This is a genomic window from Tardiphaga sp., assembly GCF_044336785.1.
Classification (GTDB): Bacteria; Pseudomonadota; Alphaproteobacteria; order Rhizobiales; family Xanthobacteraceae; genus Tardiphaga.
The window spans coordinates 1-55,569 of the sequence record NZ_JBIIOT010000027.1 but is presented as its reverse complement, the minus strand read 5'-3'; the positions used below and the strand labels follow the sequence as shown (position 1 = coordinate 55,569).

Below are 55,569 nucleotides of genomic sequence, written 5' to 3'. Positions count from 1 at the left end.
GGGTCTATCCCCACGTAAGACAGAGTTTGTGGAAACACCCCACCCGTCTCGAACGCTGCGCGTTCGATCCACCCTCCCCGCTGCGCGTGGCTACGCCACGCTTGAGGGAAGGAAAAGAAAGCCTCACGCCAGTTCAATCACCTTGCCGTTTTCCAGCGACACCCGCCGATCCATGCGGCCGGCGAGCTCCATATTATGCGTCGCGATCAGCATCGCGACCCGCGTGGCCTTCACCAGTTGCATCAGCGCGTTGAACACATGATCCGCCGTATGCGGATCGAGATTGCCGGTCGGCTCGTCCGCCAGCAGCACCCGCGGCGCATTCGCCACGGCGCGCGCGATCGCCACGCGCTGCTGCTCGCCGCCGGAGAGTTCGGCGGGGCGATGGGTAATGCGATCGCCGAGGCCGAGATAGGCCAGGATTTCCTTGGCGCGATTGACCGTCTCGGAGCGCTTCAAGCCGCGGATCATCTGCGGCAGCATCACATTCTCAAGTGCGGTGAATTCCGGCAGCAGGCGATGCGACTGATAAACGAAGCCGATATCGGTGCGGCGGATCTGCGTACGCTCGGCATCCGACAGGCCGAGCGTCGCGGTGCCGCCGACATAGACCTCGCCCTCGTCAGGGCTTTCCAGCAAACCGGCGATGTGCAGCAGCGTCGACTTGCCCGAGCCCGACGGCGCCACCAGCGCCACCGACTGCCCGGCCCACAGGCCGAGCTTGGCATGGTCGAGAATGGTCAGGACGCTTTCGCCCTGGGTGTATTGCCGTTTGACGTCGTGCAGATACAGAGCCGGTGTATCCTCGTCCCCTTGCGCCATCTCAGCCATCACTCGTATCTCAATGCGTCAACGGGATCGAGCCGCGCCGCACGCCATGACGGATACAGCGTGGCGAGGAACGACAGCGTCAGGGCCATGATGACCACCGCTGACGTCTCGCCGACATCGATCTCCGCCGGCAATTTGGACAGGAAGTAGAGTTCGGGCGAGAACAGTTCGGTGGAGGTCATCCACGAGATGAACTGGCGGATCGCCTCGATATTCATGCAGACAAGCAGGCCGACGCCGAAACCGACCAGCGTGCCGACGACGCCGATTGCAGCACCGGTGATCAGGAAGATGCGCATGATGGAGCCCTGCGAGGCGCCCATGGTGCGCAGGATGGCGATATCGGCGCCCTTGTCCTTCACCAGCATGATCAGGCCGGACACGATGTTGAGCGCGGCCACCAGCACGATCAGCGTCAGGATCAGGAACATCACATTGCGCTCGACCTGTAGCGCATTGAAGAAGGTCGCGTTGCGCTGCCGCCAGTCGACGAGGAAGATCGGGCGTCCCGCGACCTCGGTCACCGCCTTGCGGTAGCCATCGATCTTGTCGGGATTGTTGGTATAGACCTCGATGGACGTGACGTCGTTGTTGCGGTTGAAATAGGCCTGCGCCTCGGCCAGCGGCATGAACACGAAGGTCGAGTCATATTCGGACATGCCGATCTCGAACACCGCCGCGACCTTGTAGGGCTTGATGCGCGGCGTCGTGCCCATCGGCGTCACAGCACCTTTCGGCGCCACCAGCGTGATGTTGTCGCCGGCATGCAGCGAGAGCTGATCAGCGAGCCGGCGACCGATCGCAACACCCTGCCCTTCATCAAAACCTTCCAGCGTGCCCTGCCGAATGTTCTTGGCGATGGAGGTGAGATTGTTCAGGTCCGCCGAGCGAATGCCGCGCACGAACACGCCGGATGCACCAAAGGCCGACGAGCCCAGCGCTTGGCCATCGACGACCGGCGCCGCAAGGCGAATGCCATCGACGCCATTGATGCGGTCGGCGACTTCCTTCCAGTCGGTGAGCGGACGCTCCAGCGGCTGCACGAGGATATGGCCATTGAGGCCGAGAATCTTGTCCAGCAGCTCTTTGCGAAAACCGTTCATCACGGCCATCACGATGATCAGCGTGGCGACGCCGAGCATGATGCCGACAAAAGAGAAGCCGGCGATGACCGAGATGAATCCTTCCTTACGGCGTGCACGGAGGTAACGTCCGGACAGCAGCCATTCGAAGGCGGCGAAGGGTGGGGTTCGAACTGGCTCGCTCATGGCATCATCCAACGTCCGACTCCCATACGAATCGGGCTTATTCTAGCCGCATCGCACAGGATGCGGCGATGCCATAGTGGATAAGTTGTCAGGACGTCAGCTTTGCGACGACCTCGGCCGGCGAGATGTTCTCGCGCGATCCGTCACTGCGGCGCTTCAGCTCGACCTTGCCCTCGGCCAATCCCTTCGGACCGACGAGGATCTGCCAGGGCACGCCGATCAGATCGGCGGTGGCGAACTTGCCGCCGGCGCGCTGGTCGGTGTCGTCATAGAGGACATCGACGCCCTTGGCGGTCAGCTCCTTGTAGAGCGCCTCGCAAGCCGCATCCGTATCGGCCGCGCCCTGCTTGAGGTTGAGGATCGACGCACGGAACGGCGCGACTTCTTCCGGCCAGATGATGCCGTTGTCGTCATGGCTGGCCTCGATGATCGCACCCAGCAGACGCGACACGCCGACGCCGTAAGAACCGCCATGCACCGGCACTTCGGCGCCGTCGGGACCGGCGACATTGGCCTGCATCTTGTCGGAATATTTCGTGCCGAAATAGAAGATCTGGCCGACCTCGATGCCGCGGGTGTTCAGCCGCTTGTCTTCCGGCACTTCGCTTGCGAAGCGCGCGGCGTCATGCACGTCTTCGGTGGCCGCATAGATCGAGGTCCACTGATTGATGATCCCCGAGAGATCGCCCTTGTAATCGACGTCGGCCGGCGGGATCGGCAGGTCGAGCACATCCTTGTTGCAGAACACAGCGGACTCGCCGGTTTCGGCAAGCACGATGAATTCGTGGCTGTGATCGCCGCCGATCGGACCGGTCTCGGCGCGCATCGGAATCGCCTTCAGGCCCATCCGGGCGAAGGTGCGCAGATAGGCGACGAACATCTGATTGTAGGAATGCTTCGCTGCGGCCTCGTCGATATCGAACGAGTAGCCGTCCTTCATCAGGAATTCGCGGCCACGCATCACGCCGAAACGCGGACGCTGCTCGTCGCGAAACTTCCACTGGATGTGATAGAGATTGAGCGGCAGGCTCTTGTAGGATTTTACGTAGCCGCGGAAAATCTCGGTGATCATTTCCTCGTTGGTCGGCCCGTAGAGCAGCTCACGCTTGTGGCGATCGGTGATGCGCAGCATCTCGGGGCCGTACGCGTCATAGCGGCCGCTTTCGCGCCAGAGATCGGCGAGCTGCAGGGTCGGCATCAGCAGCTCGATGGCGCCGGCGCGGTTCTGCTCCTCGATGACGATAGCCTCGATCTTCTTCAGCACGCGCAGGCCGAGCGGCAGCCAGGCATAGATGCCGGCGGCTTCCTGACGGATCATGCCGGCACGCAGCATCAACCGATGCGAGACGATCTCCGCTTCCTTCGGCGTTTCCTTGAGGATGGGAAGAAAATAGCGCGACAGCCGCATCGTGAAGCCTAAGGAATCGGAGGGAAATTTGAAGGCCCGAGTGAAACCGGATCGGGCGGCAAAACACAAGGGCGGCGGCTGAATCGATGCCCGACGGAGCAAATCCGTTGCAGTCTGCGGCAGGTTGCGCAACCTCCGCGTTTCAAATCCGGCCTATAACGGCGGAAACGACAACCCTCAGTAGCAAAACGTCATTGAATTCTATGCATGCCTCAATTTTGAACAGACTATGCCGAAATTGATGACAAACACAAAAAGTTCAGCTACGACTCAAAGCTCAGGCACATCCGCAAGGATGAAGCCTGAAACGGTCCAAGTCTCGGGAGGAACCCTGACGCGCCAAAGCAGCGTCAACCCGCCAATCAAACGATAAAATCCAACGATCGGGGTATATAGGGTCGACACAATTTTCCGAGCAGGGCCATGTGCCCTGCTCTTTTTTTTGCGAACAAGGTCTGTTCGCCTAGCGAGCAAGCTCTCTATCGCCAATTCCGACGAGTGATGCAAGCCGTTGATACGCGGCGAATTGCTGCATGGGGATGTAGGGCGGATGAGCGCAGCGTCATCCGCCGGCCGATTGTGTTGGGCGAAGAATGGCGGATGACGGCTTCGCCTTATCCGCCCTACGCCGCCGCACGCTTCGGCTTGATGCCGGACAGCCACGAACACACAAGTCCCTGCGATGCACCGACGAAACCGAAAGTCAGCACCTGCGACAGCGGAATCGGCACCGAGGTCCAGATCTTCAGCATCGCGATGCTGACGACATAGCCGGTGATGGTCGAGGTCAGCACCTTCGGCCACAGGCCCATCTTGTCTTCCAGGAACCAGTCTTCGCCCCACATGATCAGCGAGGGAATGAGCCCGAACCAATAAGCGAAAGGCAATCCCATGATGAAGCCGGGAAAACCGCCGATCACCTTTCCGCTCAGTACTTCCCGGATTTCGAATGTCGCGAAGCCAACGGCTGGACCAAGCAACAGGAACAACAGAAAGCGCTTCATGCAATTGCCCTCCGCCTTGCTGTGATCGCACGCGGGCTCACAGCGGAATGCCCATCAGTTTCGACAGCCGCTCGATGTTCAGATAGCCGGCGTTATGCGCCGCCATTCCGGCTGCGAAGAACACAGCGGATAGCGCGGTGGTCCAGATCAGCTTGCGTCCCATGCGCGCCAGCACGGGCGCACCGGGATCGGTGCCTTCGATGCCCTCTCCTGCTTCCTGCTGGCTGCGCACGCCGAATGGCAGCGTCAGGAACAACGTGACCCACCAGATCACGAAGTAGATCGCGAGCGCCGTCGAGATCGTATAGGCCATCGCGCCCTCAGGACTGTTCGATCTCGACCAAGGCGCCCGAAAAATCTTTCGGATGCAGGAACAGCACGGGCTTGTTATGCGCGCCGATCTTCGGCTCGCCATCGCCGAGCACGCGGGCGCCTTCGCTGATCAGCTGGTCACGCGCCGCGATGATATCCGGCACTTCGTAGCAGAGATGATGGATGGCGCCGTCGGGATTGCGCTCGACGAACTTTGCGATCGGCGACGCGTCGCCGAGCGGCTCGATGAATTCGATCTTGGTGTTCGGCAACGTCGCGAACACGGTGTAGACACCATGCTCGGGCAGCGGCACGCGGTCGGAGATCTCGGCGCCGAAAGCGGTGCCGTAGATCTTCGCGGCCTTGGCGGCGTCGGCAACGGCGATCGCCACGTGATTGAGCCTGCCCAGCATGATGTCTCCTCCGTATTTGTTTTCTTATTGTTCGATCACCAGCACCTGCACATAGCAGATGGTCTTCTTACCCCAGTGTTCGGCCAGGTTCGATCTGACCGCTCGCCGCACCGATTCCGCCATGGCATCGGGATCCCGCTTGCGCGCCTTTGGCAGGTTCTCGACCACCTCGACCACGACGTCATAGACGATGTCATCGAGCAACAGGCCAGCGCTGTTCTTCTCGGGAATGCCGATCAGATCCACGGCGGGATCGTCGAGCAGATCGCCCTTGCTGTTGATCGCCAGCGCAACCATGGCGCAGCCCGCAAAACCGAGACGGCGACGCTCGCTGACGGCGCGCGACTTCTCGCTTTCGAGGATGCTGCCATCCTTGAAGATGCGGCCCGACGGCAATTGATCGATCACCGCGGAATCGCCGGGTCCGAGCTTCACGAGATCGCCGGTCTTGACGATCATCACCTTCGGCACGCCACAAGCACGCGCGAGCTTCGCGTGCTCGCTGAGATGCAGCGCTTCACCATGCACCGGGATCAGCAGTTCCGGGCGCACCCACGAAATCATGTCGCGCAGCTCGTCGCGGCGCGGATGGCCGGAGACATGCACTAGCGCGTCGCGGTCGGTGATGACCTCGATGCCCTGGGTGACGAGACCGTTGATGATGGTGCCGACGGCCTTCTCATTGCCGGGAATGGTGCGCGACGAGAAGATCACCGTGTCGCCCTTGTTGAGCGTCACCATCGGATGATCGTCATTGGCGATGCGCGCAAGGGCCGCGCGGCTTTCGCCCTGGCTGCCCGTGCAAAGCGCCAGCACCTTGTCCGGTGGGAAGTGACCGTAATAGTCGGCATTGCGGAACGCCGGCAGGCCGTCGAGATAGCCGCATTCGCGCGCCACCTGCACGACGCGCTCCATGGCGCGACCGACCAGCACGACCTCGCGGCCGGACGCTTGCGCAGCCTCGGCAACGGCACGCACGCGGGCGACATTCGATGCGAAGGTCGTGACAGCAACGCGGCCCTTGGAGGCCATCACCAGCTTGGTGAGAGTCGCAGCCACTTCCATCTCGGACGGCGAACGGCCATCACGCACGGCATTGGTGCTATCGCCGATGATCGCCAGCACGCCCTCGTCGCCGAGTTCGCGCAACCGCTTCTCGTCGGTGGGCTTGCCGATGATCGGGGTCGGATCGATCTTCCAGTCGCCCGTGTGCAGCACGGTGCCGACCGGCGAGTGAATCGCGATGGCGTGGGATTCCGGAATCGAATGCGCGACCGGGATCATTTCGATATCGAACGGGCCGACATTGAAGCGCGAACCGGACTCGACGACGGTCACGGGGATCTTCGGCGAGCCACGCTCGGCCGCACACTTCGCCTCGAACAGCGCCGCAGAGAACTTGGTCGCATAGATCGGGCATTGCAGCTTCGGCCACAGATCGATAATGGCGCCGAAGTGATCCTCATGGGCATGCGTGAGCACGAGACCGACGAGGTTCTTCTTCTGCTTCTCGAGGAAGGTGATGTCCGGCATCACCAGATCGATGCCGGGCAGATGCTCCTCATCGCCGAAATAGACGCCGAGATCAATCGCCAGCCAGGAGCGCTGGTGGCGATTGCCGAGGCCATAGATCGACAGGTTCATGCCGATCTGGCCGACACCTCCCAGCGATGCAAATGTAAGTTCGTCGGGTCTTGTCATTGTCCAGTCCTTGCCGACGCCGCGGAGCCGAAGTGAACGTCGCCCGCCGAGATCGGCATATGCCGACCGTCCGCAGTGGCAACAATCAGACAACCGGCGTCGTCAATCGTATCGAAGATTCCAGAAACTGTGGAGTGACCAGCCTGTACGGACACGGGCTCGCCGAGTCCAGCGGCGCGGTCCAGCCACTTGGTCCGAATGGCGCCGAAACCGCGGCCGTTGTCCCAGATGGCGCGATATTCCGCCCAAGCGTCCGACAGCGCGGTGAAAAGCCCCTCGGCATCGACATCGAGGCCGATTTTTCGCAGCGAGGTGGCTGGATATGGCGTGTCTTCGGGATGCGCCACGACATTGGTGCCGATGCCGACCACGACGGCGAGCCCCGATGGAACCGCCTCGGCTTCGAGCAGGATACCCGAGAGCTTGGCCTTCCCGGCCAGCACGTCATTCGGCCATTTCAGGCGGAACTCCGGAACGGCGTCGGGCGCGCGCATCCGCGCTTCCACGCTGACGCGCTGCAGCGCCGCTTCCAGCGCGAGCCCTGCCGCAAAGCCAAGCGTCGCCGCCTGGGCGGGCGCGAGATCCATCACTTCAAGGATGCTGCTGGCGAGATTGCCGCGCGGTGCGATCCACGGACGGTGACGTCGTCCCCTGCCCGCGGTCTGCTCCGTGGTCACGAACCACATCGGACCGCGTTCGCCTGCGCGGGCACGGTCCATGGCTTCGATGTTGGTGGAACCGGTGCTGTCGAAGGCGGCGAGCTGCGTGCCCGCCGCCAGTGCTCGTGGCCCGAGCGCGAACGCCACTAGAAGAGCGACTTCGCGGCCAGCTGAGCTGCGCTGACCAGCGGCGCCGGATAGACGAAGAACAGGATGTTGAACTCGCCTGTCACCGCAAGCACGGTGCGCAGCTCGACGCGCATCGGATCGAGTGCACCAGCCGGCTCGTCGAAATACATCAGCTTGACGATGCGCAGATAATAGAACGCACCGACGACCGACGAGAGAACGCCGACCACAGCGAGCACGAACAGGCCCGACTTGATGGCGGCCATGAAGACGTAGAATTTGCCGAAGAAGCCTGCCAGCGGCGGCACGCCGGCGAGCGAGAAGAGGAACATGGCGAAGAAGAATGCCACGACCGGATTGGTGCGCGAGAGGCCGGCAAAGTCCGAAATGCTCTCCACCTGCTGGCCGTTGCGCTTCATGGTCAGGATGATGGCGAAAGAGCCCAGCGTCATCGCGACATAGATCGCGATGTAGACGAGCACGCCCTGCGCACCCTCTTGCGTGCCGGCGGCGAGACCGACCAGCGCGAAGCCCATGTGGCCGATGGACGAATAGGCCATCAGGCGCTTGATGTTGGTCTGGCCGATGGCAGCGAAGGAGCCGAGCACCATGGAGGCCAGCGACACGAACACCACGATCTGCTGCCACTGCACGGCAATGCCGGGGAATGCGGTGAGCGCGACGCGGGTGAACACCGCGAGTGCTGCCACTTTCGGGGCCGAGGCGAAGAACGCGGTGACCGGGGTCGGCGCGCCTTCATAGACGTCCGGCGTCCACATGTGGAACGGCACGGCCGAGACCTTGAAACAGAGACCGGCGAGCAGGAACACCAGGCCGAATACCAGGCCAATATTGCCGTTCTTGGCTTCGGCGGCGATGCCGGCGAAATTCACGGTGCCGGTGAAGCCATAGACCATCGAGGCGCCGTAGAGCAGCATGCCCGACGACAGCGCGCCCAGCACGAAATACTTCAGGCCCGCTTCGGTGGACTTGGCATTGTCGCGGTTCGAGGCGGCGACGACATAGAGCGCAAGGCTCATCAGTTCGAGGCCGAGATAGAGCATGATCAGGTCGCCGGCCGAGATCAGCACCATCATGCCGATGGTCGAGAGCAGCACCAGGATCGGATACTCGAAAATGCGGCGGGTGTCGTGTTCGAGGAATTCACGCGACAGCAGCAGCGTGACGCCCGAGGCGACCAGCGCCAGCACTTTCAGGAATCGCGCATAATCATCGACGATGAAGCTGCCGCCGAAGGTGACGAGCTTGCCAGCCGGCAGCATCACTTCGACGATGCCCGTGACGATCAACAGGCAGATGGCGAGCGCCGATACCAGCCCCGTCACCTTCGGCCCGTTGAAGGCGCCGATCATCAACAGCACCATGGCGCCCACTGCCAGGATCAGCTCCGGCAGCACGGGCAACAGTGAATATCCAGCGGTCGTAATGGTCATAGCGAGATCCTGGTCCGCTGCGGTCAGTGCAGCAGTGCCGCTGCCTTCACGGCAGCAGTTGCAGCAGCATAATTCTTGACGACGAGATCAACCGAGGCCGCCGACATGTCGAGGACGGGCTTCGGATAGACACCGAACAGAATGGTGAGAATGGCGAGCGGCACCAGCAGCAGGCCTTCGCGGGCGGTCATGTCCTTCATGCCCATCAGCGCCGGCTTGGTCAGATCACCGAACACCACTTTGCGATAGAGCCACAGCGCATAGGCCGCCGAGAGAATGACGCCGGCGCAAGCGACCGTCGCGGTCGGGATCGAGACCTTGAAGGTGCCGAGCAGCGTCAGGAATTCACCGACGAAGCCCGACGTGCCGGGCAGACCGACATTGGCCATGGTGAAGACCATGAACAGCATCGCGTAGATCGGCATCCGGTTGACGAGACCGCCATAGGCCGCGATTTCGCGGGTATGCATGCGGTCATAGGCAACGCCGACGCAGAGGAACAGCGCACCCGACACGATGCCGTGGGAGATCATCTGGAACACCGCGCCCGCAACACCCTGCTGGGTGCCGGCGAAGATGCCCATGGTGACGTAGCCCATATGCGCGACCGACGAGTAAGCGATCAGCTTCTTGATGTCTTCCTGCATCAAGGCGACGAGCGACGTGTAGACGATCGCGATCGCCGAGAGCGTCCACACCATCGGTGCGAAATACAGCGACGCATCCGGGAACATCGGCAGCGAGAAGCGCAGGAAGCCGTAGCCGCCCATCTTCAGCATGATGGCAGCCAGCACGACCGAGCCGGCCGTCGGCGCTTCCACGTGCGCATCCGGCAGCCAGGTGTGCACCGGCCACATCGGCATCTTCACGGCAAAGGACGCGAAGAACGCCAGCCACGCCCACATCTGCAGGCTGCGCGGCATCGCGGTCTGCATCAGCGTCGGGATATCGGTGGTGCCCGCCTGCCAGTACAGCGCCATGATGGCGAGCAGCATCAGGACCGAGCCCAAGAACGTGTAGAGGAAGAACTTGAACGACGCATAGACGCGGCGCGGGCCGCCCCAGATGCCGATGATCAGGAACATCGGGATCAGGCCGCCTTCGAAGAACAGGTAGAACAGCACGAGATCGAGCGCCGAGAAGGTGCCGATCATCAGCGTTTCCAGCACCAGGAACGCCATCATGTATTCCGGCACGCGCTTCGAGACCGACTTCCACGAGCACAGGATGCAGAACGGCATCAGCGCAGTGGTCAGGATCACGAAGGGGAACGAGATGCCGTCAACGCCCATATGGTAGTTGATGGTCGCAGCCAGCCAGGGCGCCTTTTCGACGAACTGGAAGCCGGCATTCGAACCGTCGTAACGCGCCACCATGATCAGCGACACGGCGAAGGTCGCGATGGTCGCCCACAGGGCGATCCACTTGGCGTTACGGTCGGCCGCCTCGTCGCGGCCGCGCGCCATCAGATAGACGAGCACGGCGCCGACGGTCGGCAGGAAGGTGGTGACCGAGAGGATCGGCCAGGTCATGACAGAGCCGGACATTAGTGGCCCCCCAGGCCGAAGATAAACCAGGTGATCAACCCGGCGACGCCGATCAGCATCGCGAAGGCGTAGTGATAGAGATAGCCGGTCTGGATCTTGACCGCGCCGCGCGCGACGTCGAGCACGCGGGACGAGACACCGTCCGGCCCGAAGCCGTCGATGACCATGCCGTCGCCCTTCTTCCACAGGAAGTGACCGATCCACTTGGCCGGACGGACGAAGATCAGGTCGTACAGCTCGTCGAAATACCACTTGTTGAGCAGGAACTTGTAGAGCAGCGGATGCTGGTTCGCGAGTTCAACAGGCAGATACGGCTTGCGGATGTAGAACAGGTACGAGATCAGGAAGCCCAGTACCATCATCACCGTCGGGAGATACGGCACCCAGGTCGGCAGGTGATGCATCTCTTCGAGGATGTGCGGGTTCATCTTCAGCGACTCGCGGAAGAACTCGCCCACGTGGTGGCCGGCGAAGGATTCCTTGAACGGCAGACCGGCCGCGAACGAACCGATACCGAGAACAGCCAGCGGGAACAGCATCCACATCGGCGGTTCATGCGCGTGATCGTAGTGCTTCTGATCATGCGGCTTGCCGTGGAAGGTCTTGAACACGAGCCGCCATGAATAGAACGAGGTCAGCAGCGCTGCGACCGTGGTCATCAGGAAGCCGTAGAAAGCGAACGGATTGTGCGAGGCGTAAGCCGCTTCGATGATCGCGTCCTTCGAGAAGTAACCGGCGGTGAACGGGAAGCCGGTCAGAGCCAGCGTGCCGATGGTCATCATCGCATAGGTGAACGGGATCTTGTTCCACAGGCCACCCATCTTCCGGATGTCCTGCTCGTGATGCATCGCATAGATCACCGAGCCCGAGCCCAGGAACAGCAGCGCCTTGAAGAAGGCATGCGTGAACAGGTGGAACATGGCGACCGAGTAAGCCCCCGTCCCCAGCGCCACGAACATGTAGCCGAGCTGCGAACAGGTCGAGTAAGCGACGATGCGCTTGATGTCGTTCTGCACGAGACCGATGGTGGCTGCGAAGAACGCCGTGGTGGCGCCGACCAGCATGACCACGTTCTGCGCGTTCGGCGCGAGTTCGAACAGCGGCGACATGCGGGCAACCATGAAGACGCCCGCGGTGACCATGGTGGCGGCGTGAATGAGCGCCGACACAGGCGTCGGGCCTTCCATCGCGTCCGGCAGCCAGGTGTGCAGCAGGAACTGGGCCGACTTGCCCATGGCGCCGACGAACAGCAGCAGGCAGATCAGCGTCAGGGCATCGGCATGCCAGCCGAAGAAGTTGATGGTCTTGCCGGCCAGGGCCGGCGCGCCGGCGAAGATGGTGTCGAAATCGGTAGTGCCCAGCAGCATGAAGATGCCGAAGATGCCGAGCAGGAAGCCGAAGTCGCCGACACGGTTGACCACGAACGCCTTGATCGAGGCGGCGTTCGCCGACGGCTTCTTGAACCAGAAACCGATCAGCAGATACGAGGCGAGACCGACGCCTTCCCAGCCGAAGAACAGCTGCAGCAGGTTATCCGCGGTCACCAGCATGAGCATCATGAAGGTGAAGAGCGACAGATAGCCCATGAAGCGCGGGCGGTTCGGATCGTCTTCCATGTAGCCGAGCGAATAGATGTGCACGAGCGACGACACCGTGGTGACGACGACGAGCATGACGGCGGTCAGCGTATCGACACGCAGCGTCCAGGAGAGCTGCAAGTCGCCCGAATTGATCCAGCTCAGCAGCACGATGCGTGCATCGTGGTGGTTGAAAGCGACGTCGACGAAGGTGATCCAGGACAAAGCCGCCGACACCACCAGCAGGCCGGCGGTGATCAGCTCGGCCGCGCGCGAACCAAAAGCAGCCGGCTCGGCCACGTGGTGGTGATCGTCGTGATCATCATGGCCGTGGCCATGATCATCATGCGCATGCGCCGCGTGGGCGTCGGCATGGCCGTGGCCATGGTCGTCGTGACCATGCGCGTGGTCCATCTCGTCGCCGCTGGGGTTGCGACCATGCGCACCCGCAAGAGCGATGGCGCCAGCGATCAGCGCACCGATCAGCGGCAGGAATACAAGAGCCTGGATCATAACTGGCTCAGCCCTTCATCAGATTGACGTCTTCAACCGCGATCGAACCGCGGTTGCGGAAATACACGACGAGCACGGCGAGACCGATCGCTGCTTCCGCAGCGGCCACGGTCAGCACCAGCAGCGCAAACACCTGGCCGACGATGTCGCCAAGGAAGGTCGAGAACGCCACCATGTTGATGTTGACCGAGAGCAGAATGAGCTCGATCGACATCAGGATGACGATGATGTTCTTGCGGTTCAGGAAGATGCCCAGGATCCCGAGCGTGAACAGGATCGCGGCGACCGCCAGATAGTGTCCGAGACCGATGGTCATTTGATCCAGTTCCCCGAGTCCGAGTCCTGCAGGCCCTGCCCGACCGGCACCTTGCGCACGTCCATGGCCATGGTCTTGGTGCGCGCGTTCTGGACATTGATGTCCTGGCGCTTGACGTAGCCGCGATGGCGCAGCGTCAGCACGATGGCGCCGATCATGGCGACCAGCAGCACGAGACCGGCCAGCTGGAAGTAGTGAATGTAGGTCGTGTAGAGCACGAGGCCGAGCGCTTCTGTGTTCGACACATTGGTCGGGATCGCCGCGGTGATCGCCTTGCCGGCATTCGGGTTCATCACCCAGCCGCCCGCCACGAGCAGCAGTTCGGCGAGGAAGATCGCGCCGACCAGCAGGCCGACCGGCAGATACTGGATGAAGCCTTCACGCAGCTGCGCGAAGTCGACGTCGAGCATCATGATCACGAACAGGAACAGCACCGCGACCGCGCCGACATAGACGACGATCAGCAGCATCGCCAAGAATTCGGCGCCCATCAGGATGAACAGGCCGGATGCGTTGACGAAAGCGAGGATCAGGAACAGCACGGAATGCACGGGATTGCGCGACGCGATCACCATGACCGCGCAGGCGACGCAAACGCCGGCGAACAGATAGAAGAACAGTGCGGGGAAGATCATGATTGCCCCTTAGCGATACGGCGCGTCGAGCGCGAGCGATTTGGCGATCTCGCGTTCCCAGCGATCGCCATTGGCGAGCAGCCTGGCCTTGTCATAGAAAAGCTCCTCGCGCGTCTCGGTGGCGAATTCGAAATTCGGCCCCTCGACGATCGCATCGACCGGACAGGCTTCCTGACACAGTCCGCAATAGATGCATTTCACCATGTCGATGTCGTAGCGCACCGTGCGGCGGGTGCCGTCATTGCGGCGCGGGCCGGCCTCGATGGTGATGGCCTGGGCCGGGCACACGGCTTCGCACAGCTTGCAGGCGATGCAGCGCTCTTCGCCGTTGGGATAACGGCGCAGTGCGTGCTCACCGCGGAAGCGTGGCGAGATCGGGCCCTTCTCGAACGGATAGTTCAAGGTCGGCTTCGGCTTGAAGAAATACTTCATGGCGAGGACGAACGCTTGCGCGAACTCCGCCAGAAGCAGCGAATGAGCTGTTGCCCTGATATTCATAGTGACCTCATTTCGGAGCCAGGCCCCCGAATTGCAGCACGCCGGCGACGATGATCACGTAAGCCAGCGACAGCGGCAGAAACACCTTCCAGCCGAGACGCATCAGCTGGTCGTAGCGGTAGCGCGGCACGATCGCCTTCGCCATCGCGAACATGAAGAACATGAACATCACCTTGATGGCGAACCAGATGATGCCCGGCACCCAGGTGAATGGCGCGAACGGGATCGGCGACAGCCAGCCACCGAGGAACATGATGGTCGCCAGCGCACACATGGACACGATGGCCACGTATTCGCCGAGCATGAACAGGAGATACGGGGTCGAGCCGTATTCCGTCATGAAGCCCGCGACCAGTTCCGATTCCGCTTCCACGAGATCGAAGGGCGGACGGTTGGTTTCCGCCAGCGCCGAGACGTAGAACACGATGAACATCGGGAACAGCGGGATAAAGTACCAGCCGAGGATGCCCCACTTCGAATCCTGCGCCATCACGATGGCCGAGAGGTTCAGCGAACCCACGCAGAGCAGAACGGTGATGATGACGAAGCCGATGGAGACTTCGTAGGACACCATCTGCGCGGCGGCGCGCAGCGCCGACAGGAACGGGTATTTCGAGTTCGACGCCCAGCCGGCCATGATGATGCCGTAGATCGACAGCGACGAGATCGCGAAGATGTAGAGCACGCCGACATTGAGATCGGCGATGACCCAGCCGGGATTGAACGGGATCACGGCCCAGGCGGCGAGCGCCAGGATACACGACACCAGCGGCGCCAGCAGGAACACGCCCTTGTTCGAGCCCGACGGAACCACCGGCTCCTTCAGCACGAATTTCAGCAAGTCCGCGAAGGATTGCAGCAGACCGAACGGGCCGACCACGTTGGGGCCGCGACGGATCTGCACCGCCGCCCAGATCTTGCGGTCCGCCAGCAGGATGTAGGCGATCGCCACCAGCAGCAATACGAGCACGAGAAGGCTCTGCGCGATCATGATGATCAGCGGCCAGAGAGTGCTAGTCCAGAGTTCAGCCATCGTCTTACTCCGCCGCCGTCAGCAACTGGCCGGAAGCCAGGCGGGAACATTCCGCCATGACGGCTGACGCACGCGCGATCGGGTTGGTGAGGTAGAAATCCTCGACGGGGCTCTTGAACGGCGCCTTGTCGACGCTGCCACCCTTCCCTGCGAGGGTCTTGATGCCGGCGACATCGCCGGCCTCGATCTGGTCGAGGCGCATCAGATGCGGCGCCTGCTTGAAGATCGCCTGGCGCAGCTGCGCCAGCGAGTCGAACGGCAGCTTGTGGCCGAGCACGTCGGACAGAGCGCGGATGATCGCCCAGTCCTCGCGGGCATCGCCCGGCGGGAAGCCGGCGCGTTCCGCCATCTGCACGCGGCCTTCGGTATTGACGAAGATGCCGGACTTTTCGGTATAGGCCGAGCCCGGCAGGATCACGTCGGCGCGGTGGGCGCCGCGCTCGCCGTGAGTACCGATATAGACGACGAACGCGCCGTCGGCGATCGCGACATCATCGGCGCCGAGCGAGAACACGACGTCTGCGCCGCTGGCAATATTGCCGCCGGCAAAGCCGATATCGAGCGCACCGACGGTGGATGCCGCCGACTGCAGCACGGCAAAACCGTTCCAGCCGTCCTTGATCGCGCCGATGTCCGAGGCGAGCTTCGCAACCTGCCCCAGCACCGCAGCGCCGTCCGCACGCGAGAAAGCGCCTGCGCCGACCAGGATGATCGGGTTCTTGGCGTTCTTGAGCACTTCAGCAAACGAATGCTTGCCGGCCATCACATCGGCCAGCGTCTCGGTACCGGCGCCGAGATGATCGTAGCGATAGGTCAGATCGGCCTTGTCGCCGATCACGCCGATCTTGAGGTTGCCGCCGCGCCAGGCCTTGCGGATACGGGCGTTGAGAACGGCCGCTTCCTTGCGCGGGTTGGAGCCCACGATCAGCAGCGCATCGGCCTGCTCGATGCCGGCGATGGTCGGATTGAAGATGTAGGATGCGCGGCCCGCGCCGGCATCGAAGCCGGCGGTGTTGGCGGTCGCGACATTGCTTGAACCCAACGAGGCCAGCAGCGCCTTGATGGCGAACATTTCCTCGACGGCGGCGAGATCGCCGGCGACGGCGCCGACCTTGTTGCCGCTGGCTGCAACCTTTGCAGCGATGGCGCCAAACGCCTCACCCCAGGTCGCTGCACGCAGCTTGCCGTTTTCGCGCAGATACGGACGGTCGAGGCGCTGGGTGCGCAGACCGTCAACCACGTGACGGGTCTTGTCCGAAATCCACTCCTCGTTCACCGCCTCATTGACGCGCGGCAGGATGCGCATCACTTCGCGGCCACGGGTATCGACGCGGATGGCCGAACCGACCGCATCCATCACGTCGATGGACTGGGTCTTGCCGAGCTCCCACGGACGCGCCGCGAAGGCATAAGGCTTCGAGGTCAGCGCACCGACCGGGCAGATATCGACGAGATTGCCCTGCAGCTCCGAGGTCAGCGCGGTTTCGAGGAAGGAGGTGATCTCCATGTCCTCGCCGCGGCCGATGGCGCCCATTTCCGGCGCGCCGGCGACTTCGGCGGCGAAACGGACGCAGCGCGTGCACTGGATGCAGCGGGTCATCGAGGTCTTCACGAGCGCGCCGAGATACTTGTCCTCGACGGCGCGCTTGTTCTCTGCGAAGCGGCTGGTGTCGACACCATAGCCCATCGCCTGGTCCTGCAGGTCACACTCGCCGCCCTGATCGCAGATCGGGCAATCCAGCGGGTGGTTGATGAGCAGGAACTCCATCACGCCTTCGCGGGCCTTCTTGACCATCGGCGAACGCGTGGAAATCTCCGGCGGCTCGCCATTCGGGCCCGGACGGCAGTCGCGGACGCCCCAGGCGCAGCTGGCAACCGGCTTCGGTCCGCCCTTCACTTCCACCAGGCACATGCGGCAGTTGCCGGCGATGGACAGGCGCTCGTGATAGCAGAAGCGCGGAATCTCGGCGCCAGCGGCTTCACACGCCTGCAGCAGCGTGTAGTCCGCGGGGACATCGATCTCTTTGCCGTCAACGATCAGTTTCGTCATTGTGCTTACTCCGCCGCGACCAGATGCGCGGGATCGAGAATGCCCTGATCGTCGAGGGAAGCCTTGCGGCTGAACTCTTCGATGCGGCGTTCGATCTCCGGGCGGAAGGCGCGGATCAGGCCCTGCACCGGCCACGCGGCGGCATCGCCGAGCGCGCAAATGGTGTGGCCTTCGACCTGCTTGGTAACTTCGAGCAGCATGTCGATTTCGCGCTTGTGGGCGCGGCCATCGACCATGCGGGTGAGCACGCGCCACATCCAGCCGGTGCCTTCGCGGCACGGCGTGCACTGGCCGCAGCTCTCATGCTTGAAGAAGTAGCTGATGCGGGCAATCGCGGCGACAACGTCGGTGGACTTGTCCATGACGATGACGCCCGCGGTGCCGAACGAGGACTTCACGGCACGGGTGCCGTCGAAATCCATGATGAGTTCCTGGCAATCCGCGGCCGGGATCATCGGGCACGATGCGCCGCCCGGGATGATCGCGAGCAGATTGTCCCAGCCACCACGAATGCCGCCGCCATGCTTCTCGATCAGCTCGCGGAACGGAATGCTCATGGCGTCTTCAACGACGCAGGGCGTGTTGACGTGGCCCGAGATGCCGTAAAGCTTGGTGCCGACATTGTTCGGACGGCCGATGCCGGCGAACCACGACGCGCCACGACGCAGGATGTCCGGCGCAACGGCGATGGACTCCACATTGTTCACCGTGGTCGGGCAGCCATAGAGGCCGACATTGGCGGGGAATGGCGGCTTCAGGCGGGGCTGGCCCTTCTTGCCTTCGAGGCTTTCGAGCAGCGCGGTTTCTTCACCGCAGATGTAAGCGCCGGCGCCATGGGCGACATAGAGGTCGAACGGCCAGCCATGGATGTTGTTCTTGCCGATCAGGTTGGCATCATAGGCCTGATCGATCGCGGCCTGCAGGCGCTCGCGCTCGCGGATGAATTCGCCGCGCACATAGATGTAGCAGGCATTGGCGCCCATCGCGAAAGACGCGATCAGGCAGCCCTCGACCAGCGTATGCGGGTCGTGGCGCATGATCTCGCGGTCCTTGCACGTACCAGGCTCGGACTCGTCGGCATTGACGACGAGATAGCTCGGACGGCCGTCCTTGCTTTCCTTGGGCATGAAGGACCACTTCATGCCGGTCGGGAAGCCGGCGCCGCCGCGGCCGCGCAGGCCCGACGCCTTCATCTCGTTGATGATCCAGTCGCGGCCCTTGTCGATAATGGCCTTGGTGCCATCCCAACCGCCACGACGGCGCGCGCCTTCGAGACCGAAGTCGTCGAGGCCGTAGAGATTGCGGAAGATGCGGTCCTTGTCGTCGAGCATGGCTTCCTCGATCAGCGATTGGTTTGCTTGAAGGCGATCACTGCGGCGCCAAGGCCGAAGGCCATCGCCCAGATCAAGCTCGATTCAAACGTGGACTGCAGCACGAAACGCTGCAGGACAAACATGAACGCAGCCGCGGCTGCAGTGTGCAGCAGCATGTACAGCCACTTGTTCATGGCATCGTCCCCCGACTTCAATGCAATGGCTTTCACGCGCGCGCGTTTCATTTCTTCGGCTCCTTCGGAGCGCCGCCCTTCGGCGGATTGTCCTTGGTCGCGTCAGCAGCCGGCGCCTTCGGCGCGGGGCGTTCCTGCGCGTTGGCGGACTCGGTCTGCTTCTTCGGCTCGGCATCAGCGAGCGCCGGCTCCTTGGTCAGAGCCTCCGACTTGGTGTAGTTCGGCGCGCCACCGTCCTTCATCACGCGCGCGCCGCCTTCGGGGGCTGCGAACTGACGGCCGATCTGCGAACCCGGCTTCGGCGGCGTGCCCGCGGCAAAGCCGTCGATCAGCTTGTTCATGCTGTCGCGGTCGAGATCCTCGTAGGTGTCGCTCCAGATCATCGCCATCGGGGCGTTGACGCAGGCGCCGAGGCACTCGACCTCTTCCCACGAGAAATCACCGTCTTCCGACAGATGGAAGGGATCGTGATGGATGCGGTGCTGGCAGACATCGATGAGGTCGCCGGCGCCGCGCAGCATGCAAGGCGTGGTACCGCAGACCTGGATGTGGGCCTTCTTGCCGACCGGCTGCAGCTGGAACATCGTGTAGAAGGTCGCAACCTCCATCACGCGGATATACGGCATCTCCAGCATGTCGGCGACATAGCGGATCGCCGCTTCCGACACCCAGCCGGCATGCTGCTCCTGCGCACGCCACAGGATCGAGATCACCGCGGAGGCCTGACGACCCGGCGGAAACTTCTCGATCTGCTTCTTCGCCCACGCCAGGTTCTCGGGCGTGAAGTCGAAGGATGCGGGCTGCTGTTCTTTCGGGGCCAGACGGCGGACAGACATGGTGGTTACTCTCAGTGAGCGCGGCGCGCCGCGCTCGCATTCAGATTATTGAAGCGATCGAGCCAGAACGCACTGGAGGTGCCGAACACATTGTAGCCAACGTGTGTGGACACCTTGATGCGATCGAGAATCGACAACTCGGTCACGGTTTCGAAACGGTTGGTGGCGGGATCATGCACGATCAGCGACAGCGGTGTTTGATCCAGGATGTAGCGCGAGACCGTGTGCGCGGGGTCATTGCCGTGCTCTTCGCACATGATGACCGAGTCGCCCTGCAGCAAACGCGTGCCGCCCTTGATGGCCTCGATCTCGACGCCTTCGACGTCGAGCTTGATGAGATATTTACCCGCCATCGACAGCTTGCCGTCGTCGAGCAGATTGTCGAGCGCGATGACCGGCACTTCCTCGCCGGCGCTCTGGTCGCCCGCGATGCTGAAGGCCTCATGCTTGGTGCCCGACAGCCGCGCGGTACCGCGCACCGAACCGATCGCGCATTTGATGACCTCGAAACGATCACCATTGATCTTTGCGTTGTTCGCGAGCTTCGGGAAATTCTCGCCCGACGGCTCGATGGCAATGGCCTTGTGCGAGCCGAACGGCGCGCTCGAGACCAGCACCGACCAGTAGCCATAGTTCGCGCCGCAATCGAGCAGCGTGTAATCGACATCGACGGAATTCTTGAACAGCAGCTCAAGCTCGTCTTCGTAGGAGAAGCCGCGGTCGAGCAGCTTGCTCCAGTAGCCGTCGCCGAACGGGAATGCGAACAGCGCATCCGCATTCAGCTTCACCACCAGATTGCGCGCCGGCAGCACAGTCGCGCGCATCAGATTGGCGCACATATTGTAGCCGCGATGCGAGAACGACGCCGACATTTTCGAGCCTGCCGCCAGCACGCACGCCATCGTGCGCTCCCAGAGGTTTACCCCCTGGAGCGCGCCCGATGCGCGGTCAAACTGGATGGGAGGCGTCAATGTCACCGATCGACCTCACCGAACACGATATCGATGGAGCCCAGGATTGCCGAGACGTCGGCCAGCTGGTGGCCGCGGCACAGGAAGTCCATCGCCTGAAGATGCGCAAAGCCCGGCGCGCGGATCTTGCACTTGTACGGCTTGTTGCTGCCGTCCGAGACCAGATACACGCCGAATTCGCCCTTCGGCGCTTCCACGGCGGCATAGACCTCGCCCTCGGGCACATGCACGCCTTCGGTATAGAGCTTGAAGTGATGGATCAGCGCTTCCATCGAGCGCTTCATCTCGGCGCGACGCGGCGGGAAGATCTTGCTGTCCTCGACGGCGACAGGCCCCTGCCCGTCCGCCGCGCGCATCTTGGCGATGCACTGCTTCATGATCTTGGTGGACTGGCGCATCTCCTCGACGCGGATGCAATAGCGATCGTAGCAGTCGCCATTCTTGCCGATCGGAATGTCGAATTCCATCTCGCCGTAGCACTCGTAAGGCTGCGCCTTGCGCAGGTCCCACGACGCGCCCGAACCGCGCACCATCACGCCGGAGAAGCCCCACTTCCAGGCGTCGTCCAGCTTCACGACGCCGATATCGACGTTGCGCTGCTTGAAGATGCGGTTGTTGGTGAGCAGCGTCTCGAGATCGTCGAGCACGCGCGGGAACGCATCGCACCAGGCGTCGATGTCGTTGATGAGCGCGGGCGGCAGGTCCTGATGCACGCCGCCGACGCGGAAGAATGCCGCATGCATGCGCGAGCCCGAGGCGCGCTCATAGAACACCATCAGCTTTTCGCGCTCTTCGAACCCCCACAGCGGCGGGGTGAGCGCGCCGACGTCCATCGCCTGCGTGGTGACGTTGAGCAGATGCGACAGGATGCGGCCGATTTCCGAATACAGCACGCGGATCAGCTGGCCGCGGCGCGGCACGGTGATGCCGAGCAGCTTTTCGGCGGCGAGACAGAAGGCATGCTCCTGATTCATCGGCGCGACGTAATCGAGGCGATCGAAATACGGGATCGCCTGCATATAGGTCTTCTGCTCGATCAGCTTCTCGGTGCCGCGGTGAAGCAGACCGATATGCGGATCGACGCGCTCGACGACTTCGCCGTCGAGCTCGAGCACCAGACGCAACACGCCGTGCGCTGCCGGATGCTGCGGGCCAAAGTTGATCGTAAAATTGCGGACGCCGGGTTGATCGTTCATCACTTAACCCCTGCCTTCTCGTCGCCGGGCAGCGTCGGATAATCGGCGCCTTCCCATGGCGACAGGAAGTCGAACTTGCGGAATTCCTGATTGAGCCGGACCGGCTCATAGATCACGCGCTTCTCCTGGTCGTCGTAGCGAACCTCGACGAAACCGGTGAGCGGGAAATCCTTGCGCAGCGGATGGCCGTCGAAGCCATAGTCCGTCAGCAAACGACGCATGTCGGGATGGCCGACAAAGATCACGCCATAGAGGTCATAGGCCTCGCGCTCGAACCAGTCGGCGCCCGGGAAGACGTCGATGATCGACGGCACCTGGGTCGTCTCCGAGGCCAGCGCCTTGACGCGCAGACGCACATTCAGGAACGGCGACATCAGGTGATAGACGACGTCGAAACGCTTCTCGCGGCCGGGATAATCCACGGCCGTCGCATCGGTGAAGTTGACGAAACGGCAGCGCGGATCGTCACGCAGGAACTGCATGATCTCGACGATCTTCGACACGTCCACATTCAGCGTCAGTTGGTCGAAGGCGACCGAGGTGCTGACGACGGCACCGGGCAATGCGCCCTTGATGATATCGCCCAGACCGGAAAGATCAGTCACTTGTGGGTCTCCAGATCGCTCAAGCGCTTTTCTGATACGCTCAGCCGCTCTTCAAATTCGCCGGTTACTATCGCGCAGCAGAGGAATGACCATGTTCGAAGAACTTGCCATTCCACTGTCTCATTTCGTTTAGCGTTCGATCGTGCCGATGCGCCGGATCTTCTTCTGCAGCAGCAGCACGCCATAGAGCAGCGCTTCTGCCGTGGGCGGGCAGCCCGGCACGTAGATGTCGATCGGAACGATGCGGTCGCAGCCGCGCACCACTGAATAGGAATAGTGGTAATAGCCGCCGCCATTGGCGCATGATCCCATCGAGATCACATAGCGAGGCTCCGGCATCTGGTCATAGACCTTGCGCAGCGCCGGCGCCATCTTGTTGGTCAGCGTGCCGGCAACGATCATCACGTCCGACTGGCGCGGCGACGCACGCGGCGCGAAGCCGAAGCGCTCCACGTCGTAACGCGGCATCGACACCTGCATCATCTCGACCGCGCAGCAGGCGAGACCGAAGGTCATCCACATCAAGGAGCCGGTGCGCGCCCAGGTGATCAGGTCGTCAGCGGCCGCGACAAAGAAGCCCTTGTCCGACAGCTCGGCATTGACTTCGAGGAAATACGGATCGTTCGCGCCGACCGGCTTGCCGGTGGACGGATCGAGAATGCCACGCGGCGCCTGCGCGATGGCAGGAGCGGGAGCAGTTGCGGGGCTCAATCCCATTCGAGCGCGCCTTTCTTCCATTCGTAGGCGAAGCCGACAGTCAACACGCCGAGAAACACGATCATCGACCAGAAACCGGCGACACCGACCTTGCCGAAGGCCACCGCCCACGGAAACAGGAAGGCGACTTCGAGGTCGAAAATGATGAAGAGAATCGCCACCAGATAGAAGCGCACATCGAACTTCATGCGGGCATCGTCAAAAGCGTTGAATCCGCATTCATAGGCGGAAAGCTTTTCCGGATCCGGGTTCTGATAAGCGACAAGGAATGGCGCGATCAGCAGCGACAAACCGATGACGGATGCGATGCCGATGAAGACCACGAGAGGAAGATAATTCTGCAAGATGCCGTTCATCGGCGATGCCTATCCCCGCGGCAGATGGTTTGCCGCAGATTCGAACATTGGAATGGTTCTGAGCCTTAGCGCAGCGCAACAAGCCATGCAACACCGGGGATGTTGACAGTTTTCCGCGCCTGCCATGCGCAATCCGACCTGATGCAAGGCGATCCCTTCCCCCGCCAATGACACCGCTTCCGCTCTCGCATGCAAACCTTGCGACAGGGTTTCCCGCAGGTTGAAATTGCCACGCAACGTGACCGCAAACGCATCGCACCGGGCACATCATCCCGGCTCGCCCTGCTCGGCGATCAACTTGGGGCTGCAGTTGGGGCTGCAGCGGCTGCCCGATCAAATCTACGCGCTCAGCGCGCTTTGCAATGTTGCTGCAATGCACCGTCGAAAAAATCATTCTCCCGGCGAACCAAATCTCAGGACATTCGTATCCTGAGAGCCAGCGCTGTGCTGGCATTTGACTGACAAGAGGTTCCCATGACGAAATTCTTGATCACGGCAGCAGCGCTTTCGATTCTCGCCGTCGCCCCGGCATCGGCCAAGCCGATGATGATGGGCTGCAGCGGCGACGGCATGATGAAGGTGAATAACATGTCCACCGCCATGGCGGACGGCCAGCAGAAGATGATGATGGACCGCGAGATCGGCATGGCCAATGAATCCATGTCGAAAGGCGATGTGCGCGGCTGCAACAAGCACCTCGCAAACGCGCAGAAGATGGGCATGATGAAGCCCAAAGCCGATAGCGGCATGATGGGCGGCGGCATGATGATGCCGATGATGCCCATGGCAGGCGGCGACTCGAAGAAGATGTAAGAACTATCTGGACGGCTGCACCGGCTTATCTGGTGCAGCCGCCTTACCTGTCGATGATCGCATCAGACCATCAAGCTCTGCGCGCTTGCGGGCCAGCAGCAATTGCGCCGCGGCATTGTCGAGCCCAGCTCTGCGCAACTGCCCGATGGCAGCCCCCAGTTCTGAAATGTCCGCCCGCAAAGCGACGATCCGTAACGGCACGGTATCCTGCGCGCTCACGCGAACATGCTCCGCTCGGCGATCAGTTCGAGCACCTCGCGCTGGGTCCGCCGCAGCCGTTCGCAGGCATCCGTGCAATCGAGCCCGGCATTGGTCAGGTGTCGGATATCCGACTGCATTCCCCGCATCCGGGTGCGCAAACGGGCGATTCGAAAATTCAGCTTGGCGAGGTCACTCATATCCGATATAGAACAAAACAAGAACCAAATCGCAAGACCTTCTTAAGCCGAATCTGACCGGAGGCTTCCGTGACCCAAGCTTTGATGACAGCCCCCATCGCCGCACCGGCGATGGCCCCCTTCGATGCCGAAGCACTGCTCGACCGCCTGTCGGGCCCGATGACGCGCAGCCAGGCGCTGACGCTGAAGTCGCTGGCGATCGAGGCCTATCAGCCCGGGCAGTTCGAGAAAGACCTGACCCGCGCCGAAGCCGCCCGGCGTATCCAGATGCTGCGCGATGAAATCGCACTGGCGGATTCGTTCTGAGAAGCGCAGCGAGATGTGAGCGGGGGGAACACAGACGCGCGCGACCGCTGCAGCATTGAGCTTTATTCAGTCAGATCGCGCATGTTTGTGAGGATGTTCGCTTGGGACGCCATTCCGATTGGAATGGCGCGAGAGACGGGACTCGAACCCGCGACCTCTGCCGTGACAGGGCAGCGCTCTAACCAACTGAGCTACTCCCGCGTGGACGTGGACTGTGTCCCGCAGTGAGGGTGGGAATAAAGGGACGTCATGACGAAGTCAAGCAGCTTGGTACTGCCTTTTTGAAACCTGTCCCCACCCGCTTGCGGTTCGGCCATTTCAAGGCGGGGAATGCAAATAACCCCCTATTTTACTGGCAAATCGGCATAGTCGGCGTCGCGTAGAATCGTCTAAGCCCTGCAGCGTCCCAGGTTTTGTGACGGTTTATAACGGAAAGGCCAGTTCTCATGGCAGATACCCCAGATACCCCCGCGAAGGCGCCCGCGCCCCCGACGATCACCCTCAAGCATCTGGCGGCCGCATTGGCCGAGACTCACGAGCTGTCGAAGAAGAAGGCCGAAGAGATTCTCAACGACATGGTCGGCAAGATGACCGAGCACCTGAAGAACGGCGACCGCATCCGCATCGTCGGCCTCGGCATCCTGCAGGTCCGCACCCGCGCCGCCCGCACCGGCCGTAACCCGGCCACCGGCGAAGAGATCCAGATCAAGGCCAGCAAGAAGGTCGCCTTCCGCCCCGCCAAGGAGCTGAAGGACGCAGTCTAAGATTGCGCCTGACAAAATCGTGCTTCGGGCCACGGCCCGGAGCGCCGCTCCAAAGACTATCGGGTGCCCATCTCTGGCGAGTGATCCATGACAGTGACGTCGGCCATTTCCTTCACCCACGACGTCCTCGCGCGCTTTCTGCGCTATGTGGTGATCGACACCCAGTCCGATCCGGAATCGCCCACCTGCCCCTCCACGGCCAAGCAGAAGGACCTCGGCGCGGTGCTTGCGCGCGAGCTGCAGGAGCTCGGGCTTTCCGATGCGCATCTCGATGAGCACGGCTATGTCTATGCGACCATTCCGGCTACATCGGACAAGCCCGTCCCGGTCATCTGTTTCTGCTCGCACATGGACACGTCGCCGGACTGCAGCGGCGCCAATGTGAAGCCGCAGATCGTGCGCAACTATCAGGGCGGCGACATCGTGTTGCCCGCTGACAAGACGCAAATCATCCGCGTCAAGGACAACCCGGCGCTTGAAGACCAGATCGGAAATGACATCGTCACCACCGACGGCACCACGCTGCTCGGCGCCGACAACAAGGCTGGCCTTGCCGAGATCATGGATGCCGCACGCTTCCTGATCGCCAATCCCCAAATCAAGCACGGCACCATCAAGATTCTGTTCACGCCGGACGAGGAGATCGGCCGCGGCGTCGACAAGGTCGATCTCAAAAAGCTCGGCGCCGATTTCGCCTATACGATGGATGGCGAAACCGCCGGCCATATCGAGGACGAGACGTTCTCGGCCGATGCCGCGGTGATCAGCATCACCGGCGTCGCCGCGCATCCCGGCTTCGCCAAAGGCAAGATGGAACATGCCATCAAGATCGCCGCTGCGATCGTCGAGCGGCTGCCGAAGGACACCTGCTCGCCGGAGACCACCGACGGCAAGCAAGGTTTTCTGCATCCGACCGGCATCACAGGCGCGCTCGAGCAGGCGACGCTGAGCCTGATCGTCCGCGACTTCACCGAGGACGGGCTGAAGCAGAAGGAAGCGCTGCTGCAATCCATCGTCGATGACGTGCTGGCCGCCTATCCGCACTCCTCCGCATCGATCGCCATCACCCAGCAATATCGCAACATGAAGCAGGTGATCGACCAGCACCCGCATGGCGTCGATTACGCCATCGAGGCGATCCGCCGCACCGGCCTGACCCCGGTCCGCGGCAGCATCCGCGGCGGCACCGATGGCTCGCGGCTGTCCTTCATGGGCCTGCCCTGCCCCAACATTTTTGCCGGCGAACACGCCTTTCACGGCCGCACCGAATGGGTGAGCGTGCAGGATATGGAGAAAGCCGCCGAGACTATCGTTCACCTGGCGATGATCTGGGAAGAGCGCGCCTGATGTACCGCCACAAGGTATCTTAGAACCTCACGATGGGGTCGCGGGGTACGACCGCTCACACCCCCGACAAATTCGCAGACCATGCCTGCATTCGACTTCTCGCCGATTGCGTCTGACTCCGGTCCCGCTATCCTGTCGGCAACGAATAGCGATGTGCGTCGCGTAAAAACATCCGACAAAATTGACGTCCAGAAAATTCATACTGATCGGATTTGGGGGCCCCCATGGCATCGTTCAGGGGCAGATATTTTCAGGATGCACTGTCGGCGATCGAGCGGATCGGTGCTGCTCAGTCCGCCGCCGTGATCGGTGACGTCATCATCCGGATGGCGTCGTCGTTCGGCTACCATCACATCTGCTTCGTCGCCTCCGGCAGCAGCTCCCAGCCCTTCCACGACCGCGTGCTGTGGGAAGCCTGGCCAAAACAATGGGCCGAGCAATATCGCCGATCGAACTTCTATGCCTGCGACCCCGTTGCCCCGGAGATTCGCCGGCGGGTCGAAATGTTCGCCTGGTCCGATGTCCCGCTCGATAAAATGAGCCCGGCGTCGCGCCAGGTGATGGAGATCGCCGCGGAGGACTATGACCTTAAATTCGGACTGTGTGCGCCCGTCCATGGCCTGAACGGCTATCAGGCCGGCCTGTCGCTTGCGGGGCACGAGGTCGAACGCACGCCCGAAGCCAATGCCGCCATCGAACTCGTCGCCATGTATGCCTCGAACCGCTTCGCCGTGCTGCGCGCGCGTGATCAATCGAAGAGTACGAAACCGGACTCAAAAGCGACTGTCTCCGTGCTCACCACGCGCGAGCGCGAGGTGATGAACTGGGTCGCAGCCGGCAAGACCGCATGGGACACCAGCGTCATCCTCAGCATTTCCGAAGACACCGTGAACAAGACGGTGACTGCCGCGATGCACAAGCTCAACGCGCATACCCGCGCCCAGGCTGTCGCCGAAGCGATCAAGCGGGGATTGATCGCCTACTGATTTGTCAATCCCCAGTCCACGGAATTTCGCACCGTGGCCGCTCGTGAAATCTTGTCGCGCAACTCAGCGCGGAGCAGGTTTCATGATCGAGATCGTCACCACCGACAATGCGAAACAGCACCAGCAGCTGCTCGACAGGCAATTCCGGCTCCGTCACGACGTGTTCGTCAAGGAGCGCGGCTGGACGGATTTCGATATCGACGGCACCCATGAGCGCGACCAGTACGACAACGAACATGCCGTCTACATGATCGCGTCGGACGAGACCGGAACGGTCGCCGGCGGTTTCCGTCTGCATCCCACCGTGCTGCCGCATATGCTGAGCGAGCACTTCCCGCATCTGGTCGAGGGCGCCATCATCGAACGCCGCGACGTGTTGGAGCTGACGCGCTTCGGCATGCGCAAATGCGAACGCCGCAGCCGGCATTATTTCGAGCTGCTGACCGCCATCCAGGAATATGGCATGATGGAAGGGCTGTCCGGCTTCACCTCGGTGATCAACCCGCTGCGCATCCCGATCCTGCAGGGTTTCGGTTTCGAGATCGAACCGCTGGGCCTGCCGACCATGATGAATGGCGAAGCCACCATCGCCGTGCTGTTCCATGTCAGCGAGCAATATCACGCACGGGTGCGTGCCAAGGTCGCGATCCATGAGGCCGTGCTCGGCGCGTCCCATCTGTCGCGCCAGATTGCCTGATCACATGAGCGAGTGTCATTTGAAAGTGATCCAGGGCGGCAAGGACGCGGACGACCTGGTCGTCACCATGCTGCATGCGCTGAAACTGGCGCATGCCTGCCGATCGGACACGACCTACAACCTGCTGCGCATGGCGCTGCTGAACGAGGGCATCGAGATCGCGAAAGGGATGGATCGGTGAGCGCTTGGGGAGTGGTAGGCGGCGACGGATTCGAACCGCCGACCCTCTCGGTGTAAACGAGATGCTCTAACCAGCTGAGCTAGCCGCCCAAGGCAAATGCCATTGGTCGCCTGTTTAACGCCAGCGCCGTGAGAGGGCAAGCCGGGACCGCGCGTTCATCGCTGCAATCCGATCGTGGCCGGCGCTTGCAGATCCTGCCTGGGCGTTTCCGGGCGCGACTGGTCCGTCGTCTTCGCGCCGAGAAAATTCGCGCGGTCCCGATTCTGAAATCCCGTGTCCCTGCCCTCGAATTCGCGCTCGGCCCGATAGCCGCGCTCGCGCTCGGCGCCGAAGCGCTTGTCCAGCCGCTCGCACAGGGCTGCGTCAGTGGCGGCAATCGACATCAAGGCTGTGAGGATCAGTGATTTCATCATCGTCATCTCGTCATCACAAAACCTAGCACCGCAGGTTGCGGATCGACAGCCACGGCCCGATCAACCTCCCGTCATCGTGATGCCCAAAACAAAAGCGGCGCCCCTGAGGGCGCCGCTGATGTGGTTGGTCGGGAGTGACGTTTAGTGCGCGGTCAGGCCACCGGCGGCTTCGTCGCCATCGGCTTTCACGGGCACCTTGGTGTCCTCTTCCCAGTCGATCGCCACGGGCTGGCGAACCAGCGCGTTCTTGATCACTTCGTCCATCCGGGCAACCGGGATGATGTTCAGACCACCCTTGATCGAGTCCGGGATCTCGGTGAGGTCCTTGGCATTGTCCTCGGGGATCAGCACCGTCTTGATGCCGCCACGGGCCGCAGCCAACAGCTTCTCCTTCAATCCGCCAATCGGCAGCACGCGGCCGCGCAGCGTGATCTCGCCGGTCATGGCGACATCATGCTTGATCGGGATGCCCGTCAGGACAGACACGATCGTGGTGGCCATCGCGACGCCTGCAGACGGTCCGTCCTTCGGGGTCGCCCCCTCGGGCACGTGGACGTGGATGTCGCGTCGCTCGAACAGCGGCGGCTCGATCCCGAAGGTGATCGCGCGCGAGCGGACGTAAGACGCCGCCGCCGATATCGATTCCTTCATCACGTCACGCAGATTGCCGGTGACGGTCATGCGGCCCTTGCCGGGCATCATGACGCCTTCGATGGTGAGGAGCTCACCACCGACATCCGTCCAGGCCAGACCCGTGACCACGCCGACCTGATCGTCGCTCTCGATTTCGCCGTAGCGATACTTCGCCACGCCCGAGAACTCTTCCAGCGTCTTCGCGGTGACCTTCACCACCTTCTTCTTCGAGAGCATCAGCTCCTTCACGGCCTTGCGGGCCAGCGTGGAGATTTCGCGCTCGAGATTACGCACGCCCGCTTCGCGGGTGTAGCGGCGGATCAGTAGCAGCAATGCATCGTCGTCGATCGACCATTCCTTGGTGTCCAGACCGTGCTTCGACAGCGCAGCCGGGATCAAGTGCTTGCGGGCGATCTCGACCTTCTCCGTCTCGGTGTAACCAGCGATCCGGATCAGCTCCATGCGGTCCATCAGCGGCCCCGGGATATTCAGGGTGTTCGCCGTGGTGATGAACATCACGTTGGACAGATCGTAGTCCACTTCGAGATAGTGGTCGGCGAAGGTGCCGTTCTGTTCGGGGTCGAGGACCTCGAGCAAAGCCGACGACGGATCGCCGCGGAAATCGGCGCCCATCTTGTCGATCTCGTCCAGCAGGAACAGCGGGTTCGAGGTCTTGGCCTTGCGCATCGACTGGATGATCTTGCCGGGCATCGAACCGATATAGGTCCGGCGATGACCGCGGATCTCCGCCTCGTCGCGCACGCCGCCGAGCGACACGCGCACGAACTCACGTCCGGTCGCCTTCGCGATCGACTTGCCAAGCGAGGTCTTGCCGACGCCGGGAGGCCCGACGAGGCACAGGATCGGGCCCGTCAGCTTGTTGGCGCGCGACTGCACGGCGAGATACTCGACGATGCGGTCCTTGACCTTCTCAAGCCCGTAGTGCTCCTCGTCCAGCATCGCCTGAGCGGCGCTGAGGTCCTTCTTGACCTTCGACTTCTTGCCCCACGGAATCGACAGCAGCCAGTCGAGATAGTTGCGCACGACGGTCGCTTCCGCGGACATCGGCGACATCTGGCGCAGCTTCTTCAGCTCGTGCTGCGCCTTCTCGCGGGCTTCCTTCGAGAGCTTGGTCTTGGCGATCTTCTCTTCGATGTCGGCCAGCTCGTCGCGACCTTCGTCGTCGCCGAGTTCCTTCTGGATCGCCTTCATCTGCTCGTTGAGATAATATTCGCGCTGGGTCTTCTCCATCTGGCGCTTGACGCGCGAGCGGATGCGCTTCTCGACCTGCAGCACCGAGATCTCGCTCTCCATCAGGCCCAGCACCTTTTCCAGGCGCCCGGTGACGGACAGCGTTTCCAGGATGCCCTGGCGATCCGCGATCTTGACGGCGAGATGCGACGCGACGGTGTCGGCGAGCTTGGCGAAATCGGTGATCGCCTGCACGACGCCAACCACTTCGGCCGAGATCTTCTTGTTGAGCTTCACATAGCTCTCGAAGTCGGACACGACCGAACGCGACAAGGCTTCCGCCTCGACGCTCTTGCCATCAGTGTCCGCGAGGGCGACGGCGGTCGCCTCGTAATATTCAGCACGATCGGAATATTTCTCGACCTTGGCGCGCTCGAGGCCTTCCACCAGCACCTTCACGGTGCCGTCGGGAAGCTTCAGCAGCTGCAACACGCTGGCAAGCGTGCCGGTCTCGTAGATGGCGTCCGGCGCTGGATCATCATCCGACGCATTCTTCTGCGTCGCGAGCATGATCAATGCGTCGTTCTTCATCACCTCTTCGAGCGCGCGAATGGATTTTTCGCGGCCGACAAAGAGCGGCACGATCATGTGCGGGAAAACGACGATGTCGCGCAGCGGTAGCACTGGATAGGAGTGCGTCTCGCCGTGAACAATGGTTGGCCGGGGCTTGGAGGTCGTCATGGCCTGTTCCTTTTGCTTTGCCCCCCTGCACGCGGTCCGCTGATTGCGCAACCACCACAAGGTGCGATTTCCGTCTTCGCTCGGCCATGAGAACTTTGTGGGTTCGCGGCTCTACTTGTCCGGAGTTATGGCGAATCTTGAGGGAGATTTTGTGTTCGCCGCCTGCATTAGGTGGCTATGGGCCGGGGGGGTGTCAAGTCGCCGAAACACCTATGAACAAAGGCGGTTTATGGAAGATGGCCCGGCTGGACGGATTCCGGCAAGAAACGAAAACGGCTGCCGGATACCCGGCAGCCGTGTCTCGAACTGATGTTTCGCGCAGACCGGTCAGGCGCTGGCGCTGGTCTCTGCCGCACGATCCGAGCGGTCGGCATAGATGTAGAGCGGGCGTGCCGTCCCATCCACGACTTCCTTGGAGATGACGACTTCCTCGACACCTTCCAGGCCCGGCAGATCGAACATGGTCTCGAGCAGGATGCTTTCCAGGATCGACCGCAGACCGCGGGCGCCCGTCTTGCGCTCGATGGCCTTGCGGGCCACCGCACCCAGCGCCTCGTCGGCGAAGGTGAGCTCGATATTCTCCATCTCGAACAGGCGCTGATACTGCTTCACCAGCGCGTTCTTCGGCTCGGTCAGGATCTTCTTCAGCGAGGTCTCATCGAGGTCTTCCAGCGTCGCGACGACGGGCAGACGACCGACGAATTCCGGGATCAGGCCGTACTTGAGCAAATCCTCGGGCTCGACGTGACGGAAGATTTCACCGGTGCGGCGATCTTCCGGTGCCAGCACCTGCGCGGCGAAACCGATCGAGGTGGTGCGGCCGCGGCCCGAAATGATCTTTTCGAGGCCGGCGAAAGCGCCACCGCAGATGAACAGGATGTTCGTGGTGTCGACCTGCAGGAATTCCTGCTGCGGATGCTTGCGGCCGCCCTGCGGAGGCACGGAGGCAACGGTGCCTTCCATGATCTTCAGCAGTGCCTGCTGCACGCCTTCGCCCGACACGTCGCGGGTGATCGACGGATTGTCCGACTTGCGCGAGATCTTGTCGATTTCGTCGATGTAGACGATGCCGCGCTGGGCCCGCTCGACATTGTAGTCGGCCGACTGCAGCAGCTTGAGGATGATGTTCTCGACGTCCTCACCAACGTAACCGGCTTCGGTCAGCGTCGTCGCATCGGCCATCGTGAACGGCACGTCCAGAATACGAGCGAGCGTCTGCGCGAGCAGCGTCTTGCCCGAACCGGTGGGGCCGATCAGCAGGATGTTCGACTTCGCGAGTTCGACATCGTTGTGCTTGGTCTGGTGGTTGAGGCGCTTGTAGTGGTTATGCACCGCGACCGAGAGAACCTTCTTCGCATGGAACTGACCGATGACATAGTCATCGAGCACCTTGCAGATTTCCTTCGGCGTCGGGATGCCGTCGCGCGATTTGACCAGCGAAGACTTGTTCTCTTCGCGGATGATATCCATGCACAGTTCGACGCATTCGTCGCAGATGAATACGGTGGGACCCGCGATCAGTTTGCGAACTTCGTGCTGGCTCTTGCCGCAGAACGAACAATACAGCGTATTCTTGGAGTCGCTGGTACCGACCTTACTCATTCCTATCTCCGTCCGCCGTTCGATCTTCGTTCGCAGGGTGCTGCTCAGACCGGGACACATCCCGTAGATAGAGCAATTGCCGTACCAAAAAAGACCTTTGTTCCAAATGCCGCGCGAATCCGCGGCCAAATCGAATCTCCGCGATACTAACCGATCCGCACTAGCGAACCATGCTGGCAGCCGATGATCAAGAATTCGCTAATCGGCGCGTCGTCACCATTTATGACGATTACGCGATTTGCGCAGCTTCCGCGAGTGTCCCCGACAATTCGGAGCGCATTGCGCGAATGATCTGCTCGTATTGTGGACGAAAGCGGAACTTCCGTGTCCAGCTCCGGCATAAAATACCGGTACGAAATATTCGATAAATCGACTTTGATCTTGGTTTGTATCCAAAGATGTCGGACCGCGCATACGCGATCCCTCGCAACGTTGCCAAACTGTTCCCGGCGGGCGCCGGAAACAGCCTTTTATCGTCAGGCCGGCTTCACAGCGCCCGGCTCTTCAGCACGCTTGTCGATCACCTTGTCGATGAGGCCGAAGTCCTTGGCCTGATCGGCGGTCATGAAGTTATCGCGCTCGAGCGCGTTGTGGATTTCGTCATAGGGACGACCGGTGTGCTTCACATAGATCTCGTTGAGGCGACGCTTGAGGCTCTCGACTTCCTTGGCGTGGATCAGGATGTCGGTGGCCTGGCCCTGGAAACCGCCCGAGGGCTGGTGAACCATGACGCGAGCGTTCGGCAGAGCAAAGCGCATGTCCTTCGCGCCGGCCGTGAGCAGCAGCGAGCCCATCGACGCAGCCTGGCCGGTGCACAGCGTGGAGACTGGCGGACGGATGAACTGCATCGTGTCGTAGATGGACAGACCCGACGTCACCACGCCACCGGGCGAGTTGATGTACATCGAGATTTCCTTCTTCGGATTTTCCGCTTCCAGGAACAGCAGCTGTGCGACGATCAGCGTCGCCATGCCGTCTTCCACCGGACCGGTCACGAAGATGATGCGCTCCTTCAAGAGGCGCGAGAAGATGTCGTAGGCACGCTCGCCGCGATTGGTCTGCTCGACCACCATCGGAACGAGGTTCATGTAGGTTTCGATCGGATCGCGCATAGAGCACCCAAAGGGTTGGAGGAGACAGGCCGCGGGATGCGCGAATGTCCCGTGATGCAAAGGGATAGTCGTCGGTAGGCGTGAGCCCACAGATATGAGCCAATCGGGCGACAACAAGACCATGGGTCCGATCGTCACCCTGCCCCTCAGTTCAAGCCGATTCTGGCGCGCATCGCAAAGCGATGCAGCACAGGCCGGAACTGATTCGGGCGGTATCCTTAATGACAGAACGCCTGCCCCGCCCCCTGCCCTCATGCTGAGGAGCCGCAAAGCGGCGTCTCCAAGGATGGCAGCGGAGCTCGGAGCCCAGCCAGCTCATGGTTCGAGACGGCGCTTCGCGCCTCCTCACCATGAGGGGCAGAGAAAATCTCGCCATCCGGACGACAAAGTGCCGGCTGGAGGACCAGCCGGCGTTTGATTAGAACGTTCTAAACCGTTGCCCCCTGCTCTGCCCTCATCCTGAGGAGCAGCGCAAAGCGCAGCGTCTCGAAGGATGGCAACGAAGCTCGGAGCCCAGCCAGCTCATGGTTCGAGACGGCGCTTCGCGCCTCCTCACCATGAGGGGCAGAGAAAATCTCGCCATCCGGACGACAAAACGCCGGCTGGAGGACCAGCCGGCGTTTGATTAGAACGTTCTAAACCGTTGCCCCGCTCCACCCTCATCCTGAGGAGCTGCGCAAAGCGCAGCGTCTCGAAGGATGGCAACGAAGCTCGGAGCCCGGCCAGCTCATGGTTCGAGACGGCGCTGCGCGCCTCCTCACCATGAGGGGCAGAGAAAATCTCGCCATCCGGACGACAAAACGCCGGCTGGAGGACCAGCCGGCGTTTTGATTAGAACATTCTAAACCGTTGCCCCCTGCTCAACCCTCATCCTGAGGAGCCGCGCAAAGCGCGGCGTCTCGAAGGATGGCGGCAGGCTCGGAGCCCGGCCAACTCATGGTTCGAGACGCGCGCAAGCGCGCTCCTCACCATGAGGGACAGAGAAGTCGGCTTTACGCCGCCTTCTCGTCTTCGTCCTTGTACAGGTCTTCCTTGGACACCTTCTTCTCGGTGACCTTGGCGAGTTCGAGGATGAAATCCACGACCTTGTCCTCATAGATCGGCGCGCGCAGCTGGGCGAGTGCCTGCGGGTTGCTGCGATAGAAGTCCCAGACTTCCTTTTCGCGGCCCGGCATCGAGCGGGCGCGCTCGATCACGGCGCGGCTGATCTCGTCGTCGGTGACGGAGATCTTGTTCTTCTCGCCGATCTCCGAGAGCACGAGGCCGAGGCGGACGCGGCGGTCGGCGATCTTGCGATACTCGTCCTGGGCGGCTTCCTCGGTGGACGCCATCTCCTGCTGGATCGAATTCCACATCAGCTTGAACTCTTCATCGACCAGCGACGGAGGCGCATCGAACTTGTGGGTCTCGTCGAGACGATCGAGCAGATGACGCTTCACGCGCTGGCGGGTGGCACCGGCGAATTCGGCCACCAGACGCTCGCGCGCGGCTTCCTTCAGCTTGTCGAGCGACTCCAGGCCGAGCGACTTGGCGAATTCGTCGTCGATGGCGGTATCGACCGGCGATTCGATCTTGCTTGCGGTGGTCTCGAATTCCGCGGCCTTGCCGGCCAGCGTGTCGCTGGCATAGTTGGTCGGGAACGTGACCTTGAGGGTGCGGGTCTCGCCGGCACCAATGCCGATCAGCTGCTCTTCGAAGCCCGGGATGAAGGTGTTGGAGCCGATCTGGACCGGAATGTCCTCGCCGGTGCCGCCTTCGAACGCAACGCCGTCGATGGTGCCCTTGAAGCCGACGACCACGCGGTCGCCCGACTCGGCCTTCGCGCCTTCGGCCTTTTCGGTGAACGCACGGTTGGCATCGGCCACGCGCTTGATCGATTCCTCGACATCGGCATCGCTGACATCGGCAACCGGCTTCTCGACTTCGAAGCTCTTGAAGTCGGCCAGTTCGATCGCCGGCACCACTTCGACGGCGACGGTGTATTTGAGGTCGGCCTTGCCGGCGAGGATGTCTTCGACTTCCTTCTCTTCGGTCGGCATGGTGATCTTCGGCTCGGTGGCGAGCTTGAGGCTGCGCTCGGTGAAGATCTGGGTGTTGGTTTCGCGGATCAATTCATCCACGGTTTCGGCGGCGACCGAGCGGCCATAGAGGCGCTTCAGATGACCGGCCGGAACCTTGCCCGGACGGAAACCGTTCAGCTTGACCTTGCCCTTCAGGTCTTCGAGGCGCGCATCGACCTTGGCTTCGATGTCGGCAGCCGGAACGCTGATCTGGAATTCGCGCTTCAATCCGTCGGAGACGGTCTCATTCACCTGCATGGCGTCAATCTTCTTCCCGCTTCGTCCGGCCAGTGGCCGCACAGTGTCAAATTGGTCCGACGCGCGACCGCAAGGCCAGCGCCAGTGGTTAGGCTGATCCACATTCGCGGAGGCAAAACCCTCGCGGACACGAATCCGGAAATCATCATGGTCAAACGCCGTATGCGCTTGTTGGTGCGGGCAGAGGGACTCGAACCCCCACAACTTTCGTCACTGGAACCTAAATCCAGCGCGTCTACCAATTCCGCCATGCCCGCAGAAAACATCATGTCCGGCCGCGATGTCGCGAGCGGCGGGCTTATAACACGCAGACGACAATTCGCAGCAAAAAAATGGGCCGACGGGAGGCCACTTGCCGCAGCCGTCGCAACTGGACATTCGCGCCCGAAAATGGTCGGAATTTCCGTATGACGAACAGCCCTCTCGCCCTCACCCGTCGTTCCCTGCTGGCTGGCGCCGGCGGTGCTTTGATCGCTCCGCTGTTGCCGAGTACCACTTTCGCACAGGCTGTCACCGCCTTGGAATTGCAGGCGAAACCCGGTCCGCTGATCGTGCGCCCCGGCACCAATTCCGAAGCCGGAACCCTGCACAGCGCCCAGAAGGGCCCGCTCCGCTTCAACCGCGGCGACGAGATCGACGTTCAGATCGTCAATCAACTCCCCGGTCCCATCGTGCTGAACTGCCGTGGCATCAATGCCGTCTCCGGCATCGCGCCGCTGCTCGACCGCAAGCCGGTCGCTACCGGGGCCAAGGATTCGTTCAAGCTGGTGATGCGCAGCGCCGGCACGTCGTATGTGGACATGCGCCTGCTCGGCGATGGCCAGAGCCTGCCATCGCAGGTCCGCAGCATGGTTGTGCAGGAGACCGATCCGGTCGAGGTGGACCGCGATGAAGTGCTGCTGGTCGAGGACTTTCGCATTACGGCGGACGGCAAATTGCTCGCGCCCGGCGTCGATCCAAAAGACGCCGCAGCCATGTTCCTGGCCAACCGCAAGACGCTGCACGACATCCCCGTGAAGCCCAATGAGCGGCTCAGGCTCCGTCTCATCAATGGCTGCCAACGGTCTGTGATCGCTCTGAAATTCGAGGATCAGGACGTTCGCGTGATGGCCATCGACGGCCAGCCCGCCGAGCCGTTCCCGGCGCGTAACAATCATGTCGTGCTGGCGCCCGGCACCCGCATCGACGTCTATCTCGACATCGCCAAGACCGCCGGAACGGTCACCCCGATCCTGCTCCACGACGGCAAGGACATCCGTCGCATCGGCCAGCTCGTGACGCTGAAAGACCCGCCGCTCCGTGCCGCACCGTTACAGTCCGCCACGCCGCTGCCGTCCAACGGCCTGCCGATCCAGATCGACCTCAAGAGCGCCCTGCGCTCGGACCTCAATCTCGGTGCGCCCGACACCGGCTGGATCAAGCCGCTCGACCTCGGCGCATCCACAGCGCCTGCCTTCAAGGTGAAGTCCGGCAAGCCGGTGGTCCTGACGCTGACCAACAAGGCCAGCACCCCCGCCGTCCTGCAGATGCACGGCCATCACTTCCGACTGCTCGACAAACTGGATGATGGCTGGAAGCCCTTCTGGCTCGACACGCTGGCCCTGGATCCCGGCCAGACCCAGCGCATCGCCTTCCTGGCCCATAATCCCGGCCGTTGGCTGCTCGAAGCTTTCACCACCGACTGGGCCGCCCCGCGGCTGGTGCGCTGGTACGAAGTCGGCTGAGACCCCGTAAACTGTAGGGTGGGCAAAGCGGAGCGTGCCCACCTTCACCAGCCGTACAAGCGAGGGTGGGCGCGTCGCTCCGCTCCTTTGCCCACCCGACAATTTCAATACGGAATGCCGAGCCGGTCATAGAGCCGACGGAACACGGCCGGCATCACCTCGGTCAGATCCTCCGCAATCAGTCCCGGCCCCGCCTCGGAGCCGGCCTCGCCATGCATCCAGACACCGATGCAGGCGGCTTCATACGCCGGGACGCCCTGCGCCAAAAACGCACCGATCAGCCCCGCCAGCACATCGCCAGACCCGGCCGTCGCCAGCCAGGGCGGCGCGTTGGAGGCGATGGCTGCGCGGCCGTCCGGAGAAGCCACGACCGTGTCTGGACCTTTCAGCAAGACCACAGCGCCCGAGCGCTCGGCAGCCGCGGTGACGCGATCGAGCTTCGATTGTGTCTCAGCATTGCCCTCCAAGTCACTGAAGAGACGCATGAACTCGCCTTCATGCGGAGTCAGAACGACTTGAGCTTCGGGATCAGCCTTGATCAGGCCGAACAATCGATCGGGCGCATCGGCAAAACTGGTGAGCGCGTCGGCGTCAAGCACCAGCCTCCGTTGTGCCGCCAGACCGGCCTCTATGATGCCACACGTTTTCGCACCAATTCCGGCTCCCGGCCCGATGACACAGGCAGTCACTTTGCCGCCAATCAGGCCGGCAAATTCCTCTGCCGTATCGACCGGCCGCACCATCACCGCTGTCAGTGCGGCGGCATTCACCGCCAGCGCATCACGCGGTGACGCCACCGTCACCAGCCCTGCTCCGCCCCGCAATGCTGCCCGCGCCGACAGCCGCGCAGCGCCCGTCGCGGCGATATCGCCAGACAGAACCACCGCATGACCCTTGGTGAATTTGTGCCCATCGACGCGCGGCAGCGGGAATGCGTCCTGCCACAGGTCGGGATTGTTCTCCGCCGCCTTCGGCCCGATCTGCTCGATCACGCCGTCGTCGATGCCGATGTCGATCACTCGCAGCTTGCCGCAATAGCTGCGGCCCGGCAGCAGCAGGTGGCCGGGCTTCGGGCGGAAGAAGGTCACCGTCTCGGTGGCGAGGATCGCCGCCCCCATCACCGCACCGGAATTGCCATTGATACCGCTCGGCAGATCGACCGCCAGCACCGGCACGCCGGACGCATTGATCGCATCGATCATGATTTTTGGATCGCCCTTCACGGGACGATCAAGCCCCGCGCCGAACAACGCGTCGATGATCAGCGCCGGCGATACGATCAGCGAGGGATCGCAGGGAAGCACCTCGCCCTTCCACCCCTTCGCTGCGAGCGCCGCATCGCCCTTCAGGGTCGCGCGGTCGCACAGCAGGATCACCGAAACCTCCCGTCCCTGCGCCGCGAGTTCAGCGGCCGCAACAAATCCGTCGCCGCCATTATTGCCACGGCCGGCCACCACCAGGATCGGTCCCTCTTCAGCGAGATCATTGGCCGCGTCGGCCACCGCGCGGCCAGCGGCGCGCATCAGCTCAAAGCCTGGCGTACCATCGGCGATCGTCAGCTCGTCGGCGCGCGCCATTTCGTCTGTGGTCAGGAGCTCCATGTCGCTTTCCGTATCGCCTGTTCTGAAGGCAGCTGCGAAATCCACCACGTGGCCGGGCCGCAACTGCCCTTCATTTGATCAATATGCCCACTTGATAGACAAATGAGGTGCGGTATTCTCATCTCACGCATCTTCGGTCCCACCGTAAAAACCTGAAAATGCTTCAAAAATAGCCTCGCGTTGAATTTGGCACGGACCCTGCTTTGAGGGAAGCCGGCATCCAGTCAGGGCAATCCAGCATCATATGATGGAGAAACCGGGATCATCGATGTTGATTGGCGAGAAATCGCCGACGCTCAAGCGGCGGGAGCGCAACTCCGCCCGAATATGAGTATCAAACTAACTGCGCGCGCCGCCTTTCGGTCGCTGTGCAGGAGCGACGCAACTTCAAGTCCAGAAACTTTCGGCCGAGATTGAGTGCCGGGGAGACGTTCAGTGAAAAAGATCGAAGCCATCATCAAGCCCTTCAAGCTCGACGAGGTGAAGGAGGCGCTTCAGGAGGTGGGCCTGCAAGGCATCACCGTCACCGAAGCAAAGGGCTTTGGCCGTCAGAAAGGTCACGCTGAACTCTATCGCGGCGCCGAATACATCGTCGACTTCCTCCCCAAGGTGAAGATCGAGATCGTGATCTCCGACGACCTCGTGGAAAAAGCGATCGACGCCATTCGCCGCGCCGCACAAACCGGCCGCATCGGCGACGGTAAGATCTTCGTGTCCAATATCGAGGAAGCCGTGCGCATCCGCACCGGCGAGTCCGGCCTCGACGCGATCTAAGCACGCGAGCTTCTGACGCAAGCTTCCCTACTGGGCTGGACGCTCTCCAAGCCCGGTGCTATCCGATTCCCCGACGTCACGAGGCGTCAGCAACAGGCTGCTTCGGCAGCCTTCTTGTTGCCGCCTCGTGTTGTTGAAGACATATGGCTGTGACCCCCTCGTCATATGCCATCGTTACGTCCGGAATTCGGCCCGCACAAAAAGGTAGGGAAGCCCATGACGACCGCCAAAGAAGTCCTGCAATCCATCAAGGACAACGACGTCAAATACGTCGATCTGCGTTTCACCGATCCGCGCGGCAAGTGGCAGCACGTCACCTTCGACGTTTCGATGATCGATGAAGAGATTTTCGCCGAAGGCACCATGTTCGACGGTTCGTCCATCGCCGGCTGGAAGGCGATCAACGAATCCGACATGACGCTGATGCTCGATCCCGCCACCGCAGTGATCGATCCGTTCTTCGCCGAGACCACCATGGTCATCACCTGTGACATTCTCGATCCAGGCACCGGCGAGCCCTATAACCGCGACCCGCGCGGCATCGCCAAGAAGGCCGAAGCCATGGTCAAGTCCATGGGCGTGGGCGACACCGTCTATGTCGGCCCTGAAGCCGAATTCTTCGTGTTCGACGATGTCCGTTTCTCGGCCACCCCCTACAACACCGGCTTCAAGCTCGACTCGTCGGAACTGCCGACGAATTCGGACACCGAATATGAGAGCGGCAATCTCGGTCACCGCGTCCGCAACAAGGGCGGCTACTTCCCCGTCCCGCCGCAGGATTCACTGCAGGACATGCGTTCGGAAATGCTCGGCGCCATGGCGCGCATGGGCGTCAAGGTCGAGAAGCATCACCACGAAGTGGCCTCGGCCCAGCACGAACTCGGCATGAAGTTCGACACGCTGACCCACATGGCCGACCAGATGCAGGTCTACAAGTACTGCATCCATCAAGTCGCGCACATCTATGGCAAGACCGCCACCTTCATGCCGAAGCCGATCTTCGGCGACAACGGCTCGGGCATGCATGTGCACCAGTCGATCTGGAAGGACGGCAAGCCGACCTTCGCCGGCAACAAATATGCCGACCTGTCGGAGACCTGCCTCCATTACATCGGCGGCATCATCAAGCACGCCAAGGCGATCAACGCCTTCACCAACCCGTCGACCAACTCCTACAAGCGTCTGGTCCCGGGCTATGAAGCCCCGGTGCTGCTGGCCTATTCGGCCCGCAACCGCTCGGCCTCCTGCCGCATCCCGTTCACGACCTCGCCGAAGGCGAAGCGCGTGGAGGTCCGTTTCCCGGATCCGATGGCGAACCCCTATCTCGCTTTCGCATCGATGCTGATGGCTGGCCTCGACGGCATCAAGAACAAGATCGATCCGGGTCCGGCGATGGACAAGGATCTCTACGACCTGCCGAAGGAAGAGCTGAAGGCGATCCCGACCGTGTGCGGCAGCCTGCGTGAAGCCCTTGAGAACCTCGACAAGGATCGCGCGTTCCTGAAGGCCGGCGGCGTGTTCGATGACGATTTCATCGACGCGTATATCGAACTGAAGATGCAGGACGTCGAGCGCTTCGAAATGACCCCGCATCCGGTCGAGTTCGAAATGTACTACTCGTACTGATCAGCTCTCGCGATCAGCGACAAGATCGAGGCGCTCGGGAAACCGGGCGCCTTTTTCGTTTGCACGAAATATCCTCACCTCAAACCGAATGACTACAATATTACCGCAATCGCACATCACCTCATTCCCGCTTCACCTCGCCTCGGACAGCGGACACGCGATGATGCGGATACTCAAATATGCCCTTTTGCTCATCGCCCTTGCGGTCGCGATCGTCGTTGGATCGGGGATCATGGGCTATGTCGATGCCCGGTCGGATGCCGACAAACTGCGCCAGCGCGCAGACGAATTGATAGCAAAGGGCCGCGGTGGCGCAGCTCTCGGCGTTGAGCATCTGGCCATCCTGCTCAAGGTCGAAGACCCCAGCTTCACCACGCATTATGGCGTCGATTTCTCGACGCCGGGTGCAGGTCTGACGACGATTACCCAGTCGGCCTCCAAACGACTGGCCTTCGATCAATTCCACCCGGGCTTCGCCAAAATCCGTCAGACCGGTTACGCCCTCGGCCTGGAGAGCCGTCTGTCCAAGAACCAGATTCTCGCGCTTTGGCTGGATACGCTGGAAATGGGGAAAGGGCCGGATGGATGGATGATCGGTTTCGATAATGCGAGCAAAGCCATCTACAAGCGCCCGCCTGCAGAACTGAGCAAGACCGAGTTCATGCGTTTGGTGGCGGTACTCATCGCACCGGCATCATATGATCTTTCCCGGAGCCATGCCGGTCTGGATGAGCGCGTTGAACGGATTGAGCGTCTGGTGGCGGGCACATGCATTCCACAGGGCCTGACCGACGTGTGGCTGGAAGGGTGCCGGTAACATTGCAGGATGGCTTGAGCGCAGCGAACACCCACGCCGTTCATCCATCACCTTCGCGCGTCAATATCCCTGCCAGGCGAAACGAACACCGCGGCCGATCGCAGACGGGACGACCGACATGTGGTTCTCATCGGCGATCTCGGCAAAGGCGACATCCACGGCCCCCTCCGCCTGCGTGCGCAGGCGTGTCGTCAGCGCTTCGGCATCTGCCACCATGTCCAGCTTGCCGCCGGCAAACGGGATGTCGCGTTCGAGACCGCCGACAGTGATCAGCAGGCGCGCTTTTGCAGCCGGGGTGCCCTTGCGCTGGGTGTAAGCGTCGGCCTCAGAGAGGATGGCACGCTCGTTCCACCAGATCGATGGGCTCGCAGCGATATGCGCTTGAAATGCTTCCGGTTGCGTGAACAGCGACCACAGCACGAACAAGCCGCCGAACGAATGACCGAACAGCGCTTGCCGCGTGCGGTCGATCGGAAAGCTGGACTGCAGCAACGGCTTCAGTTCGGCTTCGATAAACTCCGCGAACTGGGCCGCGCCACCGACTTTGTAGACAGGGCCAGGATTTCCACCCGGTGCCAGATAATCAAACGTTCTGCGCTCCATGTCGAACGGGGTCTCGCGGGGATAGCCGATGCCGACCACGATGCCTGGTGAAAGCCCGACCGTGCCGGAACGGCGCATCTGCAAGGCGACCGTATCCATTGCGATGGCAAAGCTCGCATTGCCGTCGAGCAGATAAACGACCGGGAAACCACCGGCCGGCGGCGGTACCGATGGCACCGAAACGAAGATGCGATAGATGCGCCCCTTTCGCGATGTGACGTCTATCTGCGACGCGCCGGCACGCTGGAACGGCAACCAGATTTCAATGTCGCTCTTGAGCGCATCGTTATTCATCGCGGAAAGCCTTATGAACGTATTCGGCAAGATCAGGGCTGCGCTTGCGCGACACACATGCGGCTCATATCACGGGCCAAATGGCCAATGGCTAGAAGCTCTCCAGATAGACCGCCTACTTCCGCGTAAACGCCCGCGCCGGTTCGAACGCTTCGGTGAATCCGACAGCCTTGACGGCGCGCTCCGCATCGGCATCACGCTCCGACCATGGCAGCTTCGCAGCAATCGTCCGCGTCACCGGCTCACCAAGAGAGCCGCCGAAATCGAGCGGCCACAGACCGTTGGGCACGGCTTCGACATTGACCGCGCGCAATTTGATGCCCTGCCCGAGAGGTGAGAGATCATCGGCCTTGAGGCGGACAACACTTGCAGCGTCGCGCGGATCGGTGAAGCTCGCCAGCACCGGCATCAGCTCGCCCGACACCGGCACGGCGCCGGTCTGGCTGCCGACATCGCGAAAGGCGATCTTGCGGCCGGCGGCCTGATAGGCGCGCATGGCGACGAAATTGGCGCCGTCGAAATCCGCATTGCCCTTGTCGTCATGCAGCATCAGGGCAGCGAGGTTCTTGCCGCCGCCGAGGTCGACCATCACGGCGTCGCCGCGCGATGTCGTCTTCCCGCCGGGCTGATAGCCGCGATAGGGATGCACCGAGACCACGCTCGATGCCGACTTCACGCCTTCCGGCGTCTCGACCTCGACGGTCAGCCGATATTTATGCGCGGGACGCTCGGTGCGGATCCGGTCGCCGATCACGATGGCCGCCAGTAGCACCACCGGCCCCGCCCATTTCAGGATGTTCATTGTCGCGCTCCCTCGCCTCCGCGATGCACGATCGCAAAGCGCGCGTCAAAGCGGCACGATGTCCTGCCAGCGCTACAGTGAACCATCGGTGATCACTTCGATCAGGTTCGTGCCACCATTGGCGAAGGCAGCATCGAGCGCCGGTTTCAACGCCTCCGGATCTGTCACCCGCACCGAGTTCACGCCCAGCGATGCTGCAAGCGCGGCAAAATCCACCGGCGGATCGGCAAAGTCCATGCCGATGAAATTGTCGTCCTGATGGAACGACAGCAGACGCTGCTTGATGATGCGATAGCCGCCATTGTTCACGATCACCACCGTCAGCGGCAACTTGTGGCGTGCGGCGGTCCACAGCGACTGGATCGAATACATCGCGCTGCCATCGCCGGAATAGCAGACCACCGGCCGATCGGGATTGGCGAGGCTGACGCCGACCGACGCCGGCAGCCCCCAGCCGATGCCACCCGAAGCGAGCGCGTGATAATCGTAGCGATCACGATAGGGTTTGAGCGCGGTCATGTAGCGCGACGAGGTCAGCGCTTCATCGACCATGATGGCGTTCGCCGGCATCGCCTCAACAACCTGCAGCGCCAGCCAGTCGGGATTGATGGGCGTACGCGTGGAAGATTTGCTGATCTCCGTCACAAGCTTCGCGCGGCGCGCAGTCCAATTGCTGGCCGACAATGTGGCAATGCCTTCGCCAGCGCGCTTTTTCAATCCCGCTCCGCCCTCGGCCGCGAGCGCCGGCGTGAGCACGCGGAGCGTTTCCCTGACGTCTGCCTTCAGCGCGATCTCGGCGCCAAAATTCTTGGCGAGATCCCATTCGACGAGACCGATCTGCACGATCGGCATCCCATCCGGCAGCGGCAACGTCTCGCTATGCACCGACATTCGCAAGGGATCCGCGCCAAGCACGACGAGGAGATCATACGGCGCGAGCAGATCGCGCACCTGCGTCTGGGTCCGCGACAGCGATCCCATGTAGCAGGGATGTTCCGAGAGGAAATGCGAGCCATAGGGCGCGGATTGCTGATAGACCGGCGCGCCGAGCGCAGTGGCAAAATCGGCGGCTTCCTGCAGCGCGTCGCTTTTCACGATCTCGTCGCCGACCACGATCACCGGCCGCTCGGCCTTGAGCAGCCGTTGCACGATCGACTGCAGCGCCTCATCCGACGGGCGGATGCGCGTATCGACGCGGGTCGAGCGGCCGAGTTCGAGGCCGACCTCGCTGTTCAGGATATCGCCGGGCAGCGAGATGAAGACCGGCCCGGTCGGCGGCGTGGTAGCGATCTTGGCGGCGCGGCGCACGATGCGCGGCAGATCTTCGAGCCGTGTCACCTCCACCGCCCATTTGACCAGTGGCTCGGCCATACGGACCAGCGGGCCATACAGCAGCGGCTCCATCAGGCCGTGCCCCTGCTCCTGCTGGCCGGCGGTCAGGATCATCGGCGTGCCCGTGAATTGCGCGTTGTAGAGCGAGCCCATGGCATTGCCGAGGCCGGGCGCCACATGGACATTGCAGGCAACAAGGCGGCCGGAGGCGCGGCTATAGCCATCGGCGATGGCGACCACGAGGCTTTCCTGCATCGCCATCACGTAGGTCAGGTCCGGATGGTCCTTGAGCGCATGCATGATCGGCAGTTCCGTGGTGCCGGGATTGCCGAACAGATGCGTGATGCCCTCGTCCTTGAGCAGCGCGAGAAAAGCCGAACGGCCGGTAATGCGATTCACGGAAGTCCTCCCATTCCCGCGGTCGTTGCCTGCGGGTTCGGTCCATCTTGGCGGAATTCTTGTGTGACAACAGCCGGGGCAGGATCATGGCTGCGTTGCAGACGATAACGCTCCGCCGCAGGGCGGATGAGGCGAAGCGTCATCCGCCGGCCGAGTTCATTATGGAAACTCCGCGGCGGATGACGGCTTCGCCTCATCCGCCCTGCGGCACCGCTTCACCGCTTGACCCCTGCCCGCAATTGGCGAAACAGTGATGGTCCACAAGGTGAATGTCCGATGCCCCTGCCCGCAGAGTCCAATGTCCCATCGCGCAGCGATCTCGCCTGGGCGATTTCGGTGGGCGGCATCGCGACCGTTTCTTTCACGATCTTCGTGGTGTTCGCCTGGTATTTCTCCGCGACACTGTTCCTGGTGTTTGCCGGCATCCTGCTCGGTGTCGCGCTGAATGCGATGACCCAGCTCCTGGGCCGCGTCATCGGGGGCCCGCAGCCGCTGCGGCTGGCGCTGGTCTGCCTGGTGATGGCGGCGCTGCTGGGCGGCATGCTCTATCTCGGCGGCGCCACCATCGCCAGCCAAGCCAAGACGCTCTCCAGCACGCTGAAGTCCCAGGTCGTCAGCGTGAAGACCTATCTGGAACAGCACGGCGTCGATACCAGCTATTTCGACTTCAACAGCATCCTGTCCGATGCGCCCAAGGACGGTGAAAAGGAAACCACGGCGGCCGAAATCCCCGGCCACGTCGCCCCCAGCACGGCGCCGATCCCGAAGACCAGCAACCTGCCGAGCGCCGGCACCATCGCCTCATCGGGCGGCGCCATCGTCACGCAGACACTGAAGATCCTGCTCGGCACCGTGGGCGCCGTCGGCAACTTCTTCATCGTGCTGTTCCTCGGTCTCGCCTTTGCGGCACAGCCGAGCGTCTATCGCACAGGCCTGCTGCAACTGACGCCGAAGAGGCATCGTGCACCGGTGACGGTCGTGGTCGATCGCATCAGCGACACGCTGCAACGCTGGCTGGTCGCGCAGATGATCACCATGGTGGCGGTGGGCGCCGTGACCTGGCTCGGGCTGAAGCTGATCGGCATTCCCAGCGCGTTCATCCTTGGCGTACAAGCCGGTCTGCTGGCCTTCATTCCCACGGTCGGCGCCCTGCTCGGCGGCCTGATCGTGGTGCTGGCGAGCTTGGCTTCAGGCTGGTTTGCCGGTGTGTCCGCCTTCGTGTTGTTCATGGGCGTGCATGCGCTGGAAAGCTACATCCTGACGCCGATCCTGCAGCGCCAGGCGCTGGATATTCCGCCGGCCACGCTGTTCGCGTTCCAGATCACGCTCGGCGTGGTTTTTGGCGTCTGGGGCCTTGCGCTGGCTTTGCCCGTGATGGCCATCGCCAAGGTGGTGATCGATTATCTGCGCGAGGACGAAGCCGTAGGGACGATGAGCGAAGCGTAATCCGCCGGCCGAGCGCATTGGGCGACGACCGCGGCGGATGACGGCTTCGCCTCATCCGCCCTACGGCAAAGTCCCAATTACGTCGTCAACACCGTTTCGGTGTGCTCGACATAAGGCGGTGTCTCGAAATACGGGCCAACCAGCGCGCGCCATTCGGCAAAATCCGGAGAGCCGCGAAAATCCACCGTATGATTTTCCAGCGTTTCCCATTTCGCCACCAGACGATAGCGCGACGGCAGTTCGACCGATTTGTGCAGCTCGAAACCGAGCCCGCCCTTGGCACGCAGGAACAGCGGCCTGGCTTTGGCGACGGCCGCCTCAAATTCCTTTTCGGTGCCCGGCTTAACGTCGATTTGTGCGATTTCCGTGATCATCGTTTCCCGACCCTTTTTGTTTGCGGAAGAAACAACGTAGCGTCGTAGGGCGGATTAGCGAAGCGCAATCCGCCGGCCGAGTTCAAAATGGAAGCTCCGCGGCGGATGACGGCTTCGCCTCATCCGCCCTACAAGGTCACGATTTCGCGAAATAGACCGCGACGGTGGCGACAATCGCCGTGCAAGCGGCGATGAAGGCGATCAGTGGCCCTCGCCCCTTCTGAAGACCGTAGCGCCCCTGCGCACGGCGTTGCGCGATCAACGCGGTCTCGTACTCATCCGACGACGAAAACATGCAGGCGAAGCCCGAGCGCGCCGCGCTGGCGGCGGCATCGAGGGAGAGCAGAGCCGGATTCGAATTGTGATCGCGCGAGGTCATCATGGGATGACCATGGAATCGATTGGTAAACCGTCCCTTACTGGGCGACTTCCATTTTCATCGTCACGCCCGCGCGCGCAACGCGAACCGCTGGTTTCGGCACCAGGCCTGCAACGGCGTCCTTGCGCCCCTGCGCCAGTGACAGCGGCTCCTCCTCTGCCGATTGCACCCGGTTACGTCCGCCTCGCTTGGCCTGGTACAGCGCGGTATCGGCGGCGGCGAGCAACACGTCGAGTTCGGTGCCGGCGGGTCCACCGGCAACGCCGATGCTGACGGTGGTCGCCACCGGCGCCTCGTCCACCTCGATGCCGCAATCGGCAAAGTTCTCGCGCACACGTTCAGCCGCCTGCATCGCCTCATCCAGGTTGCAAGGAAGCATGGCTGCAAATTCCTCGCCACCGATACGCCCGGTCAGGTCGGTGATGCGCAGCGAATGCGTGATCACCGAGGCAAACAGCTTCAGCACCTCGTCGCCGGCGGGATGGCCGAAACGATCATTGATGGACTTGAAGTGATCGATATCGAAGATCATCACCGTAATCGGCCGCCGGGCTTTTGCCTCGCGCTCGATCATGCGTCCGGTGGCTTCCGCGAAGCCGCGGCGATTGAGCAGACCCGTGAGCGGATCGCAGGACGCCGCCACCTTGTGGGCGGCAACGGCGCGCTCGGACACCAGCACGAAGATCAGGAAGACGGTGCCCACGGCATAAAGCACGAGTTCGACCGCAAAGGCCGTCACCCAGATGCTGTTGCCGAAGGTCGCGTCATCCCCGTGCAGGAGATCGCCAAGCAGGATCGGCAGCATCAAGGCAAAGCCATGCAGCAACGGCACCAACACAGTCGGCCAGCGGCGCTGCACCGATTTGCGGCGCTCCAGGCCGAGCTCATAAGCGGTGAGCACCGCATAAAGCGCAACAATGCCGGCGCCCACCGTGGTGCGCAGCGGCGTCATCTCCGCCGGCACAGTAAAGATCGCCGCGATCCATGCCATCGCGCCGAGCAAGATGCCGCCCCAGATCGGCGAGCGGCCATGGAAAACGCGCGCCGCGGTCCACACCATGCCACAGGCGACGAAGCCGAATGCGTTGAAGCCGAGCGCCAGCATCTCGCCGAGCCACGGCGCTGCCAGCGCCGACAATCCGATCGAGATTGCGCCGAGCAGATAGGCCGAGCCCCACCAGTTCAGCGCCGGTATGTTCTCGTGCCGTCCAAAATAGAGAAGCATTCCACCAAGCATCGCGGCGACCAGAATCGCCACCAGATAGAGTGTGGATGTGTCGAGCAGCATGTCCGCGCACCGGCAATCATTTGCAATATGACCGGCCTGCATCGGCCGGATGGGAGAATCGCGATTGCGCGAACGTAGCTATGTACCCATTGGAAATTCGTTTTATCGCAAAGCAAAGTTTTCGGGAAAAACTGCATCAATCTTGACGGATGCAGCCACCGGATACCCAAACGCAAAAAAGGGCGCCCAAAGGCGCCCTTTTCGATATCGATTTGAACGAGGCGATTAACGCTTCGAGAACTGGAACGAACGACGGGCTTTCGCCTTGCCGTACTTCTTACGTTCAACGACACGCGAGTCGCGGGTCAGGAAGCCGCCCTTCTTGAGGACCGTGCGCAGCTCCGGCTCGAAGTTGGTCAGCGCCTTGGACAGGCCGTGGCGCACGGCGCCAGCCTGGCCCGACAGACCACCACCGGCGACGGTGCAGATCACATCATACTGACCGGCGCGGGCTGCAGCGACCAGCGGCTGCTGGATCAGCATGCGCAGCACCGGACGGGCGAAGTACACTTCGACGTCGCGGGTGTTGACGACAACCTTGCCGGAACCCGGCTTGACCCAAACGCGGGCAACCGCGTCCTTGCGCTTGCCGGTGGCATAGGCGCGGCCCTGCTTGTCGACTTTCTTTTCGTAGCGCGGCGCGTCCGGTGCAGAGACCTTCAGCGAGCCGAGCTGGTCGAGAGACTGGATAGTATCCGACATAATTATGCAGCCCTCTTGTTCTTGCGGTTCAGCGCGCCGACGTCGAGCGCCTCAGGCTGCTGTGCTTCATGCGGATGCTCGCTACCGGCGTAAACGCGCAGGTTGCCCATCTGGACGCGACCGAGCGGACCACGGGGGATCATACGCTCGACGGCCTTCTCGACAACGCGCTCCGGGAAGCGACCTTCGAGGATCGACTTGGCCGAACGCTCTTTGATGCCGCCGATGAAGCCGGTGTGGTGATAGTACATCTTGTCGTCGCGCTTGCGACCGGTGAAAACCACCTTCTCCGCGTTGATAATGATGACATTGTCACCGCAATCGACGTGGGGGGTGTAGATCGGGAGATGCTTGCCGCGCAGGCGCATAGCGACCAGCGTGGCGAGACGGCCGACCACGAGACCGGTGGCGTCGATGACGATCCACTTCTTCGTGACCTCAGCCGGCTTTGCCGAAAAGGTTTTCATTGTTGAGATCCGTATCCGTGAGATCGGGGTGAAACAGAGATCGGCGCCCAAACGGGGGCGCCGAAGTGAGGGTGGTTCTAGAGAACCGCCCGGATTCCGTCAATGCCAAAAGACACGTAATCTCTCAACAAAATCAGCGCCTTATAATTAAGGTGCAATAATACCCTAGAAATCACGCTTTAGTCGGAATGGAATAGGTGGATGTGACATGGGCGATCGGATCCGCCGAGGTGCCAGACAGCAGGTTCACCTCCCCTACGGCCAGGCGCTTGCCAAGCTTGAGCAATTTGGCCGCCGCCAGGACGTCCTGCCCCGGTTGGCCCTTGCGCAGGAAATTGATGTTGAGGCTGGTGGTGACAGCGAGGCCGACAGGGCCAATGGCGGACAGCAGCACGACATACATGGCGAAATCGGCCAGAGCCATCAGGGTCGGACCCGAAACCGTGCCGCCCGGCCGCAGCATGCGCTCGCCATAGGTCTGGCGCAGCAGGCAGGTGGTACCGTCGGCATGCTCGATGGCAATGTCACCGGCGCCAAAGGCCTGCGGGAATTCGCGCTTCAGGAATTCCTCGAGCTCCGGCACCGTCATTTTCGCGTCAGTCATGTCCCCGTCCCGTCTCTGCGTCTTTTCGCCGACACCGTCCTGTTACAATATGGTGACGGATCTGCCCAGACGATGGAAGACAAGACATGGCTCAACCTGCCCGCGCCGAAACGGCGCAACCATCCAACTTGTTGCGTGAGACGATCGGCGATGTCGCCGTGCTCACGCTGAACCGTTCCGCCGCGCGCAATAGCCTGTCGGACGGTTTGATCGCCGACTTGCATGCGGCCCTGAACGACATCGCGGACGACAAGAGCGCTCGTGCCGTGGTGATCGCAGCCAACGGTCCCGCCTTTTCTGCAGGGCATGACCTCAAGGAATTGACCGCCCGGCGCGCGGATGCTGATCGCGGCCGTGCTTATTTCGGCCAGTTGATGACGGCCTGCAGCGCGATGATGCAGGCCGTTGTGCGTTTGCCAAAGCCTGTGGTCGCCGCCGTGCAGGGCATCGCCACCGCCGCGGGCTGTCAGCTGGTCGCCAGCTGCGACCTCGCCATTGCCTCCGAGCATGCGCGCTTTGCGACGCCTGGCGTCGATATCGGCCTGTTCTGTTCGACGCCCATGGTGGCGCTATCGCGCAACGTGCCCCGCAAGCAGGCGATGGAGATGCTGCTGACAGGCGAGCCAATCTCGGCCGAGCGCGCGCGGGAAATCGGGCTCGTGAATCGCGTGGTGCCCGCAGGCACCGAACGCGAGGCCGCGATCGCCCTCGCCCAGCAGGTCGCGCGCAAATCGGCACATACGATCAGGATCGGCAAGGAAGCCTTCTATCGTCAGGCGGAGATGGGCCTCGCCGAGGCCTATCGCTTTGCCGCCGAAGTAATGACCGAGAACATGATGGCGCGCGACGCGGAGGAAGGCATCGGAGCGTTCATCGAGAAGCGCGTGCCGACCTGGGAAGACCGATAACACTCCGCCCTCATCCTGGGGAGCGCGCAACGCGCGTCTCGAAGAATGACCGCGGACTCCGAACCGAGCCATCTCATGGTTCGAGACGGCGCTGCGCGCCTCCTCACCATGAGGGACTGAGTTTTGTGAATGGGATTGCAATGAACCACGACAGCTACAGCGACGCCTACATCCGCGACATTCTTAACACTGTCAAAACCGTCGCCATGATCGGCGCATCGCCGCAGAATGTGCGGCCGAGCTACTTCGTGTTCAAATATCTGGCGGAGCGCGGCTATGACATGATCCCGATCAATCCGGGCCAGGTGGGCAAAAGCCTGCTCGGAAAACCCTTCGTGAAATCGCTGGAAGAGATCGACCGCCCCATCGACATGATCGACGTCTTTCGCAGCGCCGAACATGCGATGCCCATCGTCGATGCGGCGCTTGCGCTCAAGACCCTGCCCAAGGTGATCTGGATGCAGCTCGGCGTGCGCAATGACGAAGCCGCGGCCAAGGCCGAGGCGGCCGGCATCAAGGTCGTCATGAACCGCTGCCCGAAGATTGAATATGCACGGCTGTCGTCGGAAATTCAGTGGATGGGCGTCAATTCGCGCACCATCAGCGCCAAACGCGCTCCAATCCCCACGCAAGGCATGCGGCTGTCATTGAATCGTCAGAGCCTGGGCGGCGGCAGCACCACGGCAGCCGATCGTATCGCGCAGCTTGGCAACAAGGACAAAAACGACATCGTCTGATCGCAGGATGCAGCAGTTTGTTTTTGCTGCAATGACCTGCCGCAGTGCGGCTGTTGCGAACACCGCGCAACATGTTCCCGTGCCTTGACGCGGCCATCGTGCCCGATCAGTTTGGCACCAACCAAATCGACCTTTGATGGGGAGTGATAATGAGCGATCGTATTCCGGGTTTCGGCACCCTTGCCGTCCATGCCGGCGCGCAGCCTGATCCAACCACGGGCGCCCGCGCCACGCCGATCTATCAGACCACGTCCTTCGTCTTCAATGACGCCGATCACGCGGCCTCGCTGTTCGGCCTGCAATCCTTCGGCAACATCTATACGCGCATCACCAATCCGACGACCGCCGTGCTCGAAGAGCGCGTTGCGGCGCTGGAAGGCGGTACGGCAGCGCTTGCCGTGGCATCCGGCCATGCCGCCCAGCTCGTGGTGTTTCAGCAATTGCTGCAGCCCGGCGACGAATTCATCGCCTCGCGAAAACTCTATGGCGGATCGATCAACCAGTTCAGCCATGCCTTCAAGAGCTTTGGCTGGAACGTGGTCTGGGCCGATCCCGATGACATCGCTTCGTTCGAGCGCGCGGTGACGCCAAAGACCAAGGCCATCTTCATCGAGTCGATCGCCAATCCAGCAGGCTCGATTACCGATATCGAAGGTGTCGCCGCCGTCGCTCGCAAGGCTGGCGTCCCGTTGATCGTCGACAACACGCTGGCCTCGCCCTATCTGATCAAGCCGATCGATCACGGCGCCGACATCGTCGTGCATTCGCTGACGAAATTTCTTGGTGGCCACGGCAATTCGCTCGGCGGCATCATCGTCGATGCCGGCACCTTCGACTGGTCGAAGGACGGCAAATATCCGGTGCTGTCGGAGCCGCGCCCGGAATATCACGGCATCAAGCTGCAGGAGACATTTGGCAACTTCTCCTTTGCCATCGCCTGCCGCGTGCTCGGCCTGCGCGATCTCGGCCCGGCGCTGTCGCCGTTCAATGCGTTCCTGATCCAGACCGGCATCGAAACGCTACCGCTGCGCATGCAGCGCCACAGCGACAATGCCAAGGCGGTAGCGGAATGGCTGTCGGCCCATCCGGCAGTGGCTGCGGTGAATTATGCGGGCCTGCCGAACGACAGGTATCACGCCCTCGCCCGCAAATACGCCCCGAAGGGTGCCGGCGCCGTGTTCACCTTCAGCCTGAAGGGCGGCTACGACGCCGGCGTCAGCCTGGTGTCGAACCTGAAGCTGTTCTCGCATCTGGCCAATGTCGGCGACACCCGCTCTCTGGTGATCCACCCGGCTTCCACCACTCACAGCCAGCTCGACGACGACGCCAAGACGCGTTCGGGTGCGGGGCCGGACGTGGTGCGGCTGTCGGTGGGCATCGAGGACAAGGAAGATCTGATCGCGGATCTGGAGCAGGCACTGAGCGCCTAACTCCGGCCCTCATGGTGAGGAGCCCGCCCGCTTGGGTGGGCGTCTCGAACCATGAGTGTGGGGCACATCCTTCGAGACGCCGCGCTTCGCGCGGCTCCTCAGGATGAGGGAGGAGCGCTCGGCAGGCCGATCGCCAGACCGAGCGGGTGAGAAGCCTGCGGCACGTCCCGCTCCTTCATCCGCTCTACCTGCAAAATCGCCAGCGTCAGCACCACGATCGCCAC

General features: G+C 62.1%; 56 protein-coding genes and 3 tRNA genes. 15 read left to right on the top strand and 44 right to left on the bottom strand.

The annotated features are described in order from the left end of the window. Nucleotides 1–123: 123 nt before the first annotated feature. The 24 genes from ACIQ2A_RS10570 to ACIQ2A_RS10455 all read right to left on the bottom strand — a co-directional run bounded on the left by ACIQ2A_RS10570 (nucleotide 124) and on the right by ACIQ2A_RS10455 (nucleotide 23,536). Nucleotides 124–822 carry an ABC transporter ATP-binding protein gene (locus ACIQ2A_RS10570; RefSeq protein WP_398478683.1) on the bottom strand — a complete coding sequence of 233 codons (699 nt, stop codon included), beginning with the start codon at nucleotides 820–822 and terminating at the stop codon, nucleotides 124–126. An 8-nt stretch (nucleotides 823–830) separates the two neighbouring features. After that, complete coding sequence (locus ACIQ2A_RS10565) at nucleotides 831–2,111, bottom strand: lipoprotein-releasing ABC transporter permease subunit (protein WP_398478680.1); 1,281 nt, start codon at nucleotides 2,109–2,111, stop codon at nucleotides 831–833. A gap of 76 nt (nucleotides 2,112–2,187) precedes the next feature. Continuing rightward, nucleotides 2,188–3,507 carry a proline--tRNA ligase gene (gene proS / locus ACIQ2A_RS10560; protein WP_398478678.1) on the bottom strand — a complete coding sequence of 440 codons (1,320 nt, stop codon included), beginning with the start codon at nucleotides 3,505–3,507 and terminating at the stop codon, nucleotides 2,188–2,190. Between the two features lie 623 nt (nucleotides 3,508–4,130). After that, a complete protein-coding gene (locus ACIQ2A_RS10555) occupies nucleotides 4,131–4,511 on the bottom strand; it encodes a hypothetical protein (protein ID WP_398478676.1) in 381 nt (126 codons plus the stop codon). Nucleotides 4,512–4,548: 37 nt separating this feature from the next. Next, nucleotides 4,549–4,824, bottom strand: a complete 276-nt coding sequence (locus ACIQ2A_RS10550; protein ID WP_398478674.1) for a DUF1467 family protein — start codon at nucleotides 4,822–4,824, stop codon at nucleotides 4,549–4,551. Nucleotides 4,825–4,831: 7 nt separating this feature from the next. Beyond that, nucleotides 4,832–5,236, bottom strand: a complete 405-nt coding sequence (mce, locus tag ACIQ2A_RS10545; RefSeq protein WP_398478672.1) for a methylmalonyl-CoA epimerase — start codon at nucleotides 5,234–5,236, stop codon at nucleotides 4,832–4,834. A gap of 24 nt (nucleotides 5,237–5,260) precedes the next feature. Beyond that, nucleotides 5,261–6,937, bottom strand: a complete 1,677-nt coding sequence (locus ACIQ2A_RS10540) for a ribonuclease J (RefSeq protein WP_398478670.1) — start codon at nucleotides 6,935–6,937, stop codon at nucleotides 5,261–5,263. Next, complete coding sequence (locus ACIQ2A_RS10535; RefSeq protein ID WP_398478668.1) at nucleotides 6,934–7,743, bottom strand: biotin--[acetyl-CoA-carboxylase] ligase; 810 nt, start codon at nucleotides 7,741–7,743, stop codon at nucleotides 6,934–6,936. Before ACIQ2A_RS10535 ends, ACIQ2A_RS10540 begins: the two co-directional genes overlap by 4 nt. Continuing rightward, entirely contained in the window at nucleotides 7,743–9,179 is a 1,437-nt protein-coding gene (gene nuoN, locus ACIQ2A_RS10530; protein ID WP_398478665.1) for an NADH-quinone oxidoreductase subunit NuoN, read from the bottom strand. Before nuoN ends, ACIQ2A_RS10535 begins: the two co-directional genes overlap by 1 nt. A 23-nt stretch (nucleotides 9,180–9,202) precedes the next feature. Continuing rightward, nucleotides 9,203–10,726 (bottom strand): NADH-quinone oxidoreductase subunit M, encoded by a 1,524-nt coding sequence (locus ACIQ2A_RS10525; protein WP_398478663.1) that lies wholly within the window; start codon nucleotides 10,724–10,726, stop codon nucleotides 9,203–9,205. After that, entirely contained in the window at nucleotides 10,726–12,816 is a 2,091-nt protein-coding gene (gene nuoL, locus ACIQ2A_RS10520) for an NADH-quinone oxidoreductase subunit L (protein WP_398478661.1), read from the bottom strand. Before nuoL ends, ACIQ2A_RS10525 begins: the two co-directional genes overlap by 1 nt. Before the next feature lie 7 nt (nucleotides 12,817–12,823). Continuing rightward, nucleotides 12,824–13,132 (bottom strand): NADH-quinone oxidoreductase subunit NuoK, encoded by a 309-nt coding sequence (gene nuoK, locus ACIQ2A_RS10515; protein ID WP_211908799.1) that lies wholly within the window; start codon nucleotides 13,130–13,132, stop codon nucleotides 12,824–12,826. Further along, nucleotides 13,129–13,767, bottom strand: a complete 639-nt coding sequence (locus tag ACIQ2A_RS10510) for an NADH-quinone oxidoreductase subunit J (protein WP_398478659.1) — start codon at nucleotides 13,765–13,767, stop codon at nucleotides 13,129–13,131. The genes nuoK and ACIQ2A_RS10510 overlap by 4 nt, the downstream gene beginning before the upstream one ends. A 9-nt stretch (nucleotides 13,768–13,776) precedes the next feature. Next, nucleotides 13,777–14,265: an NADH-quinone oxidoreductase subunit NuoI gene (gene nuoI / locus ACIQ2A_RS10505; protein WP_398478657.1), complete on the bottom strand. Its 489-nt coding sequence runs from the start codon at nucleotides 14,263–14,265 to the stop codon at nucleotides 13,777–13,779. A 7-nt stretch (nucleotides 14,266–14,272) separates the two neighbouring features. Further along, nucleotides 14,273–15,298, bottom strand: coding sequence for an NADH-quinone oxidoreductase subunit NuoH (gene nuoH / locus ACIQ2A_RS10500; RefSeq protein ID WP_398478655.1), 1,026 nt, complete (start codon nucleotides 15,296–15,298; stop codon nucleotides 14,273–14,275). A gap of 4 nt (nucleotides 15,299–15,302) precedes the next feature. Beyond that, the gene (nuoG, locus tag ACIQ2A_RS10495) at nucleotides 15,303–17,348 is read right to left on the bottom strand and encodes an NADH-quinone oxidoreductase subunit NuoG (RefSeq protein WP_398478653.1); all 2,046 of its coding nucleotides are present in this window, start codon (nucleotides 17,346–17,348) and stop codon (nucleotides 15,303–15,305) included. A gap of 5 nt (nucleotides 17,349–17,353) precedes the next feature. Further along, on the bottom strand, nucleotides 17,354–18,679 hold the full coding sequence (gene nuoF / locus ACIQ2A_RS10490; RefSeq protein WP_398478651.1) for an NADH-quinone oxidoreductase subunit NuoF: 1,326 nt from the start codon (nucleotides 18,677–18,679) through the stop codon (nucleotides 17,354–17,356). 11 nt (nucleotides 18,680–18,690) lie between these two features. Continuing rightward, on the bottom strand, nucleotides 18,691–18,906 hold the full coding sequence (locus ACIQ2A_RS10485) for a hypothetical protein (RefSeq protein WP_398478649.1): 216 nt from the start codon (nucleotides 18,904–18,906) through the stop codon (nucleotides 18,691–18,693). Further along, a complete protein-coding gene (gene nuoE / locus ACIQ2A_RS10480) occupies nucleotides 18,903–19,691 on the bottom strand; it encodes an NADH-quinone oxidoreductase subunit NuoE (protein ID WP_398478647.1) in 789 nt (262 codons plus the stop codon). Before nuoE ends, ACIQ2A_RS10485 begins: the two co-directional genes overlap by 4 nt. 11 nt (nucleotides 19,692–19,702) lie before the next feature. Then, the gene (locus tag ACIQ2A_RS10475) at nucleotides 19,703–20,668 is read right to left on the bottom strand and encodes an FkbM family methyltransferase (RefSeq protein ID WP_398478645.1); all 966 of its coding nucleotides are present in this window, start codon (nucleotides 20,666–20,668) and stop codon (nucleotides 19,703–19,705) included. Next, nucleotides 20,665–21,858 carry an NADH-quinone oxidoreductase subunit D gene (locus tag ACIQ2A_RS10470; protein ID WP_398478643.1) on the bottom strand — a complete coding sequence of 398 codons (1,194 nt, stop codon included), beginning with the start codon at nucleotides 21,856–21,858 and terminating at the stop codon, nucleotides 20,665–20,667. Before ACIQ2A_RS10470 ends, ACIQ2A_RS10475 begins: the two co-directional genes overlap by 4 nt. Next, complete coding sequence (locus tag ACIQ2A_RS10465; protein ID WP_398478641.1) at nucleotides 21,858–22,463, bottom strand: NADH-quinone oxidoreductase subunit C; 606 nt, start codon at nucleotides 22,461–22,463, stop codon at nucleotides 21,858–21,860. Before ACIQ2A_RS10465 ends, ACIQ2A_RS10470 begins: the two co-directional genes overlap by 1 nt. 129 nt (nucleotides 22,464–22,592) lie before the next feature. Then, nucleotides 22,593–23,180 carry a NuoB/complex I 20 kDa subunit family protein gene (locus tag ACIQ2A_RS10460; RefSeq protein ID WP_398478638.1) on the bottom strand — a complete coding sequence of 196 codons (588 nt, stop codon included), beginning with the start codon at nucleotides 23,178–23,180 and terminating at the stop codon, nucleotides 22,593–22,595. Further along, on the bottom strand, nucleotides 23,171–23,536 hold the full coding sequence (locus tag ACIQ2A_RS10455) for an NADH-quinone oxidoreductase subunit A (RefSeq protein WP_398478636.1): 366 nt from the start codon (nucleotides 23,534–23,536) through the stop codon (nucleotides 23,171–23,173). Before ACIQ2A_RS10455 ends, ACIQ2A_RS10460 begins: the two co-directional genes overlap by 10 nt. 474 nt (nucleotides 23,537–24,010) lie before the next feature. On the opposite strand from ACIQ2A_RS10455, the gene ACIQ2A_RS10450 reads away from it, so the two are divergent. Further along, complete coding sequence (locus ACIQ2A_RS10450; protein ID WP_398478634.1) at nucleotides 24,011–24,349, top strand: hypothetical protein; 339 nt, start codon at nucleotides 24,011–24,013, stop codon at nucleotides 24,347–24,349. Between the two features lie 3 nt (nucleotides 24,350–24,352). Here ACIQ2A_RS10450 and ACIQ2A_RS10445 read toward each other — a convergent pair whose 3' ends face one another. Beyond that, nucleotides 24,353–24,568, bottom strand: coding sequence for a hypothetical protein (locus tag ACIQ2A_RS10445; protein WP_398478632.1), 216 nt, complete (start codon nucleotides 24,566–24,568; stop codon nucleotides 24,353–24,355). Continuing rightward, complete coding sequence (locus ACIQ2A_RS10440; RefSeq protein ID WP_398478630.1) at nucleotides 24,565–24,687, bottom strand: hypothetical protein; 123 nt, start codon at nucleotides 24,685–24,687, stop codon at nucleotides 24,565–24,567. Before ACIQ2A_RS10440 ends, ACIQ2A_RS10445 begins: the two co-directional genes overlap by 4 nt. A 129-nt stretch (nucleotides 24,688–24,816) precedes the next feature. Between ACIQ2A_RS10440 and ACIQ2A_RS10435 the strand changes: the two genes are divergently transcribed. Next, complete coding sequence (locus tag ACIQ2A_RS10435; RefSeq protein ID WP_398478628.1) at nucleotides 24,817–25,053, top strand: DUF3072 domain-containing protein; 237 nt, start codon at nucleotides 24,817–24,819, stop codon at nucleotides 25,051–25,053. A 124-nt stretch (nucleotides 25,054–25,177) separates the two neighbouring features. Here ACIQ2A_RS10435 and ACIQ2A_RS10430 read toward each other — a convergent pair. Further along, nucleotides 25,178–25,254, bottom strand: a tRNA-Asp gene (locus ACIQ2A_RS10430). A 245-nt stretch (nucleotides 25,255–25,499) separates the two neighbouring features. On the opposite strand from ACIQ2A_RS10430, the gene ACIQ2A_RS10425 reads away from it, so the two are divergent. The 5 genes from ACIQ2A_RS10425 to ACIQ2A_RS10405 all read left to right on the top strand — a co-directional run bounded on the left by ACIQ2A_RS10425 (nucleotide 25,500) and on the right by ACIQ2A_RS10405 (nucleotide 29,028). Further along, entirely contained in the window at nucleotides 25,500–25,817 is a 318-nt protein-coding gene (locus ACIQ2A_RS10425) for an HU family DNA-binding protein (protein WP_398478626.1), read from the top strand. A gap of 87 nt (nucleotides 25,818–25,904) precedes the next feature. Further along, complete coding sequence (gene pepT / locus ACIQ2A_RS10420; RefSeq protein ID WP_398478624.1) at nucleotides 25,905–27,164, top strand: peptidase T; 1,260 nt, start codon at nucleotides 25,905–25,907, stop codon at nucleotides 27,162–27,164. 224 nt (nucleotides 27,165–27,388) lie between these two features. Continuing rightward, a complete protein-coding gene (locus tag ACIQ2A_RS10415) occupies nucleotides 27,389–28,150 on the top strand; it encodes a LuxR family transcriptional regulator (protein WP_398478621.1) in 762 nt (253 codons plus the stop codon). Between the two features lie 82 nt (nucleotides 28,151–28,232). Next, on the top strand, nucleotides 28,233–28,847 hold the full coding sequence (locus ACIQ2A_RS10410) for an acyl-homoserine-lactone synthase (RefSeq protein ID WP_398478619.1): 615 nt from the start codon (nucleotides 28,233–28,235) through the stop codon (nucleotides 28,845–28,847). A gap of 4 nt (nucleotides 28,848–28,851) precedes the next feature. Next, on the top strand, nucleotides 28,852–29,028 hold the full coding sequence (locus ACIQ2A_RS10405) for a hypothetical protein (protein WP_398478617.1): 177 nt from the start codon (nucleotides 28,852–28,854) through the stop codon (nucleotides 29,026–29,028). A 12-nt stretch (nucleotides 29,029–29,040) separates the two neighbouring features. On the opposite strand, the gene ACIQ2A_RS10400 is transcribed toward ACIQ2A_RS10405, so the two are convergent. From ACIQ2A_RS10400 to ACIQ2A_RS10370, 7 genes are all read right to left on the bottom strand, one after another. Continuing rightward, nucleotides 29,041–29,117: transfer RNA gene (locus ACIQ2A_RS10400), tRNA-Val, on the bottom strand. A 66-nt stretch (nucleotides 29,118–29,183) separates the two neighbouring features. Next, nucleotides 29,184–29,441 (bottom strand): hypothetical protein, encoded by a 258-nt coding sequence (locus ACIQ2A_RS10395; protein ID WP_398478615.1) that lies wholly within the window; start codon nucleotides 29,439–29,441, stop codon nucleotides 29,184–29,186. A gap of 141 nt (nucleotides 29,442–29,582) precedes the next feature. After that, nucleotides 29,583–32,006: an endopeptidase La gene (lon, locus tag ACIQ2A_RS10390; RefSeq protein ID WP_398478613.1), complete on the bottom strand. Its 2,424-nt coding sequence runs from the start codon at nucleotides 32,004–32,006 to the stop codon at nucleotides 29,583–29,585. 327 nt (nucleotides 32,007–32,333) lie between these two features. Continuing rightward, the gene (gene clpX / locus ACIQ2A_RS10385; protein ID WP_398478611.1) at nucleotides 32,334–33,608 is read right to left on the bottom strand and encodes an ATP-dependent Clp protease ATP-binding subunit ClpX; all 1,275 of its coding nucleotides are present in this window, start codon (nucleotides 33,606–33,608) and stop codon (nucleotides 32,334–32,336) included. 476 nt (nucleotides 33,609–34,084) lie between these two features. Beyond that, entirely contained in the window at nucleotides 34,085–34,720 is a 636-nt protein-coding gene (locus ACIQ2A_RS10380) for an ATP-dependent Clp protease proteolytic subunit (protein WP_398478609.1), read from the bottom strand. 992 nt (nucleotides 34,721–35,712) lie between these two features. Continuing rightward, entirely contained in the window at nucleotides 35,713–37,038 is a 1,326-nt protein-coding gene (tig, locus tag ACIQ2A_RS10375) for a trigger factor (protein ID WP_398478607.1), read from the bottom strand. Between the two features lie 172 nt (nucleotides 37,039–37,210). Continuing rightward, nucleotides 37,211–37,295, bottom strand: a tRNA-Leu gene (locus ACIQ2A_RS10370). Nucleotides 37,296–37,445: 150 nt separating this feature from the next. Here ACIQ2A_RS10370 and ACIQ2A_RS10365 point away from each other — a divergent pair. Next, nucleotides 37,446–38,762 (top strand): multicopper oxidase family protein, encoded by a 1,317-nt coding sequence (locus ACIQ2A_RS10365; RefSeq protein WP_398478604.1) that lies wholly within the window; start codon nucleotides 37,446–37,448, stop codon nucleotides 38,760–38,762. 104 nt (nucleotides 38,763–38,866) lie between these two features. On the opposite strand, the gene ACIQ2A_RS10360 is transcribed toward ACIQ2A_RS10365, so the two are convergent. After that, nucleotides 38,867–40,363 (bottom strand): NAD(P)H-hydrate dehydratase, encoded by a 1,497-nt coding sequence (locus ACIQ2A_RS10360; protein ID WP_398478602.1) that lies wholly within the window; start codon nucleotides 40,361–40,363, stop codon nucleotides 38,867–38,869. A gap of 435 nt (nucleotides 40,364–40,798) precedes the next feature. Between ACIQ2A_RS10360 and ACIQ2A_RS10355 the strand changes: the two genes are divergently transcribed. From ACIQ2A_RS10355 to ACIQ2A_RS10345, 3 genes are all read left to right on the top strand, one after another. After that, nucleotides 40,799–41,137 carry a P-II family nitrogen regulator gene (locus ACIQ2A_RS10355; protein ID WP_143573288.1) on the top strand — a complete coding sequence of 113 codons (339 nt, stop codon included), beginning with the start codon at nucleotides 40,799–40,801 and terminating at the stop codon, nucleotides 41,135–41,137. 216 nt (nucleotides 41,138–41,353) lie between these two features. Continuing rightward, nucleotides 41,354–42,763 (top strand): type I glutamate--ammonia ligase, encoded by a 1,410-nt coding sequence (gene glnA / locus ACIQ2A_RS10350; RefSeq protein WP_398478600.1) that lies wholly within the window; start codon nucleotides 41,354–41,356, stop codon nucleotides 42,761–42,763. Nucleotides 42,764–42,923: 160 nt separating this feature from the next. Then, on the top strand, nucleotides 42,924–43,580 hold the full coding sequence (locus tag ACIQ2A_RS10345) for a transglycosylase domain-containing protein (RefSeq protein ID WP_398478598.1): 657 nt from the start codon (nucleotides 42,924–42,926) through the stop codon (nucleotides 43,578–43,580). A gap of 60 nt (nucleotides 43,581–43,640) precedes the next feature. Here ACIQ2A_RS10345 and ACIQ2A_RS10340 read toward each other — a convergent pair whose 3' ends face one another. The 3 genes from ACIQ2A_RS10340 to ACIQ2A_RS10330 form a co-directional block, all read right to left on the bottom strand. Next, complete coding sequence (locus tag ACIQ2A_RS10340) at nucleotides 43,641–44,477, bottom strand: alpha/beta hydrolase (RefSeq protein ID WP_398478596.1); 837 nt, start codon at nucleotides 44,475–44,477, stop codon at nucleotides 43,641–43,643. 115 nt (nucleotides 44,478–44,592) lie between these two features. Then, nucleotides 44,593–45,279, bottom strand: coding sequence for a hypothetical protein (locus tag ACIQ2A_RS10335; protein ID WP_398478594.1), 687 nt, complete (start codon nucleotides 45,277–45,279; stop codon nucleotides 44,593–44,595). Nucleotides 45,280–45,351: 72 nt separating this feature from the next. Continuing rightward, the gene (locus ACIQ2A_RS10330) at nucleotides 45,352–47,010 is read right to left on the bottom strand and encodes a thiamine pyrophosphate-binding protein (protein ID WP_398478592.1); all 1,659 of its coding nucleotides are present in this window, start codon (nucleotides 47,008–47,010) and stop codon (nucleotides 45,352–45,354) included. 276 nt (nucleotides 47,011–47,286) lie between these two features. On the opposite strand from ACIQ2A_RS10330, the gene ACIQ2A_RS10325 reads away from it, so the two are divergent. Beyond that, complete coding sequence (locus tag ACIQ2A_RS10325; protein WP_398478590.1) at nucleotides 47,287–48,456, top strand: AI-2E family transporter; 1,170 nt, start codon at nucleotides 47,287–47,289, stop codon at nucleotides 48,454–48,456. Nucleotides 48,457–48,533: 77 nt separating this feature from the next. Here ACIQ2A_RS10325 and ACIQ2A_RS10320 read toward each other — a convergent pair whose 3' ends face one another. The 6 genes from ACIQ2A_RS10320 to ACIQ2A_RS10295 all read right to left on the bottom strand — a co-directional run bounded on the left by ACIQ2A_RS10320 (nucleotide 48,534) and on the right by ACIQ2A_RS10295 (nucleotide 52,270). Next, a complete protein-coding gene (locus ACIQ2A_RS10320; protein WP_398478588.1) occupies nucleotides 48,534–48,830 on the bottom strand; it encodes an antibiotic biosynthesis monooxygenase family protein in 297 nt (98 codons plus the stop codon). A 136-nt stretch (nucleotides 48,831–48,966) separates the two neighbouring features. Continuing rightward, nucleotides 48,967–49,212: a hypothetical protein gene (locus ACIQ2A_RS10315; protein WP_398478586.1), complete on the bottom strand. Its 246-nt coding sequence runs from the start codon at nucleotides 49,210–49,212 to the stop codon at nucleotides 48,967–48,969. Between the two features lie 34 nt (nucleotides 49,213–49,246). After that, on the bottom strand, nucleotides 49,247–50,497 hold the full coding sequence (locus ACIQ2A_RS10310) for a GGDEF domain-containing protein (RefSeq protein ID WP_398478584.1): 1,251 nt from the start codon (nucleotides 50,495–50,497) through the stop codon (nucleotides 49,247–49,249). A 225-nt stretch (nucleotides 50,498–50,722) separates the two neighbouring features. Next, complete coding sequence (rpsI, locus tag ACIQ2A_RS10305; protein WP_398478582.1) at nucleotides 50,723–51,199, bottom strand: 30S ribosomal protein S9; 477 nt, start codon at nucleotides 51,197–51,199, stop codon at nucleotides 50,723–50,725. A 2-nt stretch (nucleotides 51,200–51,201) separates the two neighbouring features. After that, on the bottom strand, nucleotides 51,202–51,666 hold the full coding sequence (gene rplM / locus ACIQ2A_RS10300; protein WP_398478580.1) for a 50S ribosomal protein L13: 465 nt from the start codon (nucleotides 51,664–51,666) through the stop codon (nucleotides 51,202–51,204). A gap of 172 nt (nucleotides 51,667–51,838) precedes the next feature. Then, nucleotides 51,839–52,270 carry a PaaI family thioesterase gene (locus ACIQ2A_RS10295; protein ID WP_398478578.1) on the bottom strand — a complete coding sequence of 144 codons (432 nt, stop codon included), beginning with the start codon at nucleotides 52,268–52,270 and terminating at the stop codon, nucleotides 51,839–51,841. A gap of 86 nt (nucleotides 52,271–52,356) precedes the next feature. On the opposite strand from ACIQ2A_RS10295, the gene ACIQ2A_RS10290 reads away from it, so the two are divergent. From ACIQ2A_RS10290 to ACIQ2A_RS10280, 3 genes are all read left to right on the top strand, one after another. Further along, nucleotides 52,357–53,178 (top strand): enoyl-CoA hydratase, encoded by an 822-nt coding sequence (locus ACIQ2A_RS10290; RefSeq protein WP_398478576.1) that lies wholly within the window; start codon nucleotides 52,357–52,359, stop codon nucleotides 53,176–53,178. A 140-nt stretch (nucleotides 53,179–53,318) separates the two neighbouring features. Beyond that, nucleotides 53,319–53,915, top strand: coding sequence for a CoA-binding protein (locus ACIQ2A_RS10285; RefSeq protein WP_398478574.1), 597 nt, complete (start codon nucleotides 53,319–53,321; stop codon nucleotides 53,913–53,915). A 149-nt stretch (nucleotides 53,916–54,064) separates the two neighbouring features. Continuing rightward, on the top strand, nucleotides 54,065–55,345 hold the full coding sequence (locus ACIQ2A_RS10280) for an O-acetylhomoserine aminocarboxypropyltransferase (RefSeq protein WP_398478572.1): 1,281 nt from the start codon (nucleotides 54,065–54,067) through the stop codon (nucleotides 55,343–55,345). Nucleotides 55,346–55,569 lie beyond the last annotated feature (224 nt).

Excerpts from the sequence above, each read along its gene's own strand:
- ACIQ2A_RS10570 (WP_398478683.1), bottom strand. The coding sequence starts at position 822 with ATGGCGCAAGGGGACGAGGATACACCGGCTCTGTATCTGCACGACGTC.
- proS (WP_398478678.1), bottom strand. The coding sequence starts at position 3,507 with ATGCGGCTGTCGCGCTATTTTCTTCCCATCCTCAAGGAAACGCCGAAG.
- ACIQ2A_RS10555 (WP_398478676.1), bottom strand. The coding sequence starts at position 4,511 with ATGAAGCGCTTTCTGTTGTTCCTGTTGCTTGGTCCAGCCGTTGGCTTC.
- ACIQ2A_RS10550 (WP_398478674.1), bottom strand. The coding sequence starts at position 4,824 with ATGGCCTATACGATCTCGACGGCGCTCGCGATCTACTTCGTGATCTGG.
- mce (WP_398478672.1), bottom strand. The coding sequence starts at position 5,236 with ATGCTGGGCAGGCTCAATCACGTGGCGATCGCCGTTGCCGACGCCGCC.
- ACIQ2A_RS10540 (WP_398478670.1), bottom strand. The coding sequence starts at position 6,937 with ATGACAAGACCCGACGAACTTACATTTGCATCGCTGGGAGGTGTCGGC.
- nuoN (WP_398478665.1), bottom strand. The coding sequence starts at position 9,179 with ATGACCATTACGACCGCTGGATATTCACTGTTGCCCGTGCTGCCGGAG.
- ACIQ2A_RS10525 (WP_398478663.1), bottom strand. The coding sequence starts at position 10,726 with ATGTCCGGCTCTGTCATGACCTGGCCGATCCTCTCGGTCACCACCTTC.
- nuoL (WP_398478661.1), bottom strand. The coding sequence starts at position 12,816 with ATGATCCAGGCTCTTGTATTCCTGCCGCTGATCGGTGCGCTGATCGCT.
- nuoK (WP_211908799.1), bottom strand. The coding sequence starts at position 13,132 with ATGACCATCGGTCTCGGACACTATCTGGCGGTCGCCGCGATCCTGTTC.
- ACIQ2A_RS10510 (WP_398478659.1), bottom strand. The coding sequence starts at position 13,767 with ATGATCTTCCCCGCACTGTTCTTCTATCTGTTCGCCGGCGTTTGCGTC.
- nuoI (WP_398478657.1), bottom strand. The coding sequence starts at position 14,265 with ATGAATATCAGGGCAACAGCTCATTCGCTGCTTCTGGCGGAGTTCGCG.
- nuoH (WP_398478655.1), bottom strand. The coding sequence starts at position 15,298 with ATGGCTGAACTCTGGACTAGCACTCTCTGGCCGCTGATCATCATGATC.
- nuoG (WP_398478653.1), bottom strand. The coding sequence starts at position 17,348 with ATGACGAAACTGATCGTTGACGGCAAAGAGATCGATGTCCCCGCGGAC.
- nuoF (WP_398478651.1), bottom strand. The coding sequence starts at position 18,679 with ATGCTCGACGACAAGGACCGCATCTTCCGCAATCTCTACGGCCTCGAC.
- ACIQ2A_RS10485 (WP_398478649.1), bottom strand. The coding sequence starts at position 18,906 with ATGAAACGCGCGCGCGTGAAAGCCATTGCATTGAAGTCGGGGGACGAT.
- nuoE (WP_398478647.1), bottom strand. The coding sequence starts at position 19,691 with ATGTCTGTCCGCCGTCTGGCCCCGAAAGAACAGCAGCCCGCATCCTTC.
- ACIQ2A_RS10470 (WP_398478643.1), bottom strand. The coding sequence starts at position 21,858 with ATGAACGATCAACCCGGCGTCCGCAATTTTACGATCAACTTTGGCCCG.
- ACIQ2A_RS10460 (WP_398478638.1), bottom strand. The coding sequence starts at position 23,180 with ATGGGATTGAGCCCCGCAACTGCTCCCGCTCCTGCCATCGCGCAGGCG.
- ACIQ2A_RS10455 (WP_398478636.1), bottom strand. The coding sequence starts at position 23,536 with ATGAACGGCATCTTGCAGAATTATCTTCCTCTCGTGGTCTTCATCGGC.
- ACIQ2A_RS10450 (WP_398478634.1), top strand. The coding sequence starts at position 24,011 with ATGACGAAATTCTTGATCACGGCAGCAGCGCTTTCGATTCTCGCCGTC.
- ACIQ2A_RS10440 (WP_398478630.1), bottom strand. The coding sequence starts at position 24,687 with ATGCAGTCGGATATCCGACACCTGACCAATGCCGGGCTCGATTGCACG.
- ACIQ2A_RS10425 (WP_398478626.1), top strand. The coding sequence starts at position 25,500 with ATGGCAGATACCCCAGATACCCCCGCGAAGGCGCCCGCGCCCCCGACG.
- pepT (WP_398478624.1), top strand. The coding sequence starts at position 25,905 with ATGACAGTGACGTCGGCCATTTCCTTCACCCACGACGTCCTCGCGCGC.
- ACIQ2A_RS10415 (WP_398478621.1), top strand. The coding sequence starts at position 27,389 with ATGGCATCGTTCAGGGGCAGATATTTTCAGGATGCACTGTCGGCGATC.
- ACIQ2A_RS10410 (WP_398478619.1), top strand. The coding sequence starts at position 28,233 with ATGATCGAGATCGTCACCACCGACAATGCGAAACAGCACCAGCAGCTG.
- ACIQ2A_RS10405 (WP_398478617.1), top strand. The coding sequence starts at position 28,852 with ATGAGCGAGTGTCATTTGAAAGTGATCCAGGGCGGCAAGGACGCGGAC.
- ACIQ2A_RS10395 (WP_398478615.1), bottom strand. The coding sequence starts at position 29,441 with ATGATGAAATCACTGATCCTCACAGCCTTGATGTCGATTGCCGCCACT.
- lon (WP_398478613.1), bottom strand. The coding sequence starts at position 32,006 with ATGACGACCTCCAAGCCCCGGCCAACCATTGTTCACGGCGAGACGCAC.
- clpX (WP_398478611.1), bottom strand. The coding sequence starts at position 33,608 with ATGAGTAAGGTCGGTACCAGCGACTCCAAGAATACGCTGTATTGTTCG.
- ACIQ2A_RS10380 (WP_398478609.1), bottom strand. The coding sequence starts at position 34,720 with ATGCGCGATCCGATCGAAACCTACATGAACCTCGTTCCGATGGTGGTC.
- tig (WP_398478607.1), bottom strand. The coding sequence starts at position 37,038 with ATGCAGGTGAATGAGACCGTCTCCGACGGATTGAAGCGCGAATTCCAG.
- ACIQ2A_RS10365 (WP_398478604.1), top strand. The coding sequence starts at position 37,446 with ATGACGAACAGCCCTCTCGCCCTCACCCGTCGTTCCCTGCTGGCTGGC.
- ACIQ2A_RS10360 (WP_398478602.1), bottom strand. The coding sequence starts at position 40,363 with ATGGAGCTCCTGACCACAGACGAAATGGCGCGCGCCGACGAGCTGACG.
- glnA (WP_398478600.1), top strand. The coding sequence starts at position 41,354 with ATGACGACCGCCAAAGAAGTCCTGCAATCCATCAAGGACAACGACGTC.
- ACIQ2A_RS10345 (WP_398478598.1), top strand. The coding sequence starts at position 42,924 with ATGATGCGGATACTCAAATATGCCCTTTTGCTCATCGCCCTTGCGGTC.
- ACIQ2A_RS10340 (WP_398478596.1), bottom strand. The coding sequence starts at position 44,477 with ATGAATAACGATGCGCTCAAGAGCGACATTGAAATCTGGTTGCCGTTC.
- ACIQ2A_RS10335 (WP_398478594.1), bottom strand. The coding sequence starts at position 45,279 with ATGAACATCCTGAAATGGGCGGGGCCGGTGGTGCTACTGGCGGCCATC.
- ACIQ2A_RS10325 (WP_398478590.1), top strand. The coding sequence starts at position 47,287 with ATGCCCCTGCCCGCAGAGTCCAATGTCCCATCGCGCAGCGATCTCGCC.
- ACIQ2A_RS10320 (WP_398478588.1), bottom strand. The coding sequence starts at position 48,830 with ATGATCACGGAAATCGCACAAATCGACGTTAAGCCGGGCACCGAAAAG.
- ACIQ2A_RS10315 (WP_398478586.1), bottom strand. The coding sequence starts at position 49,212 with ATGATGACCTCGCGCGATCACAATTCGAATCCGGCTCTGCTCTCCCTC.
- ACIQ2A_RS10310 (WP_398478584.1), bottom strand. The coding sequence starts at position 50,497 with ATGCTGCTCGACACATCCACACTCTATCTGGTGGCGATTCTGGTCGCC.
- rpsI (WP_398478582.1), bottom strand. The coding sequence starts at position 51,199 with ATGTCGGATACTATCCAGTCTCTCGACCAGCTCGGCTCGCTGAAGGTC.
- rplM (WP_398478580.1), bottom strand. The coding sequence starts at position 51,666 with ATGAAAACCTTTTCGGCAAAGCCGGCTGAGGTCACGAAGAAGTGGATC.
- ACIQ2A_RS10295 (WP_398478578.1), bottom strand. The coding sequence starts at position 52,270 with ATGACTGACGCGAAAATGACGGTGCCGGAGCTCGAGGAATTCCTGAAG.
- ACIQ2A_RS10290 (WP_398478576.1), top strand. The coding sequence starts at position 52,357 with ATGGCTCAACCTGCCCGCGCCGAAACGGCGCAACCATCCAACTTGTTG.
- ACIQ2A_RS10285 (WP_398478574.1), top strand. The coding sequence starts at position 53,319 with ATGAACCACGACAGCTACAGCGACGCCTACATCCGCGACATTCTTAAC.
- ACIQ2A_RS10280 (WP_398478572.1), top strand. The coding sequence starts at position 54,065 with ATGAGCGATCGTATTCCGGGTTTCGGCACCCTTGCCGTCCATGCCGGC.